42 protein-coding genes and 4 pseudogenes are annotated in these 49,900 nt (G+C 61.7%); 17 read left to right on the forward strand and 29 right to left on the reverse strand.

Translation table 11 applies throughout. The annotated features are described in order from the left end of the window. Window positions 1-395 (forward strand): hypothetical protein (locus AB3X94_RS36490; RefSeq protein WP_368614039.1); only part of this gene is annotated, 395 nt, incomplete at its 5' end. Window positions 396-505: 110 nt separating this feature from the next. On the opposite strand, the gene AB3X94_RS36495 is transcribed toward AB3X94_RS36490, so the two are convergent. From AB3X94_RS36495 to AB3X94_RS36515, 5 genes are all read right to left on the reverse strand, one after another. Beyond that, window positions 506-964, reverse strand: a complete 459-nt coding sequence (locus AB3X94_RS36495; protein ID WP_176105821.1) for a universal stress protein — start codon at window positions 962-964, stop codon at window positions 506-508. 2 nt (window positions 965-966) lie between these two features. Next, window positions 967-1,338, reverse strand: coding sequence for a hypothetical protein (locus AB3X94_RS36500; protein ID WP_176105820.1), 372 nt, complete (start codon window positions 1,336-1,338; stop codon window positions 967-969). Window positions 1,339-2,201: 863 nt separating this feature from the next. Beyond that, window positions 2,202-3,176 carry a LysR family transcriptional regulator gene (locus AB3X94_RS36505; protein ID WP_368614040.1) on the reverse strand — a complete coding sequence of 325 codons (975 nt, stop codon included), beginning with the start codon at window positions 3,174-3,176 and terminating at the stop codon, window positions 2,202-2,204. 198 nt (window positions 3,177-3,374) lie between these two features. After that, entirely contained in the window at window positions 3,375-3,770 is a 396-nt protein-coding gene (locus AB3X94_RS36510; protein WP_368614041.1) for a response regulator transcription factor, read from the reverse strand. A gap of 156 nt (window positions 3,771-3,926) precedes the next feature. Continuing rightward, entirely contained in the window at window positions 3,927-4,583 is a 657-nt protein-coding gene (locus tag AB3X94_RS36515; protein ID WP_176105817.1) for a response regulator transcription factor, read from the reverse strand. Window positions 4,584-5,081: 498 nt separating this feature from the next. Here AB3X94_RS36515 and AB3X94_RS36520 point away from each other — a divergent pair, with 498 nt between their 5' ends. Together AB3X94_RS36520 and AB3X94_RS36525 are read left to right on the forward strand one after the other, a co-directional pair. Next, window positions 5,082-5,657, forward strand: coding sequence for a helix-turn-helix domain-containing protein (locus tag AB3X94_RS36520; RefSeq protein ID WP_368614042.1), 576 nt, complete (start codon window positions 5,082-5,084; stop codon window positions 5,655-5,657). A 174-nt stretch (window positions 5,658-5,831) separates the two neighbouring features. Then, complete coding sequence (locus AB3X94_RS36525) at window positions 5,832-6,539, forward strand: SDR family NAD(P)-dependent oxidoreductase (protein WP_368614043.1); 708 nt, start codon at window positions 5,832-5,834, stop codon at window positions 6,537-6,539. A gap of 529 nt (window positions 6,540-7,068) precedes the next feature. Here AB3X94_RS36525 and AB3X94_RS36530 read toward each other — a convergent pair. The 3 genes and pseudogenes from AB3X94_RS36530 to AB3X94_RS36540 form a co-directional block, all read right to left on the reverse strand. Next, window positions 7,069-7,629, reverse strand: a complete 561-nt coding sequence (locus tag AB3X94_RS36530) for a DsbA family protein (protein WP_368614044.1) — start codon at window positions 7,627-7,629, stop codon at window positions 7,069-7,071. A gap of 419 nt (window positions 7,630-8,048) precedes the next feature. Next, a pseudogene (locus AB3X94_RS36535) lies at window positions 8,049-8,321 on the reverse strand (thiamine pyrophosphate-binding protein); the annotation flags it as partial. 19 nt (window positions 8,322-8,340) lie between these two features. Then, window positions 8,341-8,541, reverse strand: coding sequence for a copper chaperone (locus tag AB3X94_RS36540; protein WP_176105814.1), 201 nt, complete (start codon window positions 8,539-8,541; stop codon window positions 8,341-8,343). 332 nt (window positions 8,542-8,873) lie between these two features. Between AB3X94_RS36540 and AB3X94_RS36545 the strand changes: the two genes are divergently transcribed. Together AB3X94_RS36545 and AB3X94_RS36550 are read left to right on the forward strand one after the other, a co-directional pair. After that, window positions 8,874-9,902 (forward strand): LLM class oxidoreductase, encoded by a 1,029-nt coding sequence (locus AB3X94_RS36545; RefSeq protein ID WP_176110359.1) that lies wholly within the window; start codon window positions 8,874-8,876, stop codon window positions 9,900-9,902. Continuing rightward, window positions 9,880-10,269 carry a nuclear transport factor 2 family protein gene (locus AB3X94_RS36550; RefSeq protein ID WP_368614045.1) on the forward strand — a complete coding sequence of 130 codons (390 nt, stop codon included), beginning with the start codon at window positions 9,880-9,882 and terminating at the stop codon, window positions 10,267-10,269. The genes AB3X94_RS36545 and AB3X94_RS36550 overlap by 23 nt, the downstream gene beginning before the upstream one ends. 134 nt (window positions 10,270-10,403) lie before the next feature. Here AB3X94_RS36550 and AB3X94_RS36555 read toward each other — a convergent pair whose 3' ends face one another. From AB3X94_RS36555 to AB3X94_RS36570, 4 genes and pseudogenes are all read right to left on the reverse strand, one after another. Next, window positions 10,404-11,921 carry a CoA-acylating methylmalonate-semialdehyde dehydrogenase gene (locus AB3X94_RS36555; RefSeq protein WP_368614046.1) on the reverse strand — a complete coding sequence of 506 codons (1,518 nt, stop codon included), beginning with the start codon at window positions 11,919-11,921 and terminating at the stop codon, window positions 10,404-10,406. A 267-nt stretch (window positions 11,922-12,188) separates the two neighbouring features. Continuing rightward, window positions 12,189-15,911, reverse strand: coding sequence for an ATP-binding protein (locus AB3X94_RS36560; RefSeq protein WP_368614047.1), 3,723 nt, complete (start codon window positions 15,909-15,911; stop codon window positions 12,189-12,191). Between the two features lie 51 nt (window positions 15,912-15,962). Then, a complete protein-coding gene (locus AB3X94_RS36565; RefSeq protein ID WP_368614048.1) occupies window positions 15,963-17,699 on the reverse strand; it encodes an AAA family ATPase in 1,737 nt (578 codons plus the stop codon). Between the two features lie 125 nt (window positions 17,700-17,824). Continuing rightward, window positions 17,825-18,220 (reverse strand): annotated as a pseudogene (locus AB3X94_RS36570) (TolC family protein); the annotation flags it as partial. 999 nt (window positions 18,221-19,219) lie between these two features. Between AB3X94_RS36570 and AB3X94_RS36575 the strand changes: the two are divergent. The 6 genes and pseudogenes from AB3X94_RS36575 to AB3X94_RS36600 form a co-directional block, all read left to right on the forward strand. Then, a pseudogene (locus AB3X94_RS36575) lies at window positions 19,220-19,309 on the forward strand (3-oxoacyl-ACP reductase); the annotation flags it as partial. An 89-nt stretch (window positions 19,310-19,398) separates the two neighbouring features. Continuing rightward, window positions 19,399-19,632: a 4-oxalocrotonate tautomerase family protein gene (locus tag AB3X94_RS36580; RefSeq protein WP_176105810.1), complete on the forward strand. Its 234-nt coding sequence runs from the start codon at window positions 19,399-19,401 to the stop codon at window positions 19,630-19,632. Between the two features lie 86 nt (window positions 19,633-19,718). After that, window positions 19,719-20,216 carry a DUF3331 domain-containing protein gene (locus AB3X94_RS36585; protein ID WP_368614049.1) on the forward strand — a complete coding sequence of 166 codons (498 nt, stop codon included), beginning with the start codon at window positions 19,719-19,721 and terminating at the stop codon, window positions 20,214-20,216. 92 nt (window positions 20,217-20,308) lie between these two features. Next, window positions 20,309-20,995, forward strand: a complete 687-nt coding sequence (locus AB3X94_RS36590) for a type 1 glutamine amidotransferase domain-containing protein (RefSeq protein WP_368614050.1) — start codon at window positions 20,309-20,311, stop codon at window positions 20,993-20,995. A gap of 1,428 nt (window positions 20,996-22,423) precedes the next feature. Next, a complete protein-coding gene (locus tag AB3X94_RS36595; protein ID WP_368614051.1) occupies window positions 22,424-22,681 on the forward strand; it encodes a DUF4148 domain-containing protein in 258 nt (85 codons plus the stop codon). Window positions 22,682-23,268: 587 nt separating this feature from the next. Continuing rightward, window positions 23,269-24,207 carry a LysR family transcriptional regulator gene (locus tag AB3X94_RS36600; protein ID WP_368614052.1) on the forward strand — a complete coding sequence of 313 codons (939 nt, stop codon included), beginning with the start codon at window positions 23,269-23,271 and terminating at the stop codon, window positions 24,205-24,207. 131 nt (window positions 24,208-24,338) lie between these two features. Here the strand turns inward: AB3X94_RS36600 and AB3X94_RS36605 are convergent, their stop codons facing one another. The 8 genes from AB3X94_RS36605 to AB3X94_RS36640 form a co-directional block, all read right to left on the reverse strand. After that, window positions 24,339-25,169 (reverse strand): intradiol ring-cleavage dioxygenase, encoded by an 831-nt coding sequence (locus AB3X94_RS36605; RefSeq protein ID WP_368614053.1) that lies wholly within the window; start codon window positions 25,167-25,169, stop codon window positions 24,339-24,341. A gap of 85 nt (window positions 25,170-25,254) precedes the next feature. Further along, the gene (locus AB3X94_RS36610) at window positions 25,255-26,325 is read right to left on the reverse strand and encodes a maleylacetate reductase (RefSeq protein ID WP_368614054.1); all 1,071 of its coding nucleotides are present in this window, start codon (window positions 26,323-26,325) and stop codon (window positions 25,255-25,257) included. Between the two features lie 17 nt (window positions 26,326-26,342). Beyond that, on the reverse strand, window positions 26,343-27,230 hold the full coding sequence (locus tag AB3X94_RS36615; RefSeq protein WP_368614055.1) for an FMN adenylyltransferase: 888 nt from the start codon (window positions 27,228-27,230) through the stop codon (window positions 26,343-26,345). Between the two features lie 99 nt (window positions 27,231-27,329). After that, window positions 27,330-28,883 (reverse strand): 4-hydroxyphenylacetate 3-hydroxylase N-terminal domain-containing protein, encoded by a 1,554-nt coding sequence (locus AB3X94_RS36620; protein ID WP_368614056.1) that lies wholly within the window; start codon window positions 28,881-28,883, stop codon window positions 27,330-27,332. 39 nt (window positions 28,884-28,922) lie between these two features. Then, complete coding sequence (locus AB3X94_RS36625; protein ID WP_176105802.1) at window positions 28,923-29,504, reverse strand: flavin reductase; 582 nt, start codon at window positions 29,502-29,504, stop codon at window positions 28,923-28,925. Window positions 29,505-29,652: 148 nt separating this feature from the next. Further along, entirely contained in the window at window positions 29,653-30,525 is an 873-nt protein-coding gene (locus tag AB3X94_RS36630; RefSeq protein ID WP_176105801.1) for an ABC transporter substrate-binding protein, read from the reverse strand. A gap of 82 nt (window positions 30,526-30,607) precedes the next feature. Then, window positions 30,608-31,348, reverse strand: a complete 741-nt coding sequence (locus tag AB3X94_RS36635) for an SDR family NAD(P)-dependent oxidoreductase (RefSeq protein WP_176105800.1) — start codon at window positions 31,346-31,348, stop codon at window positions 30,608-30,610. Window positions 31,349-31,672: 324 nt separating this feature from the next. After that, window positions 31,673-32,635, reverse strand: coding sequence for a transporter (locus AB3X94_RS36640; RefSeq protein ID WP_368614057.1), 963 nt, complete (start codon window positions 32,633-32,635; stop codon window positions 31,673-31,675). A gap of 718 nt (window positions 32,636-33,353) precedes the next feature. Between AB3X94_RS36640 and AB3X94_RS36645 the strand changes: the two genes are divergently transcribed. Next, entirely contained in the window at window positions 33,354-33,698 is a 345-nt protein-coding gene (locus tag AB3X94_RS36645) for a hypothetical protein (RefSeq protein WP_368614058.1), read from the forward strand. A 100-nt stretch (window positions 33,699-33,798) separates the two neighbouring features. Here the strand turns inward: AB3X94_RS36645 and ilvB are convergent, their stop codons facing one another. Genes ilvB through AB3X94_RS36660 form a run of 3 tightly spaced genes read right to left on the reverse strand, consistent with a single transcriptional unit; the run spans window position 33,799 to window position 37,193 of the window. Further along, a complete protein-coding gene (gene ilvB / locus AB3X94_RS36650; RefSeq protein ID WP_368614059.1) occupies window positions 33,799-35,664 on the reverse strand; it encodes a biosynthetic-type acetolactate synthase large subunit in 1,866 nt (621 codons plus the stop codon). Further along, complete coding sequence (locus AB3X94_RS36655; RefSeq protein ID WP_368614060.1) at window positions 35,661-35,915, reverse strand: hypothetical protein; 255 nt, start codon at window positions 35,913-35,915, stop codon at window positions 35,661-35,663. The genes ilvB and AB3X94_RS36655 overlap by 4 nt, the downstream gene beginning before the upstream one ends. 48 nt (window positions 35,916-35,963) lie before the next feature. Further along, window positions 35,964-37,193: an MFS transporter gene (locus AB3X94_RS36660; RefSeq protein WP_368614061.1), complete on the reverse strand. Its 1,230-nt coding sequence runs from the start codon at window positions 37,191-37,193 to the stop codon at window positions 35,964-35,966. A 143-nt stretch (window positions 37,194-37,336) separates the two neighbouring features. Between AB3X94_RS36660 and AB3X94_RS36665 the strand changes: the two genes are divergently transcribed. Continuing rightward, a complete protein-coding gene (locus AB3X94_RS36665) occupies window positions 37,337-38,257 on the forward strand; it encodes a LysR family transcriptional regulator (RefSeq protein WP_368614062.1) in 921 nt (306 codons plus the stop codon). Window positions 38,258-38,321: 64 nt separating this feature from the next. Here AB3X94_RS36665 and AB3X94_RS36670 read toward each other — a convergent pair whose 3' ends face one another. The 5 genes from AB3X94_RS36670 to AB3X94_RS36690 all read right to left on the reverse strand — a co-directional run bounded on the left by AB3X94_RS36670 (window position 38,322) and on the right by AB3X94_RS36690 (window position 44,503). After that, entirely contained in the window at window positions 38,322-39,845 is a 1,524-nt protein-coding gene (locus AB3X94_RS36670) for an efflux transporter outer membrane subunit (protein ID WP_176105795.1), read from the reverse strand. After that, the gene (locus tag AB3X94_RS36675) at window positions 39,842-40,918 is read right to left on the reverse strand and encodes an HlyD family secretion protein (protein ID WP_368614063.1); all 1,077 of its coding nucleotides are present in this window, start codon (window positions 40,916-40,918) and stop codon (window positions 39,842-39,844) included. The genes AB3X94_RS36670 and AB3X94_RS36675 overlap by 4 nt, the downstream gene beginning before the upstream one ends. Before the next feature lie 12 nt (window positions 40,919-40,930). Further along, the gene (locus AB3X94_RS36680) at window positions 40,931-42,475 is read right to left on the reverse strand and encodes an MFS transporter (protein WP_246392118.1); all 1,545 of its coding nucleotides are present in this window, start codon (window positions 42,473-42,475) and stop codon (window positions 40,931-40,933) included. Window positions 42,476-42,963: 488 nt separating this feature from the next. Next, window positions 42,964-43,500 carry a G/U mismatch-specific DNA glycosylase gene (mug, locus tag AB3X94_RS36685; protein ID WP_368614066.1) on the reverse strand — a complete coding sequence of 179 codons (537 nt, stop codon included), beginning with the start codon at window positions 43,498-43,500 and terminating at the stop codon, window positions 42,964-42,966. Between the two features lie 31 nt (window positions 43,501-43,531). After that, window positions 43,532-44,503: a GlxA family transcriptional regulator gene (locus AB3X94_RS36690; RefSeq protein WP_176105791.1), complete on the reverse strand. Its 972-nt coding sequence runs from the start codon at window positions 44,501-44,503 to the stop codon at window positions 43,532-43,534. A 419-nt stretch (window positions 44,504-44,922) separates the two neighbouring features. Here AB3X94_RS36690 and AB3X94_RS36695 point away from each other — a divergent pair, with 419 nt between their 5' ends. From AB3X94_RS36695 to AB3X94_RS36710, 4 genes are read left to right on the forward strand one after another with little or no spacing between them, the layout of a single operon-like run. Beyond that, the gene (locus AB3X94_RS36695; RefSeq protein ID WP_368614064.1) at window positions 44,923-47,784 is read left to right on the forward strand and encodes a 2-oxoglutarate dehydrogenase E1 component; all 2,862 of its coding nucleotides are present in this window, start codon (window positions 44,923-44,925) and stop codon (window positions 47,782-47,784) included. Between the two features lie 6 nt (window positions 47,785-47,790). After that, window positions 47,791-48,402: an AraC family transcriptional regulator gene (locus AB3X94_RS36700; RefSeq protein ID WP_176105789.1), complete on the forward strand. Its 612-nt coding sequence runs from the start codon at window positions 47,791-47,793 to the stop codon at window positions 48,400-48,402. Further along, a complete protein-coding gene (locus AB3X94_RS36705) occupies window positions 48,396-48,695 on the forward strand; it encodes a helix-turn-helix transcriptional regulator (protein ID WP_176105788.1) in 300 nt (99 codons plus the stop codon). The genes AB3X94_RS36700 and AB3X94_RS36705 overlap by 7 nt, the downstream gene beginning before the upstream one ends. Next, a complete protein-coding gene (locus AB3X94_RS36710; RefSeq protein ID WP_368614065.1) occupies window positions 48,695-49,624 on the forward strand; it encodes a LysR family transcriptional regulator in 930 nt (309 codons plus the stop codon). Before AB3X94_RS36705 ends, AB3X94_RS36710 begins: the two co-directional genes overlap by 1 nt. Before the next feature lie 60 nt (window positions 49,625-49,684). Here AB3X94_RS36710 and AB3X94_RS36715 read toward each other — a convergent pair. Then, window positions 49,685-49,900: pseudogene (locus tag AB3X94_RS36715) on the reverse strand (EmrA/EmrK family multidrug efflux transporter periplasmic adaptor subunit); the annotation flags it as partial.

A 49,900-nucleotide genomic window follows, 5' to 3' on the forward strand; every position in this document is an offset into this window, starting at 1 on the left:
ATCCTATGACCCCATCATCCCGGCGCCGCCGGTGGTGCGTCGTCTCCGGCGGCTACGCCGCCTTCGACTCCGCACCACCGGCCAACACAATCGTCAATCGACCGGACAAGATAATTGTCGGCGCCCACCCTACCTCCTGCCGTATCGCCATGGTTCGTCTGCATAACATCATCCTTAGTCTGTGCGCGCATCGCTTCGTTCCTCGGAATGGACCCAAGGCTATCGTGCTCCGCCCACGAACGGCGGCGATGTTGGAATCAACTCAACGTAAGATCATGAGGCACACGACGAACTGCGGTGCGGCGGTGTCGGGCCAATCTGAAAAAGCGTCTATCGCGCATCTGGCACTTTGCGCCTTTACAAAAGTATTGACGCGTTGCAGCGCGGGCGGATAGACAGCAGCCAACTGATTTTGCACGTATTTGATTTGGCGAGCAAAGGCAAACCCACGGCTAGCTTGGGTGCGGCTAGCCGGAGAATTGACCGGAAATCAAAGTCACCCCGGTTAGCCTTTGTCCCATGTCTCGATCAGTACCGCACACGGCGACCGATCAATGACCTCCCCGCTCGTCGACGGGTTCGCCCAGCGGCGTAGCCGCGACAAATGGTGATGTCCCATCACAATGACCTCCGCGGTCAGCAGCCGGGCTTGTTCGATGACGACGTCGGCCGGAGAATTTCCCGCGCAGAGGTGCTGTTCCACGGTGAGATTCCGGTCGGCAAGCTGGGCGGCTGCTGCAGTCAGAACGGCTTGTGCGAAAGATGTCTGCGCCCGTGCAGGCGGATAATTCAGGCGATCGGGTGCGGTGCCACTTTCGCTACCGGGAGGCAAAAAGTAGGATGGGTCGACAACGCAAAGAAGGTGTACGGTTGCCCTGCCTGGAGCCGCCACGCGGCTGGCCAGGTCGACGACGCGGACACTCTGGGCTGTGCCGTCCAGCGGAACGAGGAGGATATTGAACATGGCTAGAGATACCCTTTGAAGATACGATTGACATGCTGGGTGCCATCGCCGCCTGGAAGCGTGTCGGGCCAGTAGTTCCTGACATCCTCAAACTGGTTCGGCCAACGGCAGAACTCCTGCAAGATGCCGGTCTTCCTGAGGCGTGCCTCCGCGACAAGCGCGATAACCTGCGGCTGCCGACCAAGCGCGCCATGCGAAGCTTGGAGCAGCATGGAAAGCTCGTTCTCCGGGCCACGAACTCCGTAAAAGGCGTTGTGATACACGGAAGCGCGGTCGCGCCGATACGGCCGATGAACCTTCGCCCGCACGCGTGCCCGTAAGAAGACCCCCGAAAACCTCGTGAGGGAGACGGTCATTGGGTTCTTCCACAGCATCGACCCATCCTCGTCCACAAGCGAGCCGGCACCAGGAGCGATCGCTTTCGCGGCAGGTCAGTGCAAGCCGTAGGTTTTATGATTCTGCACCGATGCGCTCCGATGGCTGAATGAAGTTCAGGCTCGGTCGCAACCCGGAGTCATGCGTTCACCTGGACACGCTGTGCGCGCCAATCCGGCGGTTGAGTTCAACGACGAGAAACTATGGTCGCCGCGCCTCGATGAGGGGATTCACACGCTCGGTGAATCGCTCTTTTTTCCCGCTGTGTGTGCTCGATCGCGATCAATCGATGCGCGCGGCGCCAACCCTTAGCAACCTCAACTGCCAAAAAACAGGTCGCAGAAACTCGCCGGACCCACACAGGCATTAGGGTCCCTGGCCGGAGCCAAAGCCCGGCGCCACGGCGCGCGATTCGTATTCGCCTCGGATGTATTCGGCGCGGACGTACCCGCCTCGGCCGCCTGTTGAACATCCGCATGCGCGGGGGCAAGGGGTTCTGCGTGAACAGCGAAGCTGGCCGACAGCGAACATGCAAAAAGAACAGCAGTAAGCAATTTCATTTCGATCTCTCTAGCAAGGTGATGGAGGGGCGCCTCCCGGGGAAACACCTAGGCAGATTAATCACCTTCAATAGCCAAGAGAATCCCATAGCCTCGGGAATGATCCTTCCATTCCATGGGAGTATCGAGAAGCTGGCTTACGGGACGTCGTCAACGAGTGGTGGCAAATATCGCAATGAGGCGTCGCTGCGATACCACCTCCTCAAATACGCCCACACTATTGCGGGCATCTCCTCTCCCAGTTAGGGCTGCGGGCGTCCATTTCGCAAATACGGCGCGAGTGGGGGGGTATCAACACGCCATCACGAAATCATCTCGAGATCTTTGGTCCGCACGGCCGGTCGCGGCACGCGCATTACATCAATAACTGCCGACCTGGCAGGAGCCCGAAAGAACTCAGTGCAGAAGTCGACGAACATCCTGATCCGTGCCGAGATCAGTTCCCGATGAGCATAGAAAAGGCATATTTCAATGCTGCTTTCCGATGCCGTACATTCCGGCAGGACGTGCACGAGATCTCCCCTATCAATGTCGTCGCGAACCATGGTTTCAGGCAGCGTGGCAATGCCGGTACCTTCGAGCGCTGCCGCGCGAAGCAGCAGCTGGTCACCTTCCATCGACGACATGGGCAAAACGCTCACCTTCCGGACACCCTCATAGAGATCGATGAACTCCGCATTTTTCTTTCTCGTTTCCGGATCGATCAGTAAAAAATGATTGGCGACCTGCGCAGCGGATTCCGGTGCGCCATATTGCTCGAGATAGGCCGGAGCGGCGACGAGAATGCGAGGCGAGTGCGCTAGCGTCCGGCGAATTACGGTGGACTGCTCGACCAGCTGAGGCGGAAGAATGGCGATATCGAAACGGCCATCGAACAGGTTCGCGGGGTGATCCTGAACGGAAACCATCAGATTCACATGAGGCGCGATGGCTCGATAGCGCCGCACGAACCGTGGGAACACCCCGTTCACCAGCATGGGGTGCACGACAAGGCTCAATTTTCCGCCATTGACCTCGTGCTCCATCGCAATGCGCCGGTTAGCCTCGTCGAGCTCTTCGAGCAAACGGCAACAAATCAGATAGTACGAGTGTGCTGCGTCTGTCAAGGAAACGGACCTCGTGGTCCTGAGCAGGACTCTCGTCTGGACGCATTCTTCAAGCCTGGCGATCGCTTTTGAAACAGACCCGGTGGTCACATTCAACGATTCGGCGGCCTTGCTGAAACTCTGATACCTCGCAGCAGCGACGAATGCACGCAACATGTAAAGCTGGTCCATCTCGCACCTCGCAAATTTCGCTCTGGTCGACGATTCAAGCGTAATCGCGTAAGCCGCGCGGCGGTATCGTCCAATATGATGTGACGCCTGATGCAGGCGCGTGCGCGTCTAATACATCCGGATGGCCTGAACCAGCGGCCGGCATAGCGGCAGATCCCTCAGGCCAGATAGCGCCCAATTTCAGAGCGTTCGGCCACGTCATTGCGTTAGCAGTTCACTAACCCGTGCGAGAAGTCCCGCGTCATCCACAGGCTTCGAGAAGAAGCCTGCGGCGCCGTTACGATTTGCGCGCTCCAGCACTTCCGGGGTCGTGTACGCGGTAATGAAAATGACGGGGATAGGACGCTTCCACAGCTTGATCGACTCGAGTAGCGCAAAACCATCCATGCCTGGCATCTGGATATCGGCGACGACGAGTTTCAGTTTGGAGCGGCGCGTATCGCCCAGAAGATGATGCGCGGACGCGTAGTCGATGACGTTCCAGTTCGCCGAACGCAGCGAACTGGACAGTGCCATCCTGACGGACTCATCGTCGTCCACAAGGCCGATCATTGCAGACGAAAGCGCTGGTTTTATCGGGGGTCCGGTGGCCATCGAAATGATGCAGAAAGATTGAATCTTTCTGCAAAATACAAGCCGGCCGATTGAGCAGCAATCACACCTTCGAATGATTCTTGTGCCAGTCCGTATTAGCTGGGGGAGATCCGCGCGCTGACGCAGGCAGCCACCGCGCAACGAATGGGCAAATGCTTATCTGGCGCTCTGAGGAGCCTGCACTTGCTGCAACTTCTTGATGAGCTCGGCGACAGAGCGCGCATTGAGCTTGTGCATGGCCTGCGCCCGATGGATCTTGACCGTGACCTCGCTGAGACACAGGCGGTCGGCAATCTGTTTGTTCAACAGACCCTCCGCAACCATCCCGATCACCTCGCGCTCGCGGGAGGTCAGTGAATCGTAGGCTTGACGAATGCCCGCAACGAGCTTCGCCTGGCGCCGCAGTTCGCCATCGCGCTTGAGCGCCGCAGCGATCGTATCGAGCAGATCCTGATCCTTGAATGGCTTTGTCATAAAATCGAAAGCACCGGCTTTCATCGCCTTGACGGTCATGCCGATATCGCCGTGTCCCGTCAGAAAGACGATGGGAAATCGAATGCTCTCTTTAAAAGCTTCCTGCTGAAGCGTGAGACCGCTCTCGCCTCGCAATCGAATGTCGAGAATGAGACAGCTCGGCACATCCGGCATCTTCTCGGCGAGAAATTCGTCAGCCGATGCGAACGCTCGAACCTCGATGCCCACCGACCTCAGCAGACTGGTGAGCGCGCCTCGGATAGACTCATCGTCGTCGATCACGTACACGAGCGAGTCTGGTAGTTGTTCACTTCGCGTCCCAACGCTATCGTGTGTCATCGCTCGATCTTCGAAATGTTCGTGACGGCGTAAAGCTGCCGATGCTCGCCTTATGGTAAGCAATATCGAGACTTATCGCTACCGCTTGCAAACTGTGAGCATTGCTTTCCTTTGAAGCAGGCGCCCCCATAAATCATACTCGTCAACCCGGCTCCTTATGGCACACCACGCCTGAGAGCTTCACGGGTCATACCGGCGTATGAGGGACCGCATGCCGGCAAGATACAGCTTCAGCCATTCGGAGAATGGTCAGGGTGGCGCTGCACGCCTAACCTATATTACGAACGGGTCATCGCGCTGTCGGCATCGTCGGTCAGAGTGGGTGCGCAAAATGAAAGTCGCTCTTGTAGTGCATGATGGTGTTCAGGCGATGGACGTGGCAGGCGTGCTCGACGTGTTCGCCGAAGCGAATCGTTTACTCAGCGAGCCACGTCGGTATCAGGTGTCCCTCGTCGGAGAGCACGCAGGCGCGGTGGCCTGTTCGAACGCAATGCAACTGTGCGTGCCGTGGGCTTACGCGGACTTTCGCGCAAACCTCGATCTTCTGCTGGTGACAGGCGCCTTTCACGCAACTCACGTCCGGCCGAAGCAGCGACTGCCGGACTCGACCTTGGCCTCTCTCTCGTCTCGCAAGACTGGGGCCAGACGCTCGCCGAACAGGTGGCAAGGCGTCTTGGCGCCAAACTGCACAGCGAGTCCTGCGAACGCAATCCTTGCATTGCCACGCCAGGCGATGAAAGCACGATTATCAGAAGAGTACAACGCCATATCGACGACCATCTGTCCGATGTACTTTCGATCGAGCAACTCGCCGGCGCGGTCCATGTAAGCCGGCGCACGCTATCCAGGATCTTCGCGAAGCATCTCCACACGACCCCTTCTGCATTCGTGGATCAGGTCCGTGTCGGTGCGGCGAAGAAGCTCCTGGAGGAACGCAACATTCCGATGAAAACCGTCGCGTTCGATTGTGGCTTTCATAACGCCGCTCACATGCGCATGGTGTTTCAAAGGCTCCTCGAGCTCACCCCCCGGCAATACCGCCAACAGTGCCACCCGACCGAGGTCGCCGCCTGAGTGATCGCCGCGTGCGCAGCGTCGTCAGCCCGCCGCGATTTGTTCTCATGACGCAAGACTCTTTGTCCATGGTGTGTGTTCGCATGAGCAACCGATGCGCCTACAGTGCTCCTTCACCGGATCCGTCGATTCGAACGGCCGTCCGGCCGACTTACCCTTACTGCGAGATACACAATGAGCACTTCCAGGATCGTCATCGTCACCGGGGCATCGCAAGGCATCGGCGCGGAAACCGTCGAGGCCTTCCGCGCGCAGGGCCATCGCGTGGTCGCCACGGCCCGTTCCATCACACCGGCTGCTGAAGCCGATTATGTCGCCGTGGCCGGCGATATCGGCGATGCTGCCACGGCTCGCCGCGTGGTGAACGCCGCCATCGAGCACTTCGGTCGTGTCGATACGCTCGTCAATAACGCGGGCATTTTCATTGCGAAGCCCTTCACGCAGTACACCGCCGACGACTACGCCGCGATCCTGAACGTCAACTTGAACGGCTTCTTCCATATCACGCAATATGCGATCGAAGCTATGCAGAAGCACGGCAGCGGGCACGTGGTCAACGTCACCACCACGCTTGCCGACAAGGCGAACAGCAAAGTACCGTCCGTTCTTGCGTCGCTCACCAAGGGCGGTCTGAACGCTGCGACGCGCTCGCTCGCAATCGAATATGCGCGTGCGGGAATCCGTGCCAACGCGGTTTCGCCCGGGGTGATCAAGTCACCGATGCATGCTCCCGAAACGCACGCCACGCTTGGCGCGATGCATCCGATCGGTCGCATGGGGGAAATGAGCGACATCGTCAATGCGATTCTCTATCTCGACTCGGCACCGTTCGTGACGGGCGAAATCCTGCACGTGGACGGCGGCCAGAACGCAGGTCACTAAGCGCTCGAGCAACGCCCGCGCTCCGAGACTTGATGGCTCGTCGGGGCGCAGGCGCGCGGCAGCCGCTCATGCCACGTGGGTTAGCGTCTTCGTAATGACGAGCCGTGCGTCGCGCTTGCGGATGATCGACAAGTGACTGTAGTGATTGAAACGCAGCATGCGTACGCGCAGTTTCGCCGCCGCGATGTTTTTCTAAACATCGAGCATCAGCAGTTCCGTTTCGACCGGCTCGCCCAATTCGGCCGGCGATGGCCTGTTTGCAACACCCGCAAGATACTCGTCCATCGTCTTGTAGCAGGGCTGGCCATTCACCTCCCCCCGCCACGATCGCGTGCGCATCGAACACCATTCTCAGTGGCTTTACATCCCTCGCCGGATGGCGTCGGAATAGTGCTGGACGAGTTCGACGATTTCGACGCTATTGTTCGTTGCAGTCCGCTCCTTATTGATTTCCGCCCGGTCCGCAATTCGAAACGGGCTGTGCAATCGCTTGCGCAGCCCGTTTCGAACAACCCAGGATCAAACGCGATCAGGCAACCAGCCGCTCGATCTGGTTGAATCTTTCTTCGAGGGCGTTGACGCTCGCGTAGCCCGAATTCACGGCGTACATCCGACCTTGCTCTTCAAGCAGCAAGGTCGGAAACGACGCGACCCCAAGCGCCCGCGCGCGCGCGAAATCGCGCTGCGTCTCTTCTATCGCTTCTGCCCCTGCCCATGCCAGGTAGAACGAGTCGGCACTCACCTGAAGGCCTACGGCCGCCAGCGCCGTCGCTGCGATATCGCTCAACACGCGAGGGTCGGTCGTATCCAACCCCTGCACATAGAAGCCATTCTGAAGCGCGCGAAACACCGAAAGCAATGCATCGCCACTGACGAACCGGCGCGCCGCCACAACGGCACGGCACACCGGCTCGGTATCGTAGACGAACCCTTCGCGCACCATGAACGCTTCGCGGTTGAATGGCATACCGCTCAGGGCCTCGACGCGCTCCCAGTGCCGCAACCGGAAACGTTTGCCGGCTGCATCGAGAACATCGGTCGCGCCCGCGCGAATGCCGCCGACCACGATTTCCAGTTTCAGATCCGACACGCGCGCGACGAGCGCTGAGAGTTCCTTGCCAAAGCCATAGCACCACGAACACATCGGATCGCCGACATAGATTAGTTTCATTCTTGCTCGCCCAAATGAAGAGACAACGCGGGGCCCGCAGGACCCCATGCCCCGCATCGCTCCCAGCCATCGCAATGACTATAGGGTTGCGGTCTGACTCGATAAACGCAGTAGCCAGAACTTCTTTTGTTACATGGCGGAAAGACGCAATGCGGCTCACGAGCGAGCCCGCGCGCTTGTACCGGGCTGGAACATGTCCGAAGCCGGTTGATCACCTGCGCGCGTGCCCCCGGACTGGTCGCGGTCCCTCGATGGAATGAAACTTTTCCACCACGAACCGCGGCTGAATGCGATATGCGCAACGTGGCGCGCTCGCGGCGCAAATGCCTGAGGGCGGCCGCCGGCGACGCGATCGTCGACAATCGCGGCACGCGGCACCTTCCGCAGATCAGGATCATCGGGACCGAATCGCCATTGCAATCGGCAATCGGCAATCGGTGTCACGGCATGGGTCGCGCCGGGACCCGACGTCACCATGAACGCGCCGACCTTTCCACTCGCGCCGGCGTGCCCGCAGCGATGAAACCGGCGGTCGGTTCGTTGGCGGGTACGACGAGGGTGATCCGACGCTCGGGCTCATCGGCGTGGCAGTTCGTTAAACGGAACACCGCGGCTGACCGTCGGTTGCCCCTACCATTCGGCAATGCCTACGTCCAAGTCCTCGTCGTAGAACGCCACGAGAAACTCTTCTGGCATCAACCACGAATCGACGCTCACGGTTTGTGCGCCAACATCGACATCGACCTTCGCATCGGCATCCACGGACTTCATCGCATGCACGATCGTCGGAAGATCGTCGTTGCGGATCTCAGTTTTCATCGCGAACTTCATTTTCCACCTCTCTGTATGGGGAACCAGTCTGGACAACTATAGGATCAACGTCCACTGCCACCAATCAGGGCCGCCTCAATTCACTCTTTACACGGCGTAATCAAAGCCCCGTCAATCCGGTGCATGCGGGGCAAGCGCCGCGGCCGTTGAAGCTGCGCGCGTTTCTCGACTTCATGTCGCGGCGCCTCGAGGCGCGCATGTCCACCGCTTGAATTCCCCGCGTTATTGCGCGCGAGTATCAACTGTTGTTCATCGCAGGCGGTTTCTGTCAGCGTCGTTCGTGCGTAATCTTGGCTCGCAATAGGGAAAACGCAAGGCGAAACGCAATGGATATGTCAGCAATCACCGCCATCAAGGCTTCCGCTCCCATCGAACCCGCGCTTTCGGAGCAGCCCGCGTGGCGCCGGGTGTTTCGCGAGGGGGCACTCACGGTCGGACTCATCCTGCCGCTCGAAACGCATCCGGACTCGCCTTTCCCGACCATGCGCGATCATGTCGCCATGGCGCAGCGCGCCGAGTCGATGGGTGTGGCCGCGCTGTGGATGCGCGACATCCCGTTCTACGACCCCGCGTATGGCGACGCCGGGCAGATTTTCGAACCGCTGGTGTATATCGCCAGCCTTGCGGCAGTGACGAGCGAGGTCGCGCTCGGCACGACCGGCATCGTCTTGCCGATGCGCGACCCGCTCTTGCTTGCCAAGCAGGTGAATTCGCTCGACCAGTTGACGAATGGAAGGCTGCTGTTAGGCATGTCGTCGGGAGATCGGCCCTCCGAGTATCCTGTTTTCGGCATCGACTTCGATACGCGCGGCGAGCGGTTTCGCGACGCCTTCCAGACCTACCGCACGGTCGGCGAGCAACCCTTTCCTGTGTTCTCCTCACTCCGCTTCGGCAAATCGGATGGCACGCTCGACATGCTGCCCAAGCCGCAGTACGGACGCATCCCGGCGATTGCGGTTGGACGGGCGCAGCAGAGTCTCGAATGGATCGCGGCGCATATGGACGGTTACCTCGGCTTCGTGCCCCGCCCCGACGCGCTCGATGCATTCGTGCGCGGCTGGAACGAGCACGTCGCTCACTCGATGGGCCGCGAAGCCTTCAAGCCGATTGCGTTTGGCGGCTACCTCTATCTGCACCCAAGGCCTGACTACCCGTTCCGCACCATCAGGGGCGGATTCGTCATCGGCAGCCGCTCGCTCAGATACTTTCTCGAGCAGGCACGAGAAGCGGGCGTCAGCCACGTCGCGCTGAATCCGAAAGTCACGCCGCGCCCGTATGCCGACGTATTGGACGAATTGCACAGCGAAGTACTGCCGTACTTTATCCCGGAGGTTTCTCATGCAACACGCGAACATACCTGAAGCGCTGCATGCGCACTGGCAAGCGTCGGCGGCCGGCGATCTCGAAGCCGAACATGACATCTACGCCGACGACGCCATCTGCGACTATCCCCAATCGGGCGAACGCATCCATGGGCGCAGGAATTTGCAGGCCTTACGCGGACATCACCCCGACAGGCCGTCCGGTTTCAAGGTCAGACGAATGCAGGGAGAAGGCAATCTCTGGGTGACCGAGTACACCATCACATACCAGGGGCGATCTGCTTTCACCGTGAGCATCATGAAGTTCCATGACGGCAAGGTCGTGCACGAAACTCAATATTTTTCGGATCCCTTTGAGGCGCCCGGTTGGCGCAGCCAATGGGTTCAGAAGATCACACCCACTTAGCCGATAACCAACTTGGCTTTAGCCCCTGGACGCCTTCCAATGGCCCAGGGGTGCACCCGTACAAAAGCGAGTGGTAGCCGGCCATGCCCGGCCGGCCAACTTCGAGCGCGCGGCGTATTCACGCCGCGCTTCGCTCACTTCGACGCGGGCATGGCGAATTCAGCGCCCTTGTCGATGCTGTCGGGCCAGCGCTGCGTCACGCTCTTGTAGCGCGTGTAGAAGCGTACGGCTTCCTCGCCGTAGGCGTGATGATCGCCGAACAGCGAGCGCTTCCAGCCTCCGAACGAATGCCACGCCGACGGCACTGGACTCGGGACGTTGATGCCCACCATGCCGATCTGAATCTTCCTGGTGAACGTGCGCGCCGCTGCGCCATCCGCTGTGAACAGGGTGACGCAATTGCCCAGTTCGTGCGCGTTGACAAGTTCGATTGCACTGGCGAGATCCGGGACGCGCACCACCGAAAGCACCGGCCCGAAGATTTCTTCCCGGTAGATTTTCATATTCGGCTGCACGTTGTCGAAGAGCGTGCCGCCGAGGAAGAAGCCCTCTTCGTGCCCCGCCACGGTATGGCCACGCCCGTCCACGACGAGCTTCGCGCCAGCCTCGACGCCCGCATCGATATAGCCCCGCACCTTGGTGCGATGTTCGGCGCTGATAAGCGGCCCCATGTCCAGATCGGGCTCCATGCCCGAACCGATGCGCAGCGCGCGCACGCGCGTGGCGAGACGCTCGACCAGTTCGTCGCCGATGCGCCCTACCGCCACCGCGACCGAAGTCGCCATGCACCGCTCGCCCGCTGAGCCGTATGCCGAGTTGATCAGCGCATCGACGGCTTGATCGAGATTGGCGTCGGGCATCACGACGAGATGATTCTTCGCGCTGCCCAGCGCCTGCACGCGCTTGCCGCGTTTGGCGCCCTCCGCGTAGATATATTCGGCCACCGGCGTGGAGGCGACGACGGACATCGCTGCTACGTCGGGATGCTGAATCAGCGCGTCGACGGTGCCCTTGTCGCCATTCACCACGTTGAAAACACCCTTGGGAAAACCCGCCTCGATGAAGAGTTCCGCCAGCCGGATCGACGACGACGGCGTGCGCTCCGAAGGCTTGAGGATGAATGTATTGCCGGTGGCGGCGGCCATGACGAACATCCAGCACGGCACCACCACCGGAAAATTGAACGGTGTGACGCCGGCAATCACGCCCAGGGGCTGACGCAAATTCCAGCTGTCGATGCCGCTGCTGCTTTGATCGGTGAAATCGGTCTTGAGCAGGTTCGGAATGCCGCACGCGAATTCAACGATTTCGATGCCGCGCATCACCTCGCCCCTGGCGTCCGAGAGCAGCTTCCCGTGGTCGCGTGTAATGAGTTCGGCGATTTCGTCCAGATGTGCCTCTAGCAGCTCCTTGAACCTGAACATCAAGCGTGCGCGCTTGAGCGGCGGGGTTTCGCTCCAGGCCCCAAAGGCGGTCTTTGCGGCCGCGACGGCGGCGGCAACTTCAGTGGTATTGGCAACCGGCACGCGCGCTGAAACGCGGCCGTGGGCGGGATCGTACACGTCGTTGAATCGGCCGCTCGCGCCAGCGGTGTATTGACCGTCGATGAAATGTTTCAGTTGGCGCACCGCGCCCTGGTTTGCTTCGCTCATACGTCCATCCTTTACAGGTCCAGCGCTGCGCATGGATCGAAAAGAGTCCGCATTGCAGCGCGCATCAAGTCAAGTGGCCGGGCATCTGCATGACTCCCCGCCGGGATCGACAGTCATTGACCACCGACGAGAACAGTCTATGTTTTACGGCTGCCGGCTGAGGTGCTAGCTGCGACGGTTTCGGGACATTCCGGGCTCGTTTCCGGCCAGGGCGACCAGGCGGAAGTCATCGCTATCCGAAGAGTCGAATGGCGTGGCGATGCAGCGCTAAACACGGCCTGGCGGCGAGGCGTTGCCTTGTGCGGGAAGCGTGAAATGAAAGCGGGCGCCAACGGGGTCGTTCGGCGTCACCCATAAGCGCCCGCCGTGGCTTTGCACGATCGAGCGGCAAATGGGCAATCCCATGCCCAGACCGTCGGACTTGGTCGTGAAAAAAGCCTCGAATACGTCTTCCGGATTGCCGGCGCCGAGTCCCGGCCCGGAATCCTGCACGGTAATGCAAAGTTCGTTTTCGCCGGCCCTGTCCGTGCGGACAAGTAGCGTGCGCTCGCCGGCTTTCATTTCGCTCATCGCTTCGAGGGCATTGATCATCAGATTGAGCATGACCTGCTGCAGTTGCACCCGGTCGCCCTGAACGCGCGGCAACCCCTCGGTAAGCTCCGCCGTGAGTTCAACCCTGGACTTGCCGGCTTCGCCGCGCACGAGCGCGATCAGTTCCCGAATCATGTCGTTGACATCGAGCCCATCGGTGCGCAGCGGCTCTTTCTTGAAGTAAGCGCGGGTCCTGTCGACAATGCCATTGGCGCGGTCGCTGTCCGCGACGATCCGGGTCAGCGCGAGACGCGCTTCGTCGAAATTCGGCGGGCGGGCCGCGAGCCAGCGCAAGGCCGCGCTCGCATACGCCGCGATCGCGGTGATCGGCTGCTTAACTTCATGCGCGATCGACGCCGATAGCTGACCCATCGTCGCCACGCGGTTCGAATGCGCCAGCACCGTCTGAAGTTCGCGGTAGCGTCGTTCGCTGTCGCGCACATCCTGTTGCGCACGCTTCTGCCCGGTCAGGTCCAGGATGAACGCGACGCCCTGCCCCTCGCGGTCGCCGAATGCCGCTGCGCCGACCATGACGGGCACCCGGCTGCCGTCCTTGCGAAAATATTCCTTCTCGAAGGGTTTGGCGCTACCCGTCGCCGTCAATTCGGCCCTCACATGTTCATCGCGTTCGTGCCATTCCGGCGGAGTGAGGTCGGGCCAGCGAATCCGCCCGGATCGGAGATCTTCGGCGGAATAACCCACGATGCGCAGAAACGCATCGTTTGCGTCGACGACATTGCCTTCGAAGTCCCAGATGTGGATGCCGATGATATTGGAATCCACCAGACGCCGCACCTTTGCTTCGCGTTCCTGAAGATCGGCATACAGGCGAGTGTTCTCCAGAGAAATGGCAGCCTGCGACGCGAGCAAATCGAGCAGTGCGGAGCGGCGTGCGGTGAACACGTGCGAAGTCTCGGTGTTCTCCAGATACAGCAACCCACTGAGTTTTCCCTGTCTGACGAGCGGCAGGCAGAAAACGGACCGGGTGGCTCCGCTCGCCAGATACCCGTCTTCAGGAAAAAGACCGGATGTCACGGCATCGTCGATGATGACGCGCTTGCCGGTGTGTATGACGTAACGCAGCAGCGCGGCGGGTGTCGCGCAGCCACTATCCGGCAAACGCTTCACCTCGATTCCGTTGCCGTCGATACGCGCTTCCGCCTCGACGCGGTAGCCGTCTGGCTGCTCGGGCATGATCAGCAGACCACGGTCGGCGCCTGCGGTTTCCAGCGCGATCGTCATCAGGCGCTCGACCAGGCTCTTCAGTTCGATCTCGCTGGAAAGCGCGTGGGATGCCTTGAGCAGCGTTGCGGCGTCGAACTGACGCCAACCGAAGCTGAGCGTCGAGGTCAGCGTGCTGCCTTCGAGATCGGCCAGACGCGGGAATTCGCTGTCGAGCTGCACGATCTTGCTATGCGCGCCCCAGGCGACGAAGCATCGGCGCGCATTGCGCAAATGGCCTTCGGCGCTGGTCGCGAGACCCATGCGCAAATAGAAGCGGCCGGCAAGTTCGCTGGCGAGGCCTTCGTGATGCGCAAAGCCATTCTCGCGAGCGGAGCGAATGGCCTGCTCGTACAGGTGCATCGCGTCGAGATCGCGCCCTTCCAGACGCGCGAATTCCGCGCCGAGTAACGCATGGCGGTTCTGATAGTTCTCCGGACAGTGTGCGGCCCAGATTTCAAACTTCTCGAGTGCCTCGGCTAGCGTGCGTTTGTAAATCCTCTGCTGCTCGGCGGAGGACTGGGGATAAAGCGCCGTCAGCGTCAGCATATGAAAAAAGTGAAAGGTCGGCTCGATCGCCAGCGCCATCACCGGACTCAGTGCTGCCTGTGCCCGCTGCGCGGCCTTCAGCGCATCGGCGTAACGGCCTTCGAGAAACGCAAGAATGACTTTGATGATTCGATAGACGCCAATGGCACAACCGAAATTCGACTTGACGATCGACTCGAAACAGGCGGTTTCGTCGAAGGTCTCGTCATTCAGATCGAAAGCTTTGGCGGTCCGGCCCCGCAGACTGATGACGCATTGCCGTTCGACGCGAATCAGTTCGTAGACCGCGTCGTTGTGGCTCTGCCGCATGAGCGCCGCGTACCTTTCCGCTATCGCCTGCACGTCTTCGAGCGCGGCCCCGCTCTCGAGCGCCTGCCAAACCGCGTTGAACGCCACGTTGCCGGCAAAAACGAAATCGCCCGCTTCCATACATTCGGCTGTCGCCCGTTCCAGCACCGGAAGATTCTCGGCGATGTGGCGGCGCCAGAAATTGACATGAGCGCCGTACAGGTGCAGCAGTTTCCCATTGAGGTGCCGATTACCGAACTTCTCGTTTAGCTTCAGCGACATCTCCGAAACCTGAACCGCAGCTGGGATGTCGCCGATCAGCGAAACCAGGATGAGCGCGTAATTGCCGAACGCAAAACTGGAGTTGTCAGTATTGCCGTGCTGCAAGGACAGATTGACCGCCTTCAGCGCGATGAGCGGATAAAACGCGGGCCGCGCCGCAAAGGCGCAGTTCATCGCCTGCAGGAGCAGATTGACGATCGCGTGGATCGCAGGGTCCGTCGCCACCGGCGCCTCAACCAGTTCGCCGGCGGAGCGGCCGGCCTGATTGACGCGAACGTCGTGCAGGGCGGTATGGAACGCCGCCTGAATCTCCTGGTCGGTTTCAGGAAAGCAGACACCGAAGCCGCGAAGCGCGACGAGCGCGACCGCGAAGCTTTCGTCATATCTTCCTGCTAGCTGATACAACTCGATGCGCAAGCTGTAAATCTTTGCGCGGTCAAGACTGGAGTGCGCCGCGGCAAGCATCATGTCCGCCAGGGCATCCGCTTTTGCAAAATCGCCCACCAGATATTCGCACTCCGCTAACGCAAGATAGAGTTCGAACGTACTCTCGTAGCGCCGCGTCCACGCATCGGGCGACAGCAACGCCACGGCTTGCGCCAGATAGCCGCGCGCGGCCACGTAGGCCGTCGAACGCATGGCCCGCCTTCCCGCGATGAGGTTCAAGGCAACGGCCTGCTCACGCTCCGTTTCGTCCACGATCAGCGCCGCGCCGCGATTGAGATGATTGACGATATCGAAAATCGCATCTTCGAGTGCATCCGGCGGCGTGCGCGACACCAGCGCACGGCCTATGCGCAGTTGCGCGGCGGCACGCTCGTCGGCGGGAATGAGAGCGTACGCTGCCTCCTGCACCCGATCGTGCGCGAATACATAGACATTGGCCTCGCGAAACACCAGGCCCGCTCGCACGGCTTCCCACAGGTCAGCGTGCATCTTCTCTTCGGAGCCGCCTCGAACCCAGGTCAGCGCGGCGACTTCGGCAACATTGCCCAGGCACGCCAACTGGCCTAGTGCGTCGCGCGCGGCGGGCGGCAGCCGGCTCAACCTGGTCGCCATCAGATCGGCGACGTTCTCGGTGTAGCCTTTTGCGCGAATGCGCGGCAGTTCCTAACGCCATTTCGCCGCGCGCGGGTCGAATGTGAGCAGGCCTTCATCGGCGAGCGCGGTCAGAAACTGGATCGTGAAGAACGGATTGCCGCCGCTTTTCTCATGCGCCAGTTGCGCGAGCGGTGCGGCGTTCGCGCGGTCACAGTGAAGTGCATCCGCCACGAGGTGTGCCACGCTGTCCCTCGTGAGCGGTGCAAGCTCGATTTGCCGCACTCTGCCTTCGGCCCGGGCAATCGACTCGAGCGTGCGGGCAAATGGGTGCGAAGCGTCGACCTCATTGTCCCGATAGGCGCCGACCAGCAGAACGTGCCGCACGTCCGGATGCGTGGCGAGATGCGCGAGCAGATCGAGCGTCGCCGTATCCACCCACTGCAGGTCGTCGATAAACAAGGCGAGTGGGTGCTCTGGCCGCGCAAATACGCCGAGAAAACGTCGAAATACTATCTGGAAGCGATTTTGCGCGTCTTGAGGCGGCAGCGTCGGTGCGGCCGGCTGCTCACCGATGATGAGCGCAAGCTCGGGAATCAGATTCACGATGAGTTGCCCGTTGGGCCCGAGCGCTTCCATCAATGCGCGCCGCCACGGCTCGACCTCGGCTTCCCGCTTGCTCAGCAGGTTGCGCACGAGGCTCTGGAAGGCTTGCGCGAAAGGCACGTACGGAATGCCGCGCCGGTACTGGTCGAACTTGCCGGACGCGAAGAGACCGCGCGGCGGGACCAACACCCTGTGCAGCTCGTTCACGACCGACGACTTGCCGATGCCTGGATAGCCCGAGATCAGCACCAGTTCGACCGACCCGCTGCCCACCACGCGATCGAACGCGGTGGTCAGTGCCTCGATTTCCGCCTCGCGCCCGTACAGCTTCTCGGGAATCAGCAACTGGTCGGACGCGTCGTGCTCCCCCAGCGGGAAGGGGTCGATGCGATGCTGCGCTTCCCATGCTGTGAGGCATGAGCGCAAATCGGCCTCCAATCCCGCCGCAGTCTGATACCGTTCTTCGGCGGCCTTCGAAAGCAGCTTCAGCACGATGCCCTCGAGCGCCTGCGGAATCGCGTCGCGCAATGCACGGGGCGGCGTGGGCTTGCGCGCGATATGGCAATGAATCCACTCCATCGCGTCCGAGGCCTTGAACGGCAGCGACCCGGTGAGCATTTCGTAAAGCGTGACGCCGAAAGAATAGAGATCGCTGCGCGTGTCGATCGAACGGTTCATGCGTCCGGTCTGCTCAGGCGCCATATACGCGAAGCTTCCGGCCACGATCTCGGGCGGTGGGGGCGGCTGATGTTCGTGCGGCAGTTGCGAAGCAATGCCGAAGCCGGTGAGCCGCACGTTGCCGCTACTGTCGACGAGCACGTTCGCCGGCTTGATGTCTTTATGAACGAGGCCACATCGATGCACGTGGCCCACCACCTTCGCCAGATTGACCGCGATGCGCAACAGGCGCGCGAGTTCGAACGGGCCCGCAAGCGAGCGACTGAGCGGCTCGCCGCCGTCGTCGTCGAGCACGAGCATGGGCGGCTCTCTGTGCCGGTAGAACGCGAGAGGCCGCGCCGCCCAGCTCGAATCGAGCAACGCGGCAAACCCGTATTCGCGCTCGAGGCGCTTCACGCCCGCCAGGTCCGCACGCGTGGCGACTAGCGCGAGCACCGAGACGGGATGGCTGGGTTTGCGGGCGCGATACAGTGAAAAATCGCCGTCGTCGCGCAGCGGCTCCAGCTCATATCCAGCGACATCCACGGCGGACGCTCCTGTCATGATGCGATTTTCATTCGCAGATGATTTTGCGCGCGCGCCCGTCTTTGCGCCATCGCCGGCGCAGCGAAGTCATCGATTGACCTGAACAATGGACATCGAGCGATGGATTACCCGCCATAGGTCGACTGCCATCCCGCTCGCAGCGCTTTACAAAGCGTAATAAGATTCGTGGCCGCCGTGGCTCTGCGCTGTTCGAGGTTTGCTCCTGCGCGACCGAGAGCGCGCGCTCGTTCATGGTCACGGCCTGCGCCAGCCGGTCGCGGCGGCGCTGTTCGGCCTCGTAGGTTACGAGCGCGTCGTCCACCTCCTGCCACGCGCCCAGCACCGTCTCCTCGTAGGCGATCGCAGCCTCCTGTTGTTGCGCCTCACGCAGCTGCGCCGCTTCTTCCAGGCGACTGCCTTTGAAGAGGGGCCGTCGTGAAAGGGCCGACGACGAACTGCCCGGGCGCCCAAGTGGCCAGACTCGAGGGTTGCAGACTCTGAAAGCCCGCACTTCCGTTGAGCAGTCAGCGTGAACGCGGTTTGCCCAGATCGTCTCACACGCCTGCTTGAGGAAGGCGTGGATATCGCCATAAGTATCGGTCATCTCGAAGAATCGTCCACATTTGGGGGCGTTTCGGCTCCATGCGGCGGCAAACCTTCGCGGCTCCCGCTTATTTCGCCGAGCATGGAGAACCCACGCATCCGCGCGATCTGGTCAGCCACATTTGCGTTTCCGTTACCGGAGTTTCGCAACCGCGGAAATCTGGTGCCCACTTTTCGGTCATACGAGCAGAAATCAACGCCGGTCAACCTGCTTCATCTCAAGCGGCGCGGGACGAGCCGAAAAATTCGGTCTTTCATGTCCTTCGTTACTGAAACGCTGCGAAACAATGCGTATCTTCTATGCGAGAGCGGCGTGACGACCGAAGGCGAATGCATGCTGAGTCAACGCGATAGTGAACTTTCAAGGCGTTCCGAAGCGCATGCCCAATATCTACAGCCGCTTATTCATTCACGCGACACGTCAGCCGTCATACTGAGTTCTCGGTAGCCAACTCGGACCGGGAATCGTCGTTATGCACTCGTCCCTCCCCCGGAATCGCACGTGAAGTTCTTTTGGCGTGATGCTCAGCCCCCCGAGACAACGCCATGCGCATATGCGGGGCGCGATGAAAGCGCCGCATTTGAATGCTAGCGTCTTGAGCGGCGAATCAGGGTCCTCCAGGAGTTTCCACGCCATGTCGACGCGAACCCGCTCGACGAACGTGCGGCGGGAACAATCGCCAGAACGTTGTTGACGCAGTCGCATGGAAGCTAGCCTGATCCCAAGCAAAGTAAGCGTCCTTCGTATGGCTTTTTCACTGCGCGTCATCGCGCCCGGCTTGCTGCCATTTGTTCCTGCGACTCACAACTGTTTGTCCACGTCCCGTATTCACGCCGGAGGCGTAGATGCGTAAATTTGTCGTCATCGGAACAGCAAGCCCGATCAGAAAGATAGTCCAACCTATTTCGAGGTTTAGATGGTGAACGCCATTCTCTATCTCGACTCGGCGCCATTCGTGACGGGCGAAATCCGTCACGTCGATGGCGGTCAGGTCGCCGGCCACTAAAGCGCGCTGCGCTCCACTGGCTCCGCCAGACAGACGAGGAGCGCCGTTCGCCGGCGCGCCTTGCAAAGATCAACATTAAGGAAAGCGAAATGCCGATCGTCACAATTCAGGTTACACGCGAGGGCACACGGCCCGGCACGGATTCCGTCACCGCGGAAGAAAAGGCCCAGCTTATCAAGGGCGTGAGCCACCTCATGCTTGACGTGCTGAACAAACCGCTGGAGGCGACCTTCGTCGTCATCGAAGAAGTGCCAACGGAAAACTGGGGATGGGGTGGCCTGCCTACCGACGTCTATCGACGACAGAAGGGACTCATCAAGTAAACGCGCGCGGCCCGCTCGAGAGCGAGCTTCCCGCGCAATTGCACCGGTTGCATTGTGGCGCTATCAATCTTCATCTGAGGCCTCGCATGAACACGGACGAGGGACTTCGAACACGTTCGCGAAATAGCCGCGCGAACGTGGCGGCAATGGCTGGCAACAAACACGCCTCACGCCCGGACCCATGGGAGCAGACACTCCTGCTACTCGACAGGCTGGGTGCGGCGGAATCACGCGCACAGAGCCTCAGCTCCACCGAACCCGCACCCAGTGCGCGCATCGCCGGGCCACACCGCAACGACGGAAGGTGCGGCAAAGGGCGCGACGCTACGATCGACGCACCCTGCGCAGCCGTCGTTACGCTGCTCGAGCGCCTCTCCCCCCGAACCGTTGTGTTGCGCTGGTGCTCCGCCTCGTGCCACTACGGCTATCAAATCTGGGTCTGCGCAAAGGCACGCCGGGCCGGCATGTGCGCGGTGAGCGGCAAAGCGATCCGTCGCGGCGATATCATCTACCGGCCCTCTACCCGAACGCCTGTCCTTCCCGTGAACGTGAACGCCATGATTCATCTTGCTGCTTTGGGCTGATGGCGGATCGGTAATCTGATTCGGCGCGCCAAGCGCGTCGACCGGAATTCTCTGCAACCGGAAGTTGTGAAAATGCATTCAAGGAGAGCATCGTGAAGATTCTGATGGTTTTGACTTCGCACGACGAATTGGGCAATACGGGACGCAAGACCGGGTTCTGGCTCGAGGAACTCGCCGCGCCCTACTACGTGTTCAAGGACGCCGGCGCGCAGATCGTGCTCGCGTCGCCCAAGGGTGGCAAGCCTCCACTAGACCCCAAGAGCAACGAGCCGGACTTTCAGACTGACCTGACACGTCGCTTCGAAGCCGACCCGGCTGCGGTGGCGGACCTGGGCAACACGGCAAAGCTCAAGGATGTCGCCCATGACGAATTCGACGCCGTGTTCTACCCCGGCGGCCATGGTCCACTCTGGGATCTCGCGGAAGACCCTGTCTCCATCGGGCTTATCGAGCGCACGATCGCAGCCGGGAAGCCCGTCGATCTCGTCTGCCACGCGCCCGGGGTTCTGCGACACGTGAAGGGTCCGGATGGCAAGCCGCTCGTCAACGGCAAGTCGGTCACCGGCTTTACGAACAGCGAAGAGGAAGCGGTTGGGCTCACCAACGTGGTCCCGTTCCTCGTTGAAGACGAGCTCAAGGCGAAGGGCGGAAACTTTTCGAAGGGCCCCGACTGGCAGCCGTATGTGCTCGAAGACGGGCTGCTGCTCACCGGGCAGAATCCCGCATCGTCGGGGCCGGCCGCAAAGGCATTGCTGGAGAAGTTGAGCAAGCGTCAATGAGACTCGGCCCTCGTGCCAAAAGAGTGGCGGCTGCCCGGCGCGGGCGCCGCCCGCAACTCATCATGGCAAATCGTCATCACCGGAGCGTTGCAGTACCGGGTCGCGAAATGGGAACGTGGATCATCTTTGAGGCATCTATAGCTATCCGCAAGCGTTGGGTCGCTATCGGGATGGATCATGGCCAGAGGAGCGTGAGCATTTTCTTGCGCATTGTTCCGAACGGGGTTTTGCGCGCGCGGCACTTCGACAGATCGCCCCTGAACTCCTCGTTGTCGCGCCCAATACTTCGATATCAGTGAATCCACGTTCGTCGCACAGGACGTAGAGGCTGCCGCTGATCGCTGGGTACGCCTTCAGTGTCGACGCCAGCGGATTCGCCATTGTCGCTGGTCTCGTCAGCGATTCGTTTCAACGGCCAGATCATGGCCGTGTTTTCTCGATTGCCTGGAGCAGCCACAACAGGAGACCCGACCCTTGGCACATCTGATCGAAGAATTTTCGGACTTCATGCACGATTGAGCGTGGACTGTCTTCAAAGACCATCGCGGATCGATGCTGGTAGGCGCGTCGCCGTCTCGACCACTTACAAACCGCAAAGCACCCTTTGGCGCGCCTAGCGGTGCGAACGACTAGGCGCAACTGTCGTCCCTGATTTGCCGATTGTCGATTCCGCTGTCAATCGCGACCTTAGTGTTCTATAACATAGATGCAGCAAGGTTCTTATTGGTCAATGACTTGACAACGTCCTTTCGCCAGCACACTTGTTGCGCACCCCCTCTGCCCCGCCCGGTCCCAGCCTCGCCCACGTAGTCATCGAATAGGTCAGGCTTTGCGCGCAAACGGTGCCACAAGCCAACCTCGCATTTGCTCGGCTAAACGTCGTTGGAGACGACGCTGTTTGGCATCTGATGGAGCGAAAAAAGAATCGGCAAGTAGCGAGAAAAGGTCTATTGCAACTTTCGCACGCTACACGGGATGCCAATTTCCTTGTTATTCGAGGATCGTGCTTTTTGCAACCCATTGACGAAAAAGAGGTGACGAGATGAAAGTGCAACTTATAGGTATAGTCAGTGCGGTGTACCTGCTCGGTGCGACCGGCGCCGCCCAGTCGCAGCAAATGCAACCGCCGGGCGCAACCGACCCGTCGTCTGCGCAGCAGCCCATGACAACTGCTCAGCCGGCCACGGCTATGGACCACACCACTGACCCGGGCTATGGACCCCAGCCCGGTGGAAGCAGCGGCAGCGGCAAAGCCAGAAACGGTGCGCCGTGCACAGTGGGCCTTTCGTGCGATATCTTTCAGGGCAGCTAGCTCGCCCTATGTCGCCAACGCAGGCCTGACCCGCACGCGGAAATTTCAATGACCACGCGTTGATTGGGCCGCGAGTCAGAAAACCAAACCTATCGAACTTCATGGAGTACATAGATATGAAATCGCCAAAAGTCGTGGTAGCAATCGCCGCGGTTATTGCATTCGGATATGTCCAGGCGCAGGATATGGCGCCCGCAACACAGCCCACAAATCCCAGCGTATCTTCGGCAAATTCTGTGGGTGGTGTGCCCGCCACGAGGAGTGACGCTGGCGCTCCAATGGGAAAGACCCGGGCCCAGGTTAAGCAGGAGCTTGAGCAGGCACGCCAATCGGGCGAACTCGACCGCATAAACGCGGAGTATGGGGGTCAATAAGCACGGCGATTGCTCGCACCGGTCCGGGCTGATGTGTTCCATGGTAGTCGTCAATTTGCTATGCGGCTCGGGAAAAGGCCAGGCATGTTGCCCCCGAGAACGCAAACAATGGACAGGGGTGGTGTCGCGATAAGAATATTGCGACGACGCGGTTCCTGGAAGATCAGGATCACTTATATAATCGGCGAATAGGATTGCTCGACACAGTCCGCTAATACCCGCGTCTTTCATCTGCCATTTTCCTGACCATTTTCATTACTTCGACACCTGACAGGGTAGCCTATCGCATGACTGCGCGCTCGGCTCGGTGGTTGGTCGAAGCCAGCCTGCCGACACCGGTCCGTTCACAGTGATCCGAAACGGCGATCTTCAGCTCCGGGATGCGTGCGTGCGGTATCGGCCGTTCGTTCCAGATATTTCGAATAATCACAGAACCATGCGTGCTCGCCACGGTACACTCCACGGCGGCAGGATTTGGCGATTGGCGCGCTTTGAAAAGCACGCACGACGTCGGTGATAACGCCGAGTGGCAGCGATTTCTGAATCGGCTACAGTGGCCAATCAAAGATTGATAGGGCTGCTTCTGCATGCACACCATTCCCCAAAAGAGTGAGAGCGACCTCGAACTCGATCTTCACCATCTGCAAGTATTCGATGTCCTGCTGACCGAACACAGCCTCACCAAAGCCGCGCGCGTGCTCAACCTTTCGCAGCCCGCGTTGAGCAAGACGCTCGCGCGGCTGCGACTGTATTTTGGCGACCCGCTGTTCGTGCGTGTGGGATTGCGCATGGAGCCGACGCCCAAAGCGCTCGAGCTGTCGGAACCCGTGAGGTCGATACTCAAGAACTTTCGCGCTCTTCGCTCCGAGTACGCATCATTCGATCCGAAGATGTCGACACGCAAATTCAGTTTCTTTCTGGTCGATGCGGGGGCAATCAAGATCTTCCCGGCACTTCTGAACTATCTCGCGGCGGAAGCACCCGGCATCTGCGTACAGTCGATTCCCTGCGATGCGCAACATCTAGATCTGTGGCTCGAGTCGGGTCTCGTCGACCTCGCGATCGGCTCCTTCCCTTCGCTGACGATGGGTATCCGGCGCGTCCCGCTGTGGACTGAGTCCTATGTGAGCGTAACGCGCAGGGACCACCCGCGCATCGGCAGTCATCCGAGCAAAGCGGATTTCATCGCGGAGAAGCATGCACTCGTGTCCGCACTGGGCACCGGTCACGAACACCTGGCCGTAGAGCGGCTCATCGAGTCCGAGGTACCGAGCCGGAACATCGTGTGTCGGGTTCCGGTCTTTACGTCGGCGGCGCTGATGGCGAAACACTCGGATGTTATCGCAACCGTGCCGCGAAGCCTCGCCGTTGCAATGTGCCGCGATCTCGATTTGCAACTGGTTGAGCCGCCGATCGAGCTGCCCAGGCTCGAAATCGCCCAGTACTGGCACGATCGATGTCACCTCGAGCCCGGCAACCAGTGGCTTCGCAATACCTTTCGCAAGCTCTTTTCGACGCGGTGCTGAACTGCATTCCGCCACGGCGGGATCGAATGGAAACCCGAACGCGAATCCGGATGGAAGTTCGCATCGGAATCCGCGGGCGTCGCAAGATCTTTGCTACGGCTGCGGCACACACGATATGTGCACCGCCTGGCTCAGTTCACTGAGTTCAGCACAAAATCGTAGTCTAGCGTGTAGCCACCGTCCGGCTGTTTGACCCACTCCGCCACCAGCGTTTCTCTCACGCCGAATACGGCATCGGAATCCAGATAGCGATCCCCTTCGCGGAACACATGCGTGACGAGGGTCTGATAGTTCTTTGCGTTGATCATGAAATGAAGGTGCGCAGGACGCCACGGGTGTCGCGCAGTCGCGCGCAGCAGTTCCCCGACCGGGCCATCCTCCGGAATCGGGTAGGCGACGGCGAGCACGGTACGAAATTCGAAGCTGCCGTCCTCCTGTGAGCTGAGCACGCCTCTCGCCTGATGAATGTCGAGATTCGGGTACTGAACGTCGTAATTACCCGCGGCGTCGGCCTGCCATACTTCGATCCGCGCACCCGCCACCGGTACGCCGTCGAGGTTCTTCACCGTGCCACGCACGATGCAAGGTTCGCCCGATGCCCCATTGGCGATGTCCGCGCCGTTTGCGTACTCGGGCGCGCCGTCCACGTGGAATGGGCCGAACACCGTCGATTCCGTGCAACCTCGCGGCTTCCTGTTGTTCATCGCGACGGTCAGCATCGACAATCCCAGCACGTCGCTCAACAGGATGAATTCCTGACGTTTGTCGTCGCACTTGTGCCCGGTCCGGGTCAGAAATTCGATCCCAGCGCGCAATTCGGCTTCGGTCAGTTCGACGTCGCGGGCGAAATCGTGCAAATGAGTAATGAGGCTCGTGAGGACGAACTTCAAACGGGGATCCGGCGTGGCGGCCAGCAGATCGAGCACTGCGTCCGTGACAGTGTGTTCGTCGAGATTGCGCATGTTTGGCTCCGGAGTTTGTTGCGTGGATAACGCTATTAGAGCAATGCGAAAAACCTTCTTCACACCGCCTGCTGAACTCGCCGTGTCACATACTCGGCCGTACGCCTTCGTAGGCATCCTGTAGCAATCGCCTGAGCGCCGACTTTTCTAGCGCCCGGGGATTCGGATACTGATTCTGCAGCGCGATCGCGCACGCCTTGTCGAGGTCCGACTCTTTCATGCCGATGTCTTTCAGCGCCAGCCGTGCGCCGTTCTTTTCCGCGAGGTCGAATACGGCTTGCGGTGCGCTGACGCCATAAAGCGCGCTCGCGATCCGCCCCATCGCACGTGTGGCGGCCTTCGCGTTGTAGGCCAGTGCGTGCGGCAAGATGATCGCGTGCGTCTGCGCGTGCGGCAGGTCGAAGCTTCCGCCGAGCGTATGGCAAAGCTTATGGTGCAGCGACATTGTCACCGCCCCCAACACCGATCCGCACAGCCATGCGCCATACAGCGCATCCGCGCGTGCGCGCCGTACGTTCGCATCGTCGGCATCGAGAGTCAGTAGCGGCAGTGCCCGTCCGATCGCGGCGATGCCCTCGCCCGCGATCAGATCCGTGATCGGATTTGCGTCCACCGCGTAAAGGCCTTCAGCCGCATGAGCAATCGCATTGATCGCGCTGCTCACGCTCAGCGATACCGGCAACGAATACGTGAGCTCGGGATCGTAAATCACTGTCCTCGGTATCACGCGACTGTCGCGGCCGGTCTTTTTTAAACCCGCTTCGGTGATGCCGTAGATCGGTGTCATTTCAGAGCCGGCGTAAGTCGTCGGAATAGCGAGGATCGGAAAGTCCGACTCCAATGCAATGGCCTTTCCGAGTCCTGTCGTTGATCCTCCACCGATGGCGATCGCACAGTCAGCGTCGAGACGGCGCGCCGCCTCGCGTGCCTCGCGGGCAACTTCGATAGGCACATGCATGGCCGCTTTCGCAAACACGCCAGCTACGCGCGCGCCGAGAAGTGCCGCAACGCGCTCGGCGTCCTCGCGCTGATCGGGAGTCGCGAGTATCAATGCGCGATGGGCGCGCAGCCGCTCGACTTCCGCTTCCAGCCGGCTCAAAGCGCCGGCACCAAATACGACGCGCTGAGCATGGCTCGTATAAACGAACTCGTTCATGATAGTAGTCGCCTCAATTACCTTGGATCGGCTGTCGTGCCGACCGCAACGCGGCTCGCAGTCACGTTGGTTCGATCGAGGAACCGAACGGTCATTGCGTCACCGATGACGATCTTCGTGGTTCTCGCGGCCAGCACGCGAACCGTGCGGCCACCGCGGCCGGGTTGTTGCTCGCGTACCTGCAGGACCGCGCTGGTCCACGGCGACGCGCCCTGCTTTTTCACCGTGCCGGCGTAGTTTCCGGCGGGGGGTGAACACATGTCACCGGGCACGGTCAAGTCGATTGCATGGCAAGGCGCCGCGAGCAGGCCGTGCACGGTGCCGGGCAACTCGTGCGGACGGGCCAGCATCGCATTGGCCGCGACGATATCGCCTCGCTGGATCAAACGTCTGGTCTCGCTCGACGAGCAATGCGCGCCACCCGCGATGCGCGAATCGAGTTGCAACGGCACCGGAACGACCTCGAACCCGAGTCGGCCGCCGAGCGCGCTCAGATACTCGATATCGCCCCGTCGCCCGCTGCCGCACGCAAAGTTCTCGCCGACGACGAGTGAGCGCATGCCGAGTCTGCCGCCCAGCGTTTGCTCGACGAAATCGTCTGCGGACTCTTCGCTGCGAGCCCGATCGAACCGCAGCACCATGCAATAGTCGACGCGGCCTGTGGATGCGAGCAGCGACATCCGACCTTCGAGCGTGGACAGGAACGCGGGACAGGCGGCGGGACGCAAGGTGGCGAGCGGATGAGGATCGAACGTGACCACCACCGTAGGAAGCGACGAGACCGCACCTCGTTCCCGCAACTTCTGCAGCACATGTCGGTGTCCGTGATGGACCCCATCGAACATGCCGATCGACACCACCGACCCCGATAGTCTAAATTCGCGTGGATCGGAGATGACTAGCATTCAAGACTCCCGTTGTTGCGAAAGAACGGTACCGTGCTCATGCACGGTACTCGCATTGCCCGCCGCTCGACTCACACGTTGATCCGAGCCGTTGACTATTCAGATGGCCATGGTGCCGCTCAATGCCAGCGACTCCTGATGCCGCGCCGAATCGAGCGCCTTCGCGTAGTCCGCGGTCGCCTTGTAGTCGCTGTCGTCGTCGATTTCGGACTCGATTCCGCAGACGCGCCGGGCGAGCTTCGCGTACGGGCCCGAGCCGGAGAACTCGGCGCGCTGCATCGTCAGCGTGCGAATCGCTTGCAGCGGCGTGCCATTGAAGTTTTCGAACACGAACAGACGGCTGCCCCAGTCCGTCAGGAACAGGTCGCGGATCACTCGGCCTATCTTCAGGCGGTCGTGCGGCTTGCCGACCGGGCCGCTGTTCAGGCGCTCGAACCACGGCTTGAGCGTCGCATCGTTCCACTGCTTCTCGCTCGCGAAGATCAGCGCACTGCGCCCGCACAGGTCGACGAGCTCGTAGATCATCGCCGAGAAGTGCTCAAGATACAGTGCGCGTCCAAAGTCGTAGATGAGAATATTCGGCTTGTAGTGCCCCCCCGGCGTATGAAACCCGAGTTCTTCCGCCGCGATCACGTGCGCGAGCATCGCCTGATGGAACCCGATCAGCTTCGCGACCCGCGTCATCACCGCGGGAATCTTGCTGGTTCCGATATGCTCGGTGATCAGCACAGCAAGACCCGCCATCAACTCCGCGCGCACCATCTGACGCACCAGTGCATGGTAGTGGAGCCAGTCAAAAACCCGTTGCGGATAGAGCTTCGCATGCTCGGGATTGCCGATGTGAAACACGTGTGACCACGGAATGAATACGTTCTCGAAAAGCGTCATGCCGTCCAGTTCATCCCCCTGCGATGCGAGCGGATGTTCTATCGAGTCCTCCTTCGCGAGGCCTTCCCGGCAGACGATCGTCACCCCCTTCGTATTGACCGGCGTAGCCGCGAAAATAACCTGCTCACCGGGTATGCCAGGCCGGAAGAACACGCCGATATGAATCCAGTCGGCGAATGCGACGCCCGTGCCGATCGCCTTGATGCCGTTGACGACGATGCCTTTTTCGTTCTTCTCGACGATCTGAAGGGCCGGCGAGCGCGCCTGTGCGTCAGGATTCGAGCGGTCCATTTGCGGATCGACGAATTGCGGCGCGCAATTGAAATCGTGGTCTTTCGCGAAGTTGACGAAATCGACGATGTTCTTTGCCTTGATATGGCCGTCCGCGCCGATCGATTGCTTCTCCCACGGCACTGGATCGTCGAGGTAAGTCTGCAGCACGTAGTTGTTCACGTCCGGACTACGCGGAAACGACGCACCGGCCATTTCCCGCATCACCGTTTCGTGATACTTCCGCTTGCGCCGTAGTTGATCCTTGTTGTGATGTCCGTACCATTGCATCGAACGGCGCCCGCCGTTCTCGTCGACGTAGGTCAGGACGTCCTGCAAATCCTCACGATGATGCAGGTCGTAAAAATCCGCGTGGCGCTGCGCATAATCGCGCGTTTTCGGATGCGTGGCGACGTTGTCGATCTTTTCGTTTCCCACCCAGACTTGGCGCCCGTCATTCAGGGATTCGAGGTATTGGCGACCGGTTCGGATCATGACTATTCCTTTTGCGTAATGAAGTGAAGAGACCGCTGATTAACAGGTGGCGGGGTGAGTCGTTACATAGGCGCGCCGATAGTAAGCAAGCGGCCGGCCGTCGTCCGACTGAATCGTCGCGATCACGCGAGCGAACAACAGGCTATGCGTGCCGAACTCGATCGCATCGACGAGATGGCAGTCGAGCGTCATCAGCGCCTGTTTGCAATACGGCGCACCGCTCGCGAGGGTTCCCCACTCGCTGCCGGCAAACCGTTCCTGCATGGAGGCGGCACCGACGCCGGCGAAGAGCTGCGAAAGTTCGCTCTGTTCGGCTCCGAGCCAGTTGAGCGTGAGTACGCCATTCGCCTTGATTACGCCATTGGCGAAGCTCTTGCGGTTCACACAGGCGAGCACGGTCGGCGGCGTGTCGCATACGGAGCAAACGGCCGAGCAGGTCACACCCGCCCTTCCGTTGGGCCCATCGGTGGCGAGAATCGTGACCGGCGTGATCGCGCTGGACAGCGCCTGCCTGAAGTCGGTCGCGCTCACGTCCGCCACCGTCGTCGCCGGCAGATTCGGCTGCAGCGTGGCGATGGCAGAGTCGGATGCCAGCTCTCGTCTTTTCTGCGTGTTAGGCATGACGCGGTCTCCAAATCCAATGTTATGCGGGGGCTGCGTTTCCAAACGCCACGGAAGCGCATCGCGCCCGCGAACCCGGGACGAGAAGGTATGTGGCGAAGTACTTCGGCACCTTCTCCAACTCGACCCGATTGACTTGACTACCCGATTACAACGTCGCCAGGTACATCTCGTCGGCCCCTTTCGTGGCGAGCCCCAGTTCGGCGGCGACCGCTGCCACCCCCTGTTTCGCAAGCGCGAGATCGACCCGGCCATCGGAGGTGAAATGCGGCCGGATGTAGCGTTCGTAGTGTTGTTCCGCTTCGCTGCGCGTGAGTCGCCCCAACATCGACGCGATATGTTCGACCGCGAGGCTCGGCTGTTCGGCGATCGTTTTCAGCGATCGTTTGTACGCGCGTACCAGCGCTTGCAGCGCCGGGTCGTCGAGTGCGATGCGCGAAGGGTCAACCGCGAGCCCCACGGTGGGGATCTGGAAGTGATCGCCGACCCACGCCAACACCGAAAAGCCTTCTTCGCGTGCCACCTGTTCTGCCGACAACGTGCTGCCCACGTAAGCCGCGTCGATCGTTCCGTCGCGCAGACGCCGCAAATCCATCTGGTAGTCGCCGGGGATTCGCTCGACGCACTCGACGTCGCGATCGGGATCCAGCCCGTGCTTGCGCAACACGATCCGCGCGAACACCCCCGGCGCGGTGCGCGCCCCGTGCACGGCCAGACGGCGGCCACGCAGCTGTTCCATCGACCGCACGCCATTAGCGCCGACGAACCAGAACAGCGGTTGGTGCGTATTGACGCTCAGCGCCGTCCATTTGATGCCGTCGGTCATCCGCGACAATAAAGCGCGGCCCAGACCGATGGTTGCGCCGGCGCGCACGCGCTCGGTTTTCCAGACGGCGCCGTCACGCAACGCGACGTGAACGCCTTCATCTTCGAAATATCCCTCCTGATCAGCGACATGCGCGACCAGTTCTTCGTGAATACCCGCACCAACATAAGTCAGGTCGATCGAGAGCTTCGTCATGTGAATCTCCTGTCAGGACAATCAGATGCAATTGAAAGTGTGTTTCGCCAGGTCGTGGATCCGATTCGGCGTCCTGCCGTGTTTACTCCATTCCAAAGCCGCCGCTGACGGGAAGGTAGTGCCCGGTGGTGAAGCCCGACGCTTCGCTTGCGAGGTAGACGACCGTATCGGCCACTTCCGTCGGATGCGCGAGCCGGCCCATCGGTATCGATGCCGCGATCGCCTTCAGGCGCTCCGCGGAAATCAGGCCTGCCGAGGTCGCACCTTCGACGGTGGTCGGCGCGACGAGATTGGCGGTAATGCCGTGCGGCGCCAATTCAAGCGCGACATAGCGCACAAACTGGTCGAGAGCCGCCTTCGCGGTGCCGAGCGTGATCATCCCGTTGCGCGGCCGACGTGACAGCAGCGCACTCAGATAGATGAGCCGGCCATGCCTCCGGGTCATCATGCCCGGAACCACGGCCTTGGTTGCCAGAAAGGCGGCGTGCAGTTCCGTATCCAGCTTTCCGCCAAGCTGCTCCCAGCTCAGGTCGGCGAACGAGGTCACGTCATACGGCGTCAGCGCGTTGTGCACGAGGACGTCGACTCCGCCCCAGCGCTCGTTCACGTGCTCCACCATCGCGGCGACGTCGTCAGACCGGGTGACGTCGGCTTTAATCGCGATGGCTTCACCGCCGGCCGCAGCGATCGTGGCGACCACGTCATCGGCCTGAGCCGCGCTGTTGCGATGATTGACGACGACCTTGTAGCCTTGCCTGCCCAAGGCGGCCGCAATGGCTGCGCCGATACCTCGGCTTGCTCCAGTGATTAGCGCGACGGACATGGTGTCACCTCCGTGTTGGGATTGATTGGATATTCACAACTGGAGCACGCGCGCGGCTCCGCGTTGGTGTAATTCGTTGTACTCATGTGCGAAGCGACTCCTTATCAGGTCAGTGATGGATGCATCGGCAAACAACGCGCAAATCATGGACACTTATTGCATTCGTCGCGTCGTGAACGCGTCGTGTGTCTTTCTGTTATCTACAGTACCGCGTCGATATGTTCAGTACTACGCATGTCGGGTCATGGACACTATTCCGTCGTGGAATGAAGCTCGTCTCTCCTCATGCGATGCGGATCGACGAGGCATCCGATCGCACATCTACTATTGAAACGGCATATACATCTGCAGCCAGACGCGGTTTCCTTCTGGCCGGTTGCGGACCATCATTTCGCGCTGGTACTTGAGTGCGACGGAAAACTTGCGATTGCCGTATGCGATCGACGGGCCCACGCCCAACGCCTGTCCGCGGTTGCCATTGCCGTTGACCGGAACGCCGTGTTGTAAATCGTCCGTCGTCTGCTTGTAGAAATACCCGCTCACGCCGACCTGCCACATCGGCGTGAAGCGATAACCGGCGTTGTAGTCGACGATGAATTCATTGCCGGAGTGATAATCGGTAGCGTGATTGACCGAGTTCACGCTGTAAAGCGCTCGCGCGCTGAATTCGATATTCGGCGTCGGCAACCATGTGACCGCGTAATTCGGCTGCATCGAATAGTAGTTGCGGCCGGGATTGACGATCCGGCCCGGGTCGTAGCTGCCTGTCGGGACAAAAAATTCGAGGCCAATCACCTGATGCAGGTTGCCGATATGCCAGCCGAGGAAAAGCGGTCCGAGCGTCAGATCGGACCGCCCCGTCGCATGCCCGCTCTTGTGTACCCGACCTTTTGGCGTGTGCGCGTCGAAGTGCACGTCGAGATTGACGAACGGGATGTTGGTCCTCGACTCGAGCGTCGCACCGAACAGCGTCACGTCCCGCCACACGTGCGACAAGCGGAATGCCAATGCCTGCGCATGAAGCGAAAAATCCGATACGCTGCTCGATGGGTCGCCGTTGTTTCCTGCCAGCGTGGTCGCTTCGTAGTCTTGCAGGTAGACATACAAGTGATTGCCAGGGGCCGGCTGAATGCCCGGCAGCAGTGTGTTCACGCCGACCGGATAGTTGTTCCCCCCGCCCTCGGTTGCATGGACGGTTGCTACCCGGCAGCATGATGCAACCGCGGCGCCCGCGATGAGCGGGACGCTGACACACCGACGCAAGCCGCGATACTCGAAAAAGGGCATGGCTTTCCCTTCGCGCTCGTCAGGCAACGCACGGCGCTTTAGATATTGCTCTGAGTTGGACTGCGAATGAAGTGCTTGTGAGAGGCCGTGCGCCTCACGCACCAGCCCGGCGATGCGAACCGGGCGTGTGCGTGTGCTGTAAGCACAAGCACCGCAAAGCGTCTGAAGCGCGCTTCGTCGGGACGCTATGAGTTTCGGTCCCGATCGGAATGGACCGGGTAATCGGGTGCGAACATCAGATTGGGGAAATCGGGCTTGTTTGCGGCAGAGGTTCGCGAACCGTTATACGTCATGGGCTCGATTGCACGGGAATGTCCTGCTCGCGAATCGTCACTTCGCAAATCTTCGGCGTGCGGATATCGTCGTGGAATGATGCACGCTGCGGACTCGCGCTCGAGTCCGCGCGGCGCCGCTTGCGGTGGTAATTGCGCGTAGGACATTTCACTTCTCCCGGTATCGGGCAGACCTACCGGTCACCCGCAATGGAGAACGCTCGGGATTTGGCCGTACACCGTGCCTTCCGAACCGTCGCTGTTGGACTACATTAGGCTAGCCAGAATGATCGCTCTATAGACGCGGCGTCATAGACACTATTCCGCCGCGTAATGGGGCGGACCGGCGTAGGACGTAATCAATCTGCCACCGGTCTTGCCAGTAACCGCAGGCAAGAACGCACGCAAGATGACACTATCCAGACAGCCTTGAACTTCAGCGCGATGTGAAACGAGTTAAGGATGCTTCCCCTAGCGAGCTGGCTGCCATCCACAGCCTGGCCGAATTCGCGAGCGTCATCGCTGATCTGCGTTTGCTGGAATGGCTCCGCCGTTGCAGGCAATCCGAGGGACGACAGGTAGCGGTCGTGTTCGCTTGCCCATTGCGCATGCACGCGAGTTCAGCCGATGGCTTCTACGATCAGCCCGCCGTGGTCGGCGGCGTTTTGGAGGCGTTCGCCGCCGTGGTCGCCGACAAGGCGGCCCATGCGCGCTCGGCGTTTTCGCATAGCGAGGTTGCCGCCAACGCTGCGGTCGAAATTGTCGCCATTGCTAAGATTCCGCGCGCCTGAGCGGCCCGCACCACACGCAATTGATGCCCTTCCCGCTTCGCGCCCCGCAAGTCGCGACTCGAAGCGCCTCGTGAGCCGGCCCAAAGCCGGCTCACTTCACTTAGAACATATCCGACGCCGCCTGACGCACCGCGTGCTTGCCGCCAGCTTCCTGCTCATTGCGAGAGGGGATGAAAGGCCCGGTGATCATCTCCGCATAGCTTTGTCCCGGCCCGACCATCGGAAACACATCGGCGTTCTGGTCGATCATCACTTCGAGAAAAGCCGGCCCGGGGAATCCGACGAAAGCTCGGAGCTTGCCTTCCAATTCGGCGATCGCCTCGACGCGCTGCGCAAACTCGAACCCGTCGGCCTTGGCCGCCATCACGAAGTCCTTCCGATGAAGTGACTTGTCGCTCACGCATAAGCGTCCGTCATAAAAGAGACGCTGCCACTGCCGGATCATCCCGTCACCGACGTTGTTGAGCAACAGCACCTTGATTGGAACGCCATACGTGGTCGCGGTCTCGAGGTCGCCGATATTCATCCGCATGCTGCCGTCGCCGTCGATGTCGATCACGAGGGCATCCGGGCGCCCTATCTGCGCGCCGATCGCCGCGGGCAGCCCGAAGCCCATCGTCCCCATGCTGCCCGAACTCAGAAAGCTTCGCGGCTCGACGAAGTCGAAGAACTGCGCAGCCCACATCTGGTGCTGCCCCACGCCGGTAGTCACGATGGCCCGGCCGCCGGTGATCTCGCTGAGCTTTTCGACGACGAACTGCGGCTGGATCAGCGGGCTGTTGCGCTCGTAGTTCATGCCGTAATGCCGCTTCAGTTCGCCAATATGGTCGAGCCACGCCGCCGGAGCCTCGAACTGTGCATCGTAGTCCATCAACGATAGCAACGCGTTCTTCGCATCGCCGACATGGGCCCAATGCGCGCGTTTCACCTTGTTGATTTCGGCCTCGTCGATATCGATGTGCGCGACGTAGCGCGCTCGCGGCGCAAAGGCGTGGGGGCGGCCGCCGGCGACGCGGTCGTCGAACCGTGCGCCCACCGCGATCAGAAAATCGCAATCCTCCACTGCATAGTTCGCACAGGCTGCCCCGTGCATGCCGAGCATGCCAAGGCCCAGTTCGTGTTTTACCGATATCGTGCCGAGCCCCATCAACGAATGCACCACGGGAATCCGGTAACGCTCGGCGAACTGCCGCAGCTCCCGGGTCGCCCCAGCTGTGATGATGCCGCCGCCGACATACAGCAGCGGACGCCGGCTTTGCGCGAGCAAATCGAAAAACTCCGCGCGCTTGCCGTGGTCGAGATGCGCGCCTTTGGCCACCTTGCGAAGACGATCGGAGTAGCCGCGAAACGCGAGCGTGCCCTGCCCCTGCCACCTACCGGTCCAGTTCTGGATATCTTTCGGCACATCGACGACGACGGGGCCGGGCCGTCCGGTGCGCGCGACTTCGAATGCAGTGCGCAGTGTCTGTTCGAGTTTGTCCGGATCGGTGACGAGAAACACCTGCTTCGCGCACGCCGACATGATGTTGAACACCGGCGCCTCCTGGAATGCATCGCTGCCGATCGCGCCGCGCGGCACCTGTCCGCAGATCAGCACGACCGGCACCGAATCGCCGTTGCAGTCGGCGATCGGCGTCACCGCGTTGGTCGCGCCGGGGCCGGACGTGACCATGAAAACGCCGACCTTGCCGCTCGCGCGCGCATAGCCCGCGGCCATGAAGCCCGCAGCCTGTTCGTTGACCGGTACGACGAGGTTGATCTGCCGTGCCGGATCGTGTGCATGCAGTTCGTTGAAACGGAACACAGCGTCGTAGGTCGGCAGGATTGCACCGCCGCTATAGCCGAACACGGTATCGACGCCCTGTTCGCTGAGCACGCGCAAGATGATGTCGGCACCCGACATCGATTCACCGGCAGACGGTGCTTCATGAATTTCCTGCACGGCAGTTTTCGGGTTTTTGCTCATACCTGACTCGCGTCAAACTGGTCCTCTGGATTCTGACGACAATCGCCGCGGCTTGCCTGGACAAAAGGTTCATCCACGGGCCAGCATGGATCGCATCCGGGCCATCCAACGGCGCGGCGATCCGATCCGGCGAAGCGGCTTCGGATGACGACGTCGACTTCGACTTTCGCGTCGGGATCGACCGACTTCATCGCATGCACGATCGTCGGAGCATCATCTTTACGGACGACAGTTTTCATCGCGACCTTCATGATTTACCTCTGCAGTCAACGACGTTCGAACCAGGCGGTAACGCGCGATCAATCGGGGGTTGTCTGGACATCGACTACCGCCCCCCGATTCGCGCCGATCCAGTGAATCGCGGCGGCGAGCACGCCGAGCGCGATACCGAATACGACGATGCCGGTCCACCCATAGCGCGCCATCAGCCAGCCGCTAAGCGTCGCGCCGACCGCACCGCCGAAAAACGTGGCCGTCATATAAAGGCTATTGATGCGCCCCTGAGCTTTCGGATCGACGGCAAAAGCGCGCGTCTGATTCGATACAAGGCCGGACTGCACGCCGATATCGAGCACGATCACGCCGACGATCAACAGCGTCAGCGAGCTCGCCGCGCCCGACAGCAACAGATACGCGAGCGTGACGATGCCGATACTGGCGCCGATCACCTTGCGGAACCCGACGCGATCGGTCGCATTGCCGCCGAGTGAAGCGGCGAACGCGCCGGCCGCGCCGATTACGCCGAAACCGCCCGCCCACGCGCTGCCGAGATGCCACGGTCCGCTCGCGAGAAGCGCCGCGAGATTGACCCAGAACGCGTTGAAACACGCCCACAGCAAAGCCTGGATCAGCATCGATTCGCGAATTGGACGGTTGTCGCGCGCAAGCGGCCACAGCGAGGCGAGCAGACGTCCATAGGAGAGGTTTGTCGACGGCACGCCGCGCGGCAGCAGCGCCGCGGCCGCGATCCAGACCGGCACCATGAAGGCCGCTTCGGCGCCGTATACCGCGCGCCATCCATACGCCGCGCCGATCACGCCGGCGACCGTACGTCCGGCCAGGATGCCGATCATGATCCCGCTCACGACGGTGCCGACGTTCCGCCCGCGCTCGCTCGGCCGCGACATGACGGCGGCGAACGGCACCAGTTGCTGCGGAACGCAGCTGACGATGCCGAGACCAAACGACGCCCCGACGAGCGACCAGATGCCGGGCGCGACGGCCGCGGCGACGCCGAACACGCACGCGAGCGCGATCTGGATCAGCACGAGCTTGCGGCGGTCGAACCGATCGCCGAGCGGCAGCAGCAATGCGAGCCCGCTCGAAAAACCGAGCAGTGCCGCCGCAGCGACCAGGTCGACCGTCGTCACGTCGACGCGCAGGCCCGCCGCGATCAGCGGCAGGATCGGCTGCGTGCAGTAAATGTTGGTGATCACCGCGCCGGCAATGATCGCCATCATGAGGATCTTTCCGCGCGACACGAATGCGGGCGCGGCGGAACGATCGGTGAGGTGGGTTGAGTCGGGCACTGCAAAGCTCCTTATTGTTTACTCGCTCCGGCTTTTGCGGCGACATGCCGCCCTCCGGCTTCCGGTTATGAACGTTACGCGCTTGCGTTGATCAAGAGAATCCGTCAGGATCGAGATTCATCCTTCCATCGAACGAGAGGATCATGAACCGTCTCGAAGCGATGTCCATCCTCGTCGCGGTCGTCGATGCGGGCAGTCTGTCGGCTGCCGCCCGCCGGCTCGACATGCCGCTCGCCACGGTCAGCCGCAAGGTTGGAGAACTCGAATCGCATCTGAAAACACGTTTGCTTCACCGCACCACGCGCCAGCTATCGTTGACCGAGGCCGGCGCTTCCTACGTCGCCGCGTGCCGGCGGATTCTCGAAGAGATCGGCGAAGCCGAGCGCGCCGCGACGGGCGAATACGCGGCACCGAGGGGCCAACTGGTGGTCACCGCGCCGATCGTTTTCGGCCGGCTGCACGTCGTGCCGGTGGTCGCGGATTTTCTGGCGCACTACCCGGAAATCGACATCGATCTCGTGCTGACGGACCGCATCGTGCATCTGCTCGACGAGCACGCCGACGTCGCGATCCGGATCGGCGAACTCCCCGACAGCACGCTGGTCGCGAGGCGCGTCGGCGCGGTGCGCCGGGTCATCTGCGGCAGTCCCGCGTACCTCGATGCGCAGGGTGTGCCGGCCAGACCACCGGATCTCGGCGCGCATCGCTGCATCACGTTCGAAGTGCTCGAGTCGACGCGCGCGTGGACCTTCGGCTCCGGCCAGTCGGTGCTGACCGTGCCGGTGCAGTCTCGCCTCACCGTGAACACGGCGGACGCCGCGATCGCGGCGGCGATTCTCGGCGTCGGACTGATACGTGTGCTCTCCTACCAGGTGGCGGACGCGATCCATGCGAACGAGCTTCGTGTCGTGCTCGATGCGTTCGAGTCGGCGCCGTTGCCGATCCATCTCGTGCATGCGGGGCAAACGCCGTTGCCTTTGAAGCTGCGCGCCTTTCTCGACTTCGCGACACCACGGCTGCACGCGCGCATCTCAGGACAACCGATCAGAGCGACCGACGCCTGAGCGCGGCCGCGTCGCGGCGGTCTCCACTCCGGACGCGATTTCCACGACATCGCCGGGGCGTTGGTTACCCGCCGTAGGTCGATTCCCATCCCCCTCCCAGCGCTTTGCAGAGCGTGATCAGATTGGTCGCGGCGGTGGCTTTGCTCTTCTGCAGATTGCTCTGCGCTTCGAGCAATTGCCGCTGTACGTTCAGCACGTCGAGATAGTCGAGCGCGCCCGCCTTGTAGCGTGCCCGCGCGACCACGAGCGCGCGCTCGTTCATGCTGACGGCCGCGGCCAACCGATCGCGGCGGCGTTGTTCGGCATCGTAGGTGACGAGCGCATCGTCGACTTCTTGCCACGCCCGCAGCACCGTCTGCCTGTAGACGATGGCGGCTTCCTGTTGCTGCGCTTCACGCAATTGCAGCGTGCCCTTCAGACGACCGCCCTCGAAGATCGGCAACGTGATCGACGGTCCCACGACGAACTGCCCGGACGCCCAGCTGCCGAGATTCGACAATTGCAGGCTCTGCAGGCCCGCGCTGCCGTTCAGCGTAATGCGCGGATAGAAATCGGCCTTCGCGACGCCGACCGTCGCGGTCGCCGCATGCAGGTCCGCCTCCGCCTTGCGGATATCGGGCCGGCGCTGCACGAGCTCCGACGGAAAGCCGATCGGCACCTGTGCGGGCAACACCGGCACCTCGCGAGGCGCGGCAAGCGTCTGCCGCAGCGCCCCGGGTTCCTGCCCGAGCAGCAGCCCGATCGCGTTGATCGTGGTCTCGGAGCGCGACTCCAGCGTCGGAATCAGGCTTTCGATGTTTTCCACCTGCGCGGCGGCGTTCGATACGTCGAGATCGGTGGTGACGCCTTCATGCGCACGAACCCGCGTGAGCTTGAGCGCATCATTGGCGATGTCGAGATTCTGTTTCGCGATCTGGAGCAGGTCCTGCGTGTCGCGCAGCTCGATATAGTCGCGCGCCAGCTCCGCGCGCGCGCTCAACAGCACGGCGTTGCGGTCCTCGTACGAGGCCTCTGACATCGCGGTCGCCGCTTCGACGCTGCGGCGCACGTGCCCCCACAGATCGATCTCCCACGACGCATCGAACCCAGCCTGATACAGGTTATAGGCGGGCGAGCCATTGGAGCCCGGCATGGCCGCCACCCCGAGCGGCGCGCTGCCGGAAGCCGATTGCGGCTGGCTCTGCGTCGGGGTAACGCCGAGCAGCGACAGGATGCCGTTTTCGCTGCCGCGTTCGCGGTTGTACGAAGCGGCGCCGTCGAGGGTCGGGTACTCGGCCGCGCCGACCACGCGGCGCTCGGCCCGGCTTTGCAGCAAACGCGCGGAGGCCGCTGCGACGTCCAGATTGGCGTCGGCTAGCTGCTTTTCCAGATCGTTCAATACCGGATCGTTGAACAGCGTCCACCAGTCTGGACCGAACTGGGCTTGCACGGCGCGGCTCGGCGACTGCGCGGCTTGCGTGCGCTCGAACACCCGCGGCGTAGCCGTCTGTGGGCGTTCGAAGTTCGGACCCACCGTACATGCCGTCAGCGCAATACAGGTCAGAAGCGCGGCGACGACACCGCGCAAGGAGTATTCGCTCGTGTTCATTCTCTTTCCGCTCCCTCGGCCGTGGCTTCGTCACCGTGGCCTACCTTGACTTCCGCCTCGACCGAAAGCCCCACGCTCAATGCCGACGCCTTCGCCTGGCCGCGATCGATCGTGATCTTGACGGGTACCCGCTGCACGACCTTCGTGAAGTTGCCGGTGGCGTTGTCGGGCGCGATTGGCGCGAAGCTGACGCCGGTCGCGGGAGCGAGACTATCGATCCGGCCGCGGATCACGACGCCGGGCAGGCTATCCACCGTCACGCGCACGGTTTCACCCGGCCGCATGTTGGTGATCTGGCTTTCCTGGAAGTTGGCGACCACGTACGCATCCGATAGCGGCACGATCGCCAGCACCGGCGCGCCAGGCGTCACGAACGCGCCGAGCCGCGCCGATCGGCGGCCGACCTTGCCGTCGACGGGCGCGCGGATCTCCGTATACGAGAGGTTCAGCTTCGCCTGCTCGAGCGCAGCCTCGGCATGTTGCAGTGCGCCTGCGGCCTTGTCGCGCTGCGTGCGCAGCACGTCCAGATTCTGCTCGGTGGCCAGCAACGCCGCCTGATCGTGCGACTGCTGCGCAAGCTGCTGCGCGAGTGTGCTCGAAGCGCGTTGCTGTTCCTGTGCCGTCCCAGCGCCGGCGTCGGAAAGGTTCTGGTAACGCGACGCGTTAGCCCGAGCAAAACCGATCGATGCGTCGTCGGCACGCAGCGTCGCGCGCGCCTGCTCGACCAGCGACGGCTGCCGCGCAATCTCCGCGTCGAAGTTCGCCACCGACGCCTTCGCCGCGACCACTTCCGCCTCGGCGCTCATCAACGCCGCGCGAAAGTCGCGGTCATCAATGCGCACGAGCAGTTGGCCCGCTTTCACGTCCTCGTTGTCGTTGACCAGTACGTCGGTGATCTGGCCCGGGACGCGCGGCGCGACGAGCGTGAAGTCCGCGGTGACGTAGGCGTCGTTGGTGGACTCGGTACTCGGGCTCGCAAAGAGCCTCGTAGCAGCCCATGCAGCAAGGCCGACGACGCCGATGACCGCGGCAACACGAAAGATCTTCAGTGGGGAGGGCATAGTCGATGACATGGAAATCGTTCCTCAATGCGAAGAAGGCGGCGTCGTGCTCCACGGCGGATAGATGCGCACAGGTAACACGGGAACCAGCAGAAGAAGCGCAACGGCAACACACGCCATCACGCGATACAGATCGGCGGAGGTCAGAACCACCGCCTGTTCGTGAATCCGGTGCGCGAACTGACCGAGACCGTAGTTCGCGTCGACGCCCTGGTTCGCGATCAGTAACCGGTTGCCCAGTTGATCGACCAGCATGCTCGAATGAAAGTGCTCGCGCGCAGTCCCCACAGCTTCGATGAGTCCGCTCGCCAGCGCCGCGGAAAACGTCTTGACGGTATTGAACATCGCCGAAGCGAACGGACCCTCGGTGGGCGGCAGCCCCGTCGTCACGCCCATCAGGATCGACATGATCACCAACGGCTGCGCGACGATCTGCAACGATTGCAGCAGGTAGAAGTTGTCGCGAATCCATTCCGACGTCATAAAGCTTCCCAACGCGCAGGTCGCGAACATCAGCGCGAGACCCGTGGCGATCACCCAGCGGTGATCGGCGCGGCGCGTGTTGAGCAAAGCAGCCGTCAGCGGCAATGTGATCAACAGCGGGATGGCCAGAGACAGCGACAGCGGCGCGGTCTGCAGCGGGCGGTAGCCATGCACTTTCGCGAGATACTGGCCCGGAATCGCCGCCATGCCCACCAGCAGGATCACGGTGCCGACCAAGGTCGAAAGTCCATGCGTGAAGTTCCTGCGCGCAAGCAGCTGAAGCTTGAAAAACGGCACCGGCTGAAACCATTCGTTGACGAGAAATGCGACCAGCAACAGCGACCCCGCGCCGAACATCACGCGAATGAACCCGGAGTCGAACCAGTCGAGACGATCGCCTTGCAATAGACCGGTCACGAGCATCGCGACCGCGGGAAATCCGGTCACGAAGCCGACCCAGTCGAACGAGCGAAACCGCTCGAGCTTCATCGGGTCCGCGGGAAGCCCCTGCTGAATGGCTACGCAGCACAGCACCCCTAGCGGAACGATCTGCCAGAACGCCATCCGCCAGCTGACGAACTCGGTCCACAATGCGGCGAGCGGCGTGCCGAGGGCCGGCCCGAAGGTCGCCGTCAGCGCATAGCCGGCGAGGCCATACAGCTTCAGATTGGGCGGCAGATAGCGCAGCGCCACGATGATTAGCATCGGCGGCAGGCATCCGCCCGCGATTCCCTGCAGGATGCGCAACAGGTACAGAGCCGGCAGATTTGGAGCCAACGGGCACAGCAGGCCTAAGCACATCGTCGCCAGCACCGCGCCGATCGTGAAGCGCTTGAGCGTGAACGTGATGCCGAACCACGGCGCAAACACCATCGTTGCGACGTTCGCCGCTTCGAATAGTGCGGTTAGCCAGGTTGCGTCATCATGTCCGATCAGGAAGGCGCCCTGGATATCCGCCATCGCGGCCGCGGTGACCTGCTCGTTGAGGATCGCCAGCAGCGACGCGAACAGCATGCCGACGAGCCCGAGCGCGATGCGCGCCGTAAAGCTCACCTGCGCAGGGGGCGTCTGGGGCGGCGCCGCCATCACGCGCAAGGGAGCGGGCTCCGGCGATCGCGGAATACTCGGCGCTTCCATTTCAGTCGTCATAGGTTTCACCCGCTCCCGTTTGGTTAGCTGTACTGCCCGATAGGCATAGTCAGCTGTCGGCTCACCGCGCTTCGCTGCTGTTCACCGATTGCTTAATTGTCAGAGATCGGGACGATTTCCGAAAGCTTCGGCATGTCGGGTTTTGGGCCATCTAGTACGGAAAACTGGCCAGGCCACGCTGTCGCGAACGGCTGCGTGCCGCGTGCGGCACGGGCGCAAAAGCGTGCGTCGCGACGCAAAACCGGGTGGTTCGTCGCGGGCCATTCCATTCAGTTGCTGGCTTGAGAGTCAGGCGAAACGCCGATGCGCGACCAGCGGTTACCGGCTGGCCGGAATTGACCCGTATGTGTTCGGGCCAAAGCGGGAGATATGGCTCAGTGCGGCCGTGGAGGCAGCAAAGCGAGATGGAGGCAGCAAGCGGCCGCCTAATCGAAGCGCGTCAATTCCGCCGCAATACGGAGCTCGCGATACGCGCTCACCAGTGCATCGAGGCTGAAGGACCGGTTCAGGCCGCTTGGGTTAGGCAGCACCCATACGCGCGCACCGCCGAAATTGCGCGCTTGCAGGCCCCATTCGATCTCACGCTGGCCGGACATTTCGGCGAGCGCCACCTTGCCGAGAAACGCGATGAATCGCGGCGCGTAGTGTCGGATCTTCTGTTCGAACTGCGCCGCAGCGGCTTGAATCTCCGCCTTCGACAACTGGTCCGCACTAGCCGTCGGGCGGGCGACCGCAGCAGTCAGACCATATCCACCGTTCAGCAATTGACGGTCGTTCTCGGGGCGAAACTCCTCCTGTGTGAAACCTGCACGATGAAGAACCCTCCAGAACCGGTTGCCCCTGCCTGCAAAGTGATGTCCAGTCGACGCCGCGAGCAACCCGGGATTGATGCCGCAAAAGAGGATCGACAATCCGGGCCCGATGACGTCGGGCAGGGATTGCGCGGCATCGTCATTCGCTATCGGCGACACGTCTGAAAGCTCCGCGATGGACTCACTGTTGCGCACTCGCCTCCCCTCTGAATCGCATCCGATATTGCTTCGGGGTGACGTTGAGTCGCCGCGAGAAAGTCGTGCGCATATGCGTGGCGTTGTGAAAGCCGCATTTGAACGCGACCGTCTTTAGCGGAGCATCGGTATTCTCGAGCAGCTTTCTTGCTGTATCGACGCGCACCTGCTCGACGAACACCGAGGGCGTCAACTTCGCGTGCTTCGCGAACACCCGCGACAAGGTGCGGCGGCTCACCGAGGCCGCGCTCGCGAGGTCGTCGATCGACAGCGCCTCGGTAATATGCTCGCTCACAAATCGATAGACCTTGTGAAGGATCGGATCTTCGTCCTTGCCCGCACCAATGTAGGGGCTGTACTGCGACTGACCGCCTTCGCGCTGGATATACACGACCAGACGCTTCGCGACCCGCACCGCGAGCTCGTGCCCCCAGTCCTCGGCAACGAGCGCGAGACACAGATCGATGCCAGCGGTCACGCCGGCCGATGTGAATAGCCGTCCGTCGCGAACGAAGATTCTGTCCGGCTGCACATTGGCTTGCGGAAATTCACTGGACAGCCGATGCGCGTCCGACCAGTGCGTCGTGACCTCCTTGCCGTCGAGCAACCCGGCATGCGCGAGCACGAACGCGCCATTGCACACGGAGCCGAAGCGGCCCGCGCTGCGCGCCTGATTCTGCAACCACGCCAGGAATTCATTCGATGGCTGGGCATCGGGTAACTGCGGTCCTCCTGCGACCAGCAGCAGGTCCCATTGAACGTCACGGTCGGCATAGCCAAACGAAACCGCCAGCTGCATGCCATTCGAGCAGGTCACGGTGCCCGCCTCGCGCCCGACCAGTGTGACCTCGTAGCGCTGATGCTCGGGCAGAAACGTATTCGCCTCGGCGAACACATCGAGTGGGCCTGCTACATCCAGCGCCTGCACACCATCGAATACAACAATGGCGACTTTCATGCCGTGACCTTCATGACGGGAACTATGTTTGCGATGCGTGGCGCAGCTTACCGCATCATCGGCCGCGCATGCCGTCAGCGTCTGGAAAAACTATTGTGTCTGCGAGTAACAAATCTGTCGCGGCCACGATGCCCGACACGCCGCACGCCTCGACCGCGTGCGTGGCTCAAAACCTCAACTAGTTGGCAGATGAACGCACCATCCGCATGTTTCCGCCACTGCCTCGCTTAACTAGACTGTGTACACGACCGCGGCCCGGGCATATCAACCGGGCATGCCGGGAAGTCTCCCGCTCAGGACGGCGCTTGTGACGCGCGTCAATGCCTGGCTGTACCGTGGGCGACTATACGCAGCGATAGCAGTCACTTCATGTGTTGCGGCCGGCTCACGACCGCACAGCGACCAAGGGCAGATTCATCATGTTCAAGGAACGTCAGAGATCCTTCCTGTTCGGGGGCAACGCCCCCTACGTCGAAGAGCAATATGAGCTTTACCTGGCTGACCCGGATGGGGTCACGGCCGAGTGGCGGGCGTGGTTCGATGCGTTGCGCGATACCCCCGCCAGCGACGGCAGCGATCGCGACGACCAGCCGCATGCACCGGTGATCTCCAGCTTCGTCGAACTGGCAAAGCGAACGCCGCGTGCCGTCGTCGCGGCCGGCCACGACGACGATAACCAGACCGATGAGAAGGCCGTCGACGCGCTGGGCCTCGCGAGAAAGCAGGTCGCGGTGCAATCGCTGATCGCCGCGTTCCGGATGATCGGCACGCGCGTCGCCGATCTCGACCCGCTCGCCTGGACGCCGCCCCGCTCCTACGCCGAACTGACCCCGGCCTACTACGGCCTGTCGGCCGCCGACATGTCGACCACCTTCAGCACCGCCGACACCTTTCTGTTCGAGGACGACGCGACGCTGAAAGACATCGTCGACGCGCTCGAGCAAACGTACACCGGCACACTCGGCGCCGAGTTCATGCACCTCGCCGACGCGCAGCAACGGCGCTGGTGGCAGATGCGGCTCGAATCCACGCGAGCGAGACCGACGCTACAAGCCGCGGAAAAACTGCGGCTGCTCGAACGTTTGAGCGCGGCCGAAGGGCTCGAAAAACACCTGCATTCACGCTATGTCGGGCAAACGCGTTTCTCGCTCGAAGGCGGCGAGTCGTTGATCGTGCTGCTCGACGAACTGGTCCGCTATGGTGCGTCCAAAAAGCTGCGCGCGCTCGTGATGGGCATGGCGCACCGCGGCCGCCTGAACGTGCTCGTGAATATCGTCGGCAAGCCGCTACGCGCGCTGTTCGACGAATTCGATGGCAAGAATGCCGAGAAACTGACGGCAGGCGATGTCAAGTATCACAAGGGCTTCACGAGTTCGGTCGAAACCGACGACGGACCGGTTGAAGTGACGCTCGCGTTCAACCCGTCGCACCTGGAGATCGTCGATCCCGTCGTGCAAGGCATGGCGCGCGCGAAGGCGGAGCTCGCCGGCAGTGCCGACGGCGACGACGTGCTGCCGGTGGAAATCCACGGCGACGCGGCGATGTCCGGCCAGGGCGTAGTGATGGAAACGCTGAGCCTTTCGTATACGCGCGGACACGGAACGGGCGGCACCGTCCACGTCGTCGTCAACAACCAGATCGGCTTCACGACTTCCGATCCGCGCGACACGCGTTCGTCGTTCTATACGACCGATGTCGCGAAGATGATTGAAGCGCCGATCCTGCACGTCAATGGCGACGACCCAGAAGCGGTCGCGATGGCGGTGAGGATGGCGCTCGACTATCGCACCACCTTCAAACGCAGCGTCGTCATCGATCTCGTTTGCTTCCGCAGATACGGGCATCAGGAGCAGGACACGCCAGGCATCACGCAGCCGCTGATGTATCGCTCGATCGCGAACCATCCAGGCGTGCGGACCCGCTACGCAAACCGGCTGATCCAGCAAGGCTTGCTGACGGCCGAAGAGGCGCAACACTACGTCAGCGCGCGCCGCGAGCTTTTCGAGCGGGCGCACGAAACCGTCGGTTCCTATGCGTCGCCGCTGCACGAGGAAGCCGGCAAGCGCGCGCGCTCAGCCCCGCAGAGAGGCGCAGCCCGCCACCTCGTCCCATCGGCCGACGATCTGCGCGCGCTCGCGCAGCGGATCTCGACCGTCCCCGCAGACCTGACGCTGCATCCGCTCGTCAGGAAGATGATCAGCGGGCGGCAGGAAATGGCCTCCGGAAAACGCCTGCTCGACTGGGGCATGGGTGAACACCTGGCATTCGCCTCGTTGCTCACAGCCGGGGTCAGTGTGCGGCTCAGCGGGCAGGACAGCGCCCGCGGGACCTTCAACCACCGGCACGCGGTGCTGCACGATCAGACTCGCATGCATCGTCCCGATGGGGTCTACGTTCCGCTCGATCATCTCGGCGCAGCGCAAGGCCGGTTCAGCGTGACGAACACAATTCTTTCCGAGGCCGCCGTGCTGGCATTCGAGTATGGCTATTCGACGGTGAATGGCAATGCGCTGGTGATCTGGGAAGCGCAATTCGGCGACTTCGCCAATGGCGCGCAGGTGGTGATCGACCAGTTCATCGCGGCGGGCGAGGCCAAGTGGGGACAACACAGCGGCCTGACGCTGTTCCTGCCTCACGGGCAGGAAGGCCAGGGCCCCGAGCATGCATCGGCGCGGCTCGAGCGCTACCTGCAATTGAGCGCGCAGAACAATATGCGGGTGACGCAACCGACCACCCCCGCGCAGCTGTTCCATTTGCTGCTGATGCAGGCCGGCACCGTCGAACGGCGCCCGCTCGTCGTGATGACGCCCAAGTCGCTGCTGCGCCACGCGGAAGCGACCAGCACCTTCGACGAGTTGAGTCACGGCGAATTCCGCGAGGTTTTACCGGACACCCACATCGACGCGTCCCGTGCGGCTGGTGTCGAGCGTGTGATCGTAACGAGCGGCAAGCTCTACTTCGAATTGCTCGATCATCGCCGCAGCGTCGGTATCACCGACACCCCGATCATCCGGGTCGAGCAGCTCTATCCCTTTCCGGCGCAACAGCTGGCTGCCGAACTCGCCCGCTATCCGAACTTGAAGACCGTGGTCTGGTGCCAGGAGGAAGCGCGCAACCAGGGCGCATGGAGTTTCGCCGAGCCGCTGCTACGCGAGATTCTGCCGACCGGCAAGGCGCTGCTGTACGCGGGACCGGATGCCTGGGCATCGACCGCGCCGGGATCGCACGCGGCGCATGCGGCAGTGCAATCCGCGCTCGTGTCGCGAGCGTTCACCGGCTGAGTGCGTATGCGTGTCGCGATGATGCTCTATGCAGGATTTCAGCTGCTCGAAGTCAGCGGTCCGATGGATGTGTTTCATCAGGCAAACCGGCTGTATGGGGGTGTCTTCTATGAATCGCATCTGATCGGCCCGTCGCCCGGGCCGGTGCTTGCTTCGAACGGAACGGCCGTGGGTACGACGGAATGCCTGTTCGATTCGCGCCCGCCATTCGATCTCGTCGTCGTGCCCGGCTCGCCGGTGCCCGGTTCTGCGCGCGAGCATCGCGAACTCGTGGACTGGCTGAGCGATGCGGGGCCAAAGGCCCATAGGCTCGCCTGTATTTCGAACGGCGCGTTTCTGCTTGCCAGCGCCGGTCTCGCCGATCGCCGCTGGCTGAATACCCATTGGCGCGACGCCGATCGCCTCGCGGCCGAATATCCGCTGGTCCATGTGATATCGAATCCCGGCTGCCTGAAGGATGGCAACCTGTACTCGTCGGGCGGTGCGAGTGCGGCAATTCACCTCGCGCTGTCGCTGGTGCGGGAAGACCTCGGCGAACATGCCGCGGGAACGATCGCCACGGCGTTGTTGACGCTGCCGGAACGAAACGCCGGGTGCGTACGGAGAAATCGATGTTAGACATGAACCTGATCCACAAGGCTCTCGCGAATCCGCTGCGGCGCGACATCCTCGGGTGGTTGAGAGCCCCCGCCGCGACCTTTCCGGACGACTACGCAGGCCACGGCCGCGGCGTACCCGTGCACGCGATCCAGGCGCGCAGCGGTCTGGCGCAGTCGACGGTATCGATGCATGTCGCCCTGCTGGTCGAGGCGGGACTTCTGGTTCCGCGGCGAGTCGGCCAATGGGTTTTCCTGTCGCGCAATGAAGAAGTGATACGGGCATTTACCGAACAGATTCGCATGCATTTGTAATGGATAAGCTCAACATGATGCGGATATTCGTCCGCATCGCTGAAGAAGGAAGCTTCACGGCAGCGTCCTCCCGTCTGGACATTCCGACGGCCAACGCGTCGCGGGCGGTCGCGCAACTCGAGATGCATCTGCGCACCCGTCTGCTGCACCGGAGTACCCGGCGGCTCGCGCTGACCGAGGCGGGCGAGCGATATCTGGATCGCTGCCAACAGATACTCGCCTCGGTCGACGAGGCCGACGCCGAGGCAGCCAATGCGCAAGTCAAACCCTCGGGCCGGCTGCGCGTGCATGCGTCGCCTGGTTTTGGCACGACGTATCTGGTGCCGGTAGCGGTCCACTATCGTGAGCGCTATCCTGCCGTGTCGGTCGAGCTGACGTTATCGTCTGGCACGCCCGATCTTCTCGACGATGGCTACGATCTGATGCTTCGATTGAGTTCGACCGATCTTCCGGACTCCGGACTCGTTTCGCATCGGCTCGGCGACGTCCACAGCGTGCTGTGCGCCGCGCCCGCTTATCTGCATGCGCGCGGCACGCCGCGCACGGTGCAGGACATTCGCGGTCACACGTGCCTACAGCTCGTCATGTCGATCTTCCCGCGCGATCGCTGGCATCTGGACGGACCCAACGGCCGCGAAACGATCGTGCTTCCAAGAGCCGCGGTCGAAATGAACTTGCCTGATGCGCTCGGTGTCGCCTTGCGCGAAGGGGTGGGCATCGGCGCGCTGCCGATGTCGAGTGCCCTGCCCTTGCTCAACAGCGGTGCGCTGGTTCGCGTGCTGCCGCAGTATCGGCTGCAGAAGCTGACGGCCTTCACGGTCCATGCATCGCGCCAGTATCTGGACGCCAAGATCAGAACTTTCGTCGATTTTCTGCGCGAGACCGTGCCGACGGCACTGGCCGAAGATGAGGCGGCGCTCGGTAGTTGAGCCCCGCCTCGGTGGCCTGCCGCTCGATGCCGTGTCGCGGCTGGCTGGACCTAGATCAATTCAACCCGCGTTTGCCTTGTGCTGGTGCGACGCCAAGCCTTGCGATTGGGATTGTGATTGCGGTTGCGCGGCTATCGCGCGGGAAACCGTTTCGTTTTGCTTGATGATCCTGTCGATCTCGGCGTCGGCCTTTGCATCGTACCGCGCAAAAACGTCGGTGCTATAGCGCGTGTTCTGCGCTGCGCCCAGCTGCGAACCGGACTCGTCCCGCGTGTC

Origin of the sequence: Paraburkholderia sp. BR10923 (genome assembly GCF_040948765.1) — a bacterium.
Classification (GTDB): domain Bacteria; phylum Pseudomonadota; class Gammaproteobacteria; order Burkholderiales; family Burkholderiaceae; genus Paraburkholderia; species Paraburkholderia youngii.

What these genes read in the sequence shown, in the direction of transcription:
- AB3X94_RS36495 (WP_176105821.1), bottom strand. Translation starts at nt 964, where the DNA reads ATGTTCAATATCCTCCTCGTTCCGCTGGACGGCACAGCCCAGAGTGTC.
- AB3X94_RS36500 (WP_176105820.1), bottom strand. Translation starts at nt 1,338, where the DNA reads ATGCTGTGGAAGAACCCAATGACCGTCTCCCTCACGAGGTTTTCGGGG.
- AB3X94_RS36505 (WP_368614040.1), bottom strand. Translation starts at nt 3,176, where the DNA reads ATGGACCAGCTTTACATGTTGCGTGCATTCGTCGCTGCTGCGAGGTAT.
- AB3X94_RS36510 (WP_368614041.1), bottom strand. Translation starts at nt 3,770, where the DNA reads ATGGCCACCGGACCCCCGATAAAACCAGCGCTTTCGTCTGCAATGATC.
- AB3X94_RS36515 (WP_176105817.1), bottom strand. Translation starts at nt 4,583, where the DNA reads ATGACACACGATAGCGTTGGGACGCGAAGTGAACAACTACCAGACTCG.
- AB3X94_RS36525 (WP_368614043.1), top strand. Translation starts at nt 5,832, where the DNA reads ATGAGCACTTCCAGGATCGTCATCGTCACCGGGGCATCGCAAGGCATC.
- AB3X94_RS36540 (WP_176105814.1), bottom strand. Translation starts at nt 8,541, where the DNA reads ATGAAGTTCGCGATGAAAACTGAGATCCGCAACGACGATCTTCCGACG.
- AB3X94_RS36545 (WP_176110359.1), top strand. Translation starts at nt 8,874, where the DNA reads ATGTCAGCAATCACCGCCATCAAGGCTTCCGCTCCCATCGAACCCGCG.
- AB3X94_RS36550 (WP_368614045.1), top strand. Translation starts at nt 9,880, where the DNA reads ATGCAACACGCGAACATACCTGAAGCGCTGCATGCGCACTGGCAAGCG.
- AB3X94_RS36555 (WP_368614046.1), bottom strand. Translation starts at nt 11,921, where the DNA reads ATGAGCGAAGCAAACCAGGGCGCGGTGCGCCAACTGAAACATTTCATC.
- AB3X94_RS36560 (WP_368614047.1), bottom strand. Translation starts at nt 15,911, where the DNA reads ATGGCGACCAGGTTGAGCCGGCTGCCGCCCGCCGCGCGCGACGCACTA.
- AB3X94_RS36580 (WP_176105810.1), top strand. Translation starts at nt 19,399, where the DNA reads ATGCCGATCGTCACAATTCAGGTTACACGCGAGGGCACACGGCCCGGC.
- AB3X94_RS36585 (WP_368614049.1), top strand. Translation starts at nt 19,719, where the DNA reads ATGAACACGGACGAGGGACTTCGAACACGTTCGCGAAATAGCCGCGCG.
- AB3X94_RS36595 (WP_368614051.1), top strand. Translation starts at nt 22,424, where the DNA reads ATGAAATCGCCAAAAGTCGTGGTAGCAATCGCCGCGGTTATTGCATTC.
- AB3X94_RS36600 (WP_368614052.1), top strand. Translation starts at nt 23,269, where the DNA reads ATGCACACCATTCCCCAAAAGAGTGAGAGCGACCTCGAACTCGATCTT.
- AB3X94_RS36605 (WP_368614053.1), bottom strand. Translation starts at nt 25,169, where the DNA reads ATGCGCAATCTCGACGAACACACTGTCACGGACGCAGTGCTCGATCTG.
- AB3X94_RS36610 (WP_368614054.1), bottom strand. Translation starts at nt 26,325, where the DNA reads ATGAACGAGTTCGTTTATACGAGCCATGCTCAGCGCGTCGTATTTGGT.
- AB3X94_RS36615 (WP_368614055.1), bottom strand. Translation starts at nt 27,230, where the DNA reads ATGCTAGTCATCTCCGATCCACGCGAATTTAGACTATCGGGGTCGGTG.
- AB3X94_RS36620 (WP_368614056.1), bottom strand. Translation starts at nt 28,883, where the DNA reads ATGATCCGAACCGGTCGCCAATACCTCGAATCCCTGAATGACGGGCGC.
- AB3X94_RS36625 (WP_176105802.1), bottom strand. Translation starts at nt 29,504, where the DNA reads ATGCCTAACACGCAGAAAAGACGAGAGCTGGCATCCGACTCTGCCATC.
- AB3X94_RS36630 (WP_176105801.1), bottom strand. Translation starts at nt 30,525, where the DNA reads ATGACGAAGCTCTCGATCGACCTGACTTATGTTGGTGCGGGTATTCAC.
- AB3X94_RS36635 (WP_176105800.1), bottom strand. Translation starts at nt 31,348, where the DNA reads ATGTCCGTCGCGCTAATCACTGGAGCAAGCCGAGGTATCGGCGCAGCC.
- AB3X94_RS36640 (WP_368614057.1), bottom strand. Translation starts at nt 32,635, where the DNA reads ATGCCCTTTTTCGAGTATCGCGGCTTGCGTCGGTGTGTCAGCGTCCCG.
- ilvB (WP_368614059.1), bottom strand. Translation starts at nt 35,664, where the DNA reads ATGAGCAAAAACCCGAAAACTGCCGTGCAGGAAATTCATGAAGCACCG.
- AB3X94_RS36655 (WP_368614060.1), bottom strand. Translation starts at nt 35,915, where the DNA reads ATGAAGGTCGCGATGAAAACTGTCGTCCGTAAAGATGATGCTCCGACG.
- AB3X94_RS36665 (WP_368614062.1), top strand. Translation starts at nt 37,337, where the DNA reads ATGAACCGTCTCGAAGCGATGTCCATCCTCGTCGCGGTCGTCGATGCG.
- AB3X94_RS36670 (WP_176105795.1), bottom strand. Translation starts at nt 39,845, where the DNA reads ATGAACACGAGCGAATACTCCTTGCGCGGTGTCGTCGCCGCGCTTCTG.
- AB3X94_RS36675 (WP_368614063.1), bottom strand. Translation starts at nt 40,918, where the DNA reads ATGTCATCGACTATGCCCTCCCCACTGAAGATCTTTCGTGTTGCCGCG.
- AB3X94_RS36680 (WP_246392118.1), bottom strand. Translation starts at nt 42,475, where the DNA reads ATGGCGGCGCCGCCCCAGACGCCCCCTGCGCAGGTGAGCTTTACGGCG.
- AB3X94_RS36690 (WP_176105791.1), bottom strand. Translation starts at nt 44,503, where the DNA reads ATGAAAGTCGCCATTGTTGTATTCGATGGTGTGCAGGCGCTGGATGTA.
- AB3X94_RS36695 (WP_368614064.1), top strand. Translation starts at nt 44,923, where the DNA reads ATGTTCAAGGAACGTCAGAGATCCTTCCTGTTCGGGGGCAACGCCCCC.
- AB3X94_RS36700 (WP_176105789.1), top strand. Translation starts at nt 47,791, where the DNA reads ATGCGTGTCGCGATGATGCTCTATGCAGGATTTCAGCTGCTCGAAGTC.
- AB3X94_RS36705 (WP_176105788.1), top strand. Translation starts at nt 48,396, where the DNA reads ATGTTAGACATGAACCTGATCCACAAGGCTCTCGCGAATCCGCTGCGG.
- AB3X94_RS36710 (WP_368614065.1), top strand. Translation starts at nt 48,695, where the DNA reads ATGGATAAGCTCAACATGATGCGGATATTCGTCCGCATCGCTGAAGAA.